A 57,175-nucleotide genomic window follows, 5' to 3' on the forward strand; every position below is an offset into this window, starting at 1 on the left:
ACAACGCGGCGGCAACTGCCGCACGCTGGTTCAGATCGGCAGCGCCGGCCCTTCGTGGCCGAGCAGCGCAATCGCGCCACTGCCCCGGGTCTCGTACAGGTCCACCCGGTCCTCCTGGGGCAGCACCTTGCGCGCCTCGGTCAAGATCCAGTGCGACAGCGAGGCCGTGTCGCAATCGTCCAGCCCCGGCAGCTCGTGCAGCGGGTGGTGGTCGAGCGCCTTGAAGATCGGGTTGAAGCGGTCCTTCACATCGCCGAAGTCCACCGTCCAGCCCATCACCGTGTCCAGCGGTGCCGACAGGTGCAGGCGCAGCGTGTAGGTGTGGCCGTGGATGTGGCTGAGCGGGTCGTCGCTGGGCGCCTGGCGCAGGAAGAGGGCGCTGTCCAACGTCATCTCCTTCCAGATGCGGTAGTCCGCACCATTGAAATTGGCACCGCACGAACCGGTCTCGTACACCGTCACCCATGACAGCTCGGGCAGCACGCCCTTGAGGCGGTCCCACAACCAACCCGCGATCACCTCGCTGGTCGGGTTCTCCAGACCTTCGATGGCATTGAGGTAGCGCTGATGCAACTGGTAGTGAAAGGGCGCCCAGACCTCGTCGAGGTGGTCGTAGTCGATGCTGATGTCGCGCCCGCCCGCGTCCTGGTTGGCATGCAAGATGACCTCGAAGCCATGGCCATGGAGGCGCCCGCACTTGTGCCCCAGGGGCACGTTGGGCAGCTTGTGGGCCGACTGGAACCGGTAACGCCGCCAGACATGGGCCTGGTCGTGGCGGTCCAGGTCCACCCCCTGGTCGGCCGTGCTCTGGATGCCCACCTGCTCCAGACCCGGCACATCCAGCCGGTCGCGCAGCCAGCGGGCCAGGTTTTCGTCAGTAGGCAGAGGCAGCACCTCGTTGAGCAGGCGGTAGTCCAGCGGCGCGGTGCAGGCCTGCAGGCGCTGGCTCAGCGTACTCACCTGTGCACCCGGAAACGCCGCCCAGTCGTCCGGCAAGGCCGCGCGGATGCGGGCCACGAAGCTGTGCCCATGCAGGCGGTGGCTGGGGTGGTCATCCGGCAGCACGCCCACCTGGCGGGCCGACTCGAAACCGCAGGACGCGGTGTGCAGGGTGGTGAGGCTCATGGCCTGTATTGGATCACCAACCCGCCCTCTCAGTCTGCCCGCGCGTGCAGACCGTGCTTGTCCATCAGTCGGTACAGCGTCATGCGCGAGACGCCCAGTTCGCGCGCCGCGCGGGTCACGTTGTGCGCCATGCGCCCCAGCGTCAGGGCAATCGCCTCCCGCTCGGCCTGCAGGCGCGCGGCATCCAGCCCCAGGGCCGACGAGGCACTGGGCGCCGCCAGCCCGAGGTCGGCAGGCGAGATCAGCCGCTGCTCGCTCATCACCACGGCGCGCTGCACCCGGTTGCCCAGCTCGCGCACATTGCCCGGCCAGGGGTAGGCCAGCATGGCCTCACGGGCCTCGACACTGAAACCCGCCACCCGCCGTGAGTAGCCCTGCTGCAAACACTGGTGCAGGAAATGCTGCGCCAGCACCGAGATGTCCTCGACGCGCTCACGCAAGCTCGGCACGACCAGGGGCAGAACGTTGAGCCGATAGAACAGGTCTTCCCGAAAACGCCCCGCCACAACGGCCTGCGACAGGTCCACATGCGAGGCCGCGATCACGCGCACATCCACCGTGACACTGCGCGTCGCCCCCACGCGCTGGATGGTGTGCTCCTGCAAGAAGCGCAGCAAGTTGGTCTGCAGCTCCAGCGGCAGATCGGCCACCTCGTCCAGGAAGATGGTGCCGCCGTTGGCCGCCTCGATCAAGCCCTGGCGGGCCGTCGTGGCCCCGGTGAAGGCACCGCGCTCGTGGCCGAACAGCTCCGACTGGATCAGGGTGGGCGCAATCGCCCCGCAGTTGACCGCCACAAAGGGCTGCCCCGAGCGCAGCGAGCACTGGTGGATGGCCCGGGCCGTCAGCTCCTTGCCACTGCCGCTCTCCCCACCAATCAGCACCGGCGCATCCGTGGCCGCCACCTTGCGGATCTGCTGGCGCAGGCGGTTCATGGCCGGGCTGTGGCCCGCCATGCCCATGAGCCGGACGTCGCACGGCGAGGCCGCCGTCCGCGCACGCAACTCGGCCCGGCACAAGGCGTGACGCAAAGTCACACTCAAGGCATCCCAGTCCACCGGATGCGTGTGGTGATCAAAGACATGGTCCAGCAGCAGGTGGCACAGATCGGGGGAGGTCAGCGCGTCCACCGGCACCAGCGCCACCCACTCCAGGGGCAGCCCGAGCAGACAGGCCTCGACTCGGTCCAGTTCCAGCGGCGCGCAGTCCCACAGACACAGCAGGCCGACCTGGACACGTTCGCGCGACAGGATGCGTTGCGCCTCGCCCAGGTCATTGGCGGGCAAGGCCAGCCAGCCCTGCGCCCGCAACTGCTCGGCGAGCGCCGCCACGCTGGCCCCACGGCTGAGGCACAGAACTTTTTGCGGCGTCATGCGGCACCTTCAAAAGGAACGCGGCATCCTGAAATTGATGCTGAGGTCGGGGGTGTCACGCGTCAGGCCGGCGCCCACCGACACGTTGAACGAGGTCTTGTCGTTGTAGCGGTACGAGTAGCCCATCAAGAGGCTGGCCAGCTGCGTGCGCACGGAGCCGGCCACCACGCGGCCGTTCTGCTTGGTGCGGCCCACCGAGTTCAGCTCCACCCCCAGGCTGAAGGACGCGCGCTCGTTGAGCGCCAACCCCATGCCGAAGTTCAGCCCGATCACCCCACCGGGCTCCACCGTGCCAATGAACTCCCGCTGCCCGGCCCGCACCAGACGGTTGATGTTGTTGCGCTTGAAATTGTGGGTGTAGCTGATGCCCCCGAAGAACACGGCCGGATCGGACGGCAACAACCACGTCAGCGAGGGCTGCAAGGAGTAAAAGCCCGAACCGGTGGGCAACTGCAGCGGCAGACCCGTGCCCGCGTCGGGCCCGTCGCAGCGCGTGATGCAGTCCGTCTCCACGTCGAACGGATCCTTGCCCGTGCGGGCCTTGAAGCGCAGGCCACCGATGAGATAGGGCCGCGTGTCCGAGCCGTCGGTGAGTTGGTAGCGGGCGGACACTTCGATGTCGCCCAGGGCCTTGCCGCTGGTGTCGAACACCTTGTCCTGCGCGGAACCCAGCGCGTACTCGCGGCTGATGGTCGCGTCACTGCGGTACACATAGGGCACCTTGCCCTCGATCTCGAAGCGGCTGGTCAGGCCATAGCGCGCCGTCAAGGCCGCGGTGAGCGTGTTGCGCTTGACCTCGCGCACGTCGATCAAGCCGATCAACAGGGCCGGGATGATGGTGTAGCCCACCAGGGCCACCCGATTGCTCGACGAGTACGCGTACTGAAAGGACGGCTCCAGCACCAGCTGGTTGCGCGGCGTCAGGATGCCGGGTTGCTCGAACAAGGTGGCCACGGCCGCCGCCTGGGGCTCGGCACTGGGGGCCACGCCCACCCGGACCGGCCGTGCATCGCCCTCGGCCGCCACCTGGGTTGGGGCCACTTGCGCCTCCTGGCCCAAGGCACGCTGCAGGGACTGGCGCAAATCTCGCTGGCGCGCCTCTTGCTCGGCCACCGCTTGCTTGAGCCGCTGGATCTCGCGGTCCTGTGCATCGAGCTGCTGTTGCAGCACCTGTGGGTTGGCGAGTTCGGACTCGGTCGCAGCGCTTTGCGCTTGAGCGGTGAGCATCGGCATGGCCAGCAGGGCAGCGGCGAGCGCCGTGCGCACCCCTGGGCAGGCTTCCTGGTTCATGGCTGGCATCCCTGTGTGAATGTGTGGTCGTACTGCCATGACCAACGATTAATGCACTGCAGCATAGGCAGGAGCCACCATTGCCCGCAAGTGAAAACATGTAACACAACGTAACGGATGCGGGCAAACATGTCCGAATGTCACACCCCTGCGACGGTCTCCTTTCCGCCCGCTCTGACGTGCAGACGCCGCCTCTCACCCTGATGGGGGGCGCATCGCCGTCACGCCGCGGAGACACCTGACAACCCTCACGCGACCGCCAATGTCAGAGGGTGACCCCGGCCCTTCGCGCGGGCCATCGCGCGGGTCCGGTCACGCGGATGTGACAGTGCGGCCGGGCGGGCGGATCCTGGCACGCATGCCGGAGGCGGGGCCATGCCTGACGCGCTCACCGCCCCCTACGACACGCGCCTTTTCGGACATTCCGTGATGAAGTTGGCATGCGGCATGCATTGGGATGCCTCGGTGCGGTCACGCACTTCACGTGAAGTCTGTTTGTCACATCAACGCAATCAACTTTCGGAGGTTCTATGAAAAAGACTCTTCTGGCTTCGGCCATCACCCTGATGCTCAGCAGTGCTGCATTGGCAGCCAGCGGGCCAATCACTCAGACCAACGGTGAGGGCGACACAGGCACCAACAACAGCACGGTGAACGACAGCAGCACGGCCACCAAGAACGTCACGAGCAAGTCCAACAACACGGACAGCAGCACGTACACGAAGAACGTGAGCGTCACCGAAGACTCGGGCAACACCAAGACCGTGACGAGCAAGTCGAACAACACCGACAACAGCACGTACACGAAGACGGAGACGGAGGACTCGAACAACACCAAGACCATCACCAGCAAGTCCAACAACACGGACAACAGCACCTACTCGAAGACCGAGGACTCTGGCAACACCAAGACCATCACGAGCCGCTCGAACAACACCAGCACCAAGACGTTCACCAAAACGGACACCCGGACCGACAGCAGCACCAACAAGCATTCCGGTGCGGCCAAGGCCATCGGCGATCGCTCGGCCGCCCTCAACAACGGCTCGACCGGCACGTTTGACAACGCCTTCAACGTGACCACCATCACCGCCCACAGCTCGCTCAAGGGCATGGTGACGGGCAACAAGATCTTCGGCCTGGGCAACAACGCCATGAACACCGGCTCGGCTGCTGGCGGCAACGCCAAGGGTGGCGCCGCAGGCGACGGCGGCAACGCTGCGGCCATGGGCAAGGGCATCGGCGGCAAGGGCACGGGCGGTGACGGCGCCAAGGGCGGCAGCGGTGGCTTTGCCAAGAACGGCGAGATCGACAACGGTGGTGCCAAGAACGGCGCCGTGGACGGTGGCAAGGGCGGCACCGGCTTTGGCGGCAAAGCCGGCAGCAGCGACACCGGTGGCAACACCAAGGCCTACACCGGCGGAGGCGGCGACACTGGCAGTGCCAATGCGAAGAGCGTTGCGCCCAATGAAAGCGGCACCGCCACAGCCTACGCTGGCACGACTGGGGCTGGCGGGGCAGGTGGCACAGGTGGCGCTCAAACCGCAACGGGTCCGGCCAGCAGCCACACCGGTGGTGCCGGCAGCGGCGGGGCGGGCGGCACGGCCAGCAATGGCAACGCCACCTCGACCGGCGGCAGCAACGGCAACAACACTGGCGGTGCCGGTGGGGCCGGTGGCAACGGCTCGGGCGGCGTGGGTGGTGCGGGCAATGGCGGCACCAACACGGCCGGCGCTGGCGCAGGCGGCAGCGGCACGGGTGGCACGGGCGGCGCGGGTGGCACCAACTCGGTCAATGCCGGCACCTTCAGCCTGGCCAACACCATGACCAGCGTGGGCCAATCGGCCGCAGGCATCATGATCGCCAGCCAGAACAGCGGACTGTCGTCCCTGATCCAGCAAAGCGTGAACGTGCAGGCCAACCTGGGCGTGGGTCGCTCGGGAACACCGACGCAATAAGCCTGTGAGTTCGGCATCGACCCATCGGGTCGATGCCGACTTCGTGCCTCCACCACACAAGCAAAAAGGGAGTGACGATGAAGCCGATCGATACCCGCAGGCTGACGCGTCTGGCCTTGCTCGCCGCGCTGCTGCCTGCACACGCACTGGCTCAAACCGAGAGCCCCCCCACCCCGGATGCCGGCATCGCGCGCAGCGCCTTCGCCCAACCCGTGGCCACACAGGCACTGGCCGGCCTGCGCGGCGGCAGCGAGTGGGTGAGCAGCAACATCAAGCTGCTTGGCACCACCGCCGGTAACACCGCCGACCATGTGAACACCGGCAGCAATGCCATCAGCGCCGGCGCGCTGGCCAACCTGAACGGCATCCCGCTCGTGATCCAGAACACCGGAGCGAACGTGCTCATTCAGAACGCGGTGATCCTGCAACTGCAGATGAACTGAGCGGAGTTCACCATGCGCACCTTGCTGATGCCGCTGACACTGGCCCTGATGCTGGGCAGCCCCGCCTGGGGTCAGCAAGCTCCCCGGGCCTATCTGCCCTCGCTAGGCCAGGGCGATGTGAACCTGCCCCTGGTCAGCCTCCGGCAGGCCAAGATGGCCGGCACGCTGCGACAGCAGTACGACTTCAGTTGCGGTTCGGCCGCGCTCGCCACTTTGCTGACGCACCACTATGACCACCCCGTCACCGAGACCGAGGTGTTCATGCAGATGTACGAGGTCGGCGACCAGGCTCAGATCCAGCGCGAGGGCTTTTCGCTGCTCGACATGAAGCGCTTCCTGCAATCGCGCGGCTTCGTGGCCGACGGCTTCGAGTTGCCGCTGGACAAGCTGCTGGAAGCCCGCACCCCGGCCATCGTGCTGATCAACGAGAACGGCTACATGCACTTTGTCGTGGTCAAGGGCCTGCGGGGCGACCGCGTGCTGATCGGCGATCCGGCCAACGGCACACGCAGCCTCTCACGCGAGGCCTTCGAGGCCCATTGGCCCAACCGCCTGCTGTTCGTCATCCACAGCCACATGAACACCGCCCGGTTCAATCAGCGCACGGACTGGGCCGCGGTCCCGACGGCTCCGCTGACAGCCGGCGTCAGTCGCGACGGCCTGATGGGCATCACCCTGCCCAAACACGGCCCGGGAGACTTCTGATGAAGATGCCCCTTCGCGCAGCCCTGCTCAGCCTCTCTGGCCTGTGGGCCTGCGGCACCAGCCAGGCACAAGCACCTTTGCCCCCAGAGGCCGACCTTCGCCCCATCTGGTGGGCCGTGGGCGATCAGAAGCTGTCGCAGTTGCGCGGCGGCTTTGACCTCGGCACCGGACTGTTCGTATCCTTTGGCATCAGCCGAGCGGTCTACATCAACAACCAGCTGGTCACCACCACCTCGTTCCAGACCAGCGGTCTGGACAAGCTGGCCCAGACGCGTCTGGCCGAACTGACCCAGCAGCTGAACGCCCAACAGCAGATCGTGCAAAACGGCCCGGGCAACACCGTGGACGCCAGCGCCCTGACCGTGCCGCTGGCCACCTACATTCAAAACACCCTCAACAACCAGACCATCCGCACGGAGACCGTGATCCAGGCCAGCACCAACGGGGCCGCCTTGCTGAGGCTGATGAACCTGCAGTCCACGATCAACGAGGCCGTGAACCGGTCGATCGGCGGCGCGCGTTAAGCAAACGGACAGCGGCCTGTCGGCGCCACGTGAGGCGCTGCGGCGTCAGATGCGCCGGTTGTGCCGTTGGGCGCTTGCCCCTCCGCCCGCTGCAGGTGCACCGGCTTGAGCTGCGCGATGGCGTAGCGATTGCCCGGATAGGTCCGGTTGGGCGTGTCGGCCAGACACAGCGGGTAGGCGCCCAGGCGGGTGCCGCGGCGCAGCCAGCCGAAGGTGCGCAGGCTGCCGCGTACCAGTGCCGCAAACCAGCGCGGCGGGCGACGGGCGCCCACCGCCTGCAGGAACAGCTCGTCATCGTCGAACAGGCTGTAGACCACCCAGGGCACCAGGCCCCGCAGCGGCGCCGGCAGCCAGGCCTGGCCCACGCGCAGCGTGTCTTGCGCCACCTGGGCGCTGGCCGCGCAGGGCTTGAAATGGCGCTCCTTGTAGCCCTCGATGAAGGCGTCGAACGCGGCCTTGGTCGGCGGGATGTCGCTCAGGCCCATGCGCCGTCCGATCTCGACCCAGAAGTTGAAGCCGGCCTCGCGCTCGTGCGCGGTCATGGGCCGGCGGGCGTACACCTTGGTCCAGCGCAACGGGAACTCGATGAAGGTCCACAGCACGAACAGGTAATCGTCGTTGGGGATGCGGTAGTGCGAGTGGGTGCGATTGATGCGCTCGAGCGCCTGCGCGCCCACCTCGCTGTCCCAGCCCGACTCCAGAAAGTGCCCAATCAGCAGGCGCGTGTCGTCGTAGCGCTTTTGTCCATGCTCGCGGAACTCGCCGGTGCGGTTCAGCAGGGTGGACACCGAGTCGCTGCCATAGGTGTAGAACAGCGCCAGTTCCAGCGCGCGCTGCATGTCCCAGGCCATGTCGTACTGGCCCATCAGGCGCACGATGCGCTGGCAGTCCTCACGCGCATCCAGCGCGGCAATGGTGCGCGCCACCTCGGGGTGGGGGAACAGGCCCCAGCGCTTGCGAAACGGTTCAGACATCGTGACAACTCCCTGGCTTGTGCGTTGCCTGGCAGTGTCGCCCCAGCCCCGGCCGGTGGGACACCCATCCGCCCCGCCAGCGGGATGCCACGGGGAGAAAACACGCCACACCGGGCGGCAGCACCCGGATCAGGGAATACCCTGATCGCCCGCTCAAGCTCCCGGCCACGCTTGCGCCATCCGGGCTCGGCGCAGGCATACTCTCGCCCTCGCTCACGCCCCTGGGGCACGGCCCCGCACGGCGGCGGCCTGTCCCCACCCTGAGGCGATCAGGGGCATTCGCCCCCGTCCACCGAATCGTTGCGACGGCGCAAAATCCAATCCCTCCAACGTACTACAGTCGAGGCCGTCCTGTGCCGCCACGCGCCGTCCGCGCCCGCACACCGCGGCCCGTTCAACCCCTCTCATTTGCTTGACATGACCCACACCACCGATCTCGCGCTCCCGCCCCAAGAGGCCTCCGTTGACGTCCTGCTGGAGAAGTACGCCGAGCCCGGTGAGACCTCGGTCGATGACGTGCGCCGCCGCGTCGCCAAGGGCCTGGCCACCATCGAAAAGACCCCGGAAGCCCAGCAGAAGTGGGAAGCCACCTTCTACGAAGCCCAGCGTGACCTGGGCGTGGTGATGGGCGGGCGCATCAACGCCGCCGCCGGCCTGGCCGACACGGCCGCCACCCTGATCAACTGCTTCGTGCAGCCCGTGGGCGACGCGATGATCGGCGCTGACGGCCAGATCGGCATCATGGACGCCGCCTCGCAGGCCGCCGAGACCATGCGCCGTGGCGGTGGCGTGGGCTACAACTTCAGCGCCATCCGTCCCAAGGGCGGCTGGGTCAAGAAGACCAACTCGCGCGCTTCCGGCCCGGTCAGCTTCATGAAGGTGTTCGACCAGGTCTGCCAGACGGTCGAATCGGCCGGTGCCCGCCGTGGCGCGCAAATGGGCGTGCTCAACGTCTCGCACCCCGACATCGAGGACTTCATCGTTGCCAAGCGCACGCCCGGCACCCTGAACAACTTCAACGTGTCGGTCGGCATCGTCGAGGGCTTCATGGAAGCCCTGGCTGCCGACGGCGACTGGGAGCTGGTGCACGCCGCCCAGCCCCACCCCGAAGTGCCTGACACCTACCAGCGTGAAGACGGCCTGTGGGTCTACAAGGTGGTCAAGGCCCGCCACCTGTGGGACACCATCATGAAGTCGACCTACGACTTCGCCGAACCCGGTGTGCTCTTCCTCAACCGCATCAACGAGGAAAACAACCTCGCCTACTGCGAAACCATCGAGGCCACCAACCCCTGCGGTGAACAGGCCCTGCCCGCCTACGGCTGCTGCGACCTGGGTTCGATCAACCTGGTCAGCCATGTGCGCAACGCCTTCGAGCCCAACGCCAGCTTCGACTTCGCCTCGTTCGAGAAGGGCATCGCCGTGGCGGTGCGCATGCTCGACAACGTGCTGGACGCCACCGTGTGGCCGCTCAAGGAGCAGGGCACCGAGTCGGCCGCCAAGCGCCGCATCGGCCTGGGCTTCCTGGGCCTGGGCGACGCCCTGGTGATGATGGGCCTGCGCTACGACAGTCCCGAAGGCCGCGAGATGGCCGCCAAGATTTCGGCCACGCTGCGCGACGCGTCGTATGCCGCCTCGGTGGAACTGGCCAAGGAGCGTGGTCCCTTCCCGCTGTTCAACGCCGAGCAGTACCTGAACACCGGTGCGTTCGCCAAGCGCCTGCCCGAGAAGCTGCGCAAGGAGATCCGCAAGCACGGCCTGCGCAACTCGCACCTGCTGTCGATCGCGCCCACCGGCACCATCACCCTGGCCTTTGCCGACAACGCCACCAACGGCATCGAGCCCGCCTTCTCGTGGACCTACAACCGCAAGAAGCGCATGCCCGACGGCGGCCACCGCATCTACGCCGTGGAAGACCACGCCTACCGCGTCTACCTGAGCCGTGGCGGTGACCCCAAGAACCTGCCCGAAGCCTTCGTGTCGGCCCAGGACATGAGCGCCATCGCCCACGTGGAAATGGTGGCGGCCGTGGCCCCCTTCATCGACGCGGCCATCTCCAAGACCATCAACGTCCCGGCCGACTACCCCTTCGCCGACTTTGCCGACCTGTACCTGCAGGCCTACCGCATGGGTCTGAAGGGCATCACCACCTACCGCCCCAACGCCACACTGGGCGCCGTGCTGTCGGTGGACACGCCCGCTGCCGCACCGGCCGCCGGCACCGCTCCGGCTGGCACCGGCCGCAACGACGACGATCCGCTGCGCAAGCAGTTCGACTCGCGTCCGATGGGTGACTTGGAAGGCATCACCTCCAAGGTCGAGTACATGACCTTTGAAGGAAAGCAGGCCGTCTACGTCACCGTCAACTTCCTGCGCGTGCAAGGCACGATCGACGGCAAGGACGTCACCATCGAGCGCCCGATCGAGTTCTTCATCCCTGGCGGCCAGACCTCGGACGGCCAGCAGTGGATCACGTCGAGCATGCGCCTGCTGTCGATGGTGGGCCAGTCCGGTGGCTCGGTCGCCAAGGCCGTCGCCTCGATGCGCAAGGTGGTGTGGGACAAGGGCCCGGTCCGCTTCGGCATGATCGAGCGCGCTGACGGCACCGTGGCCCCGCGCTTCCACGACTCCGACGTGGCCGCCATCGGCTTTGCCCTGCAACAGATCCTGGCCAAGCGCGGCTTCCTGGATTCGGAGGGCAACCAGGTCCCGGCCCTGCAACTGGCCTCCCGCCTGGCCCGCCGCGACGAAGAGCTGGGCCACCACCTGCAGCCCACCGACTACAGCATCACCGCGTCGAGCGGCAGCCATGGCCACACCGTGCCCAACTCGGGCAAGAAGTGCCCCGAGTGCGGCGCGCACGAAATGCACAAGGTGGACGGCTGCATGAAGTGCGCCAACTGCGGCGCCATCGGCAGCTGCGGCTAAGCCCCCGTCGGCACCGCAGGGTGCCCGATGACCCCACCCTCGCGCCCCCTGGAGCCCAGCGTTCCAGGGGGCGCGGTGCTTTGGCCTCGGCCAGACGCACGAAAACGCCCACACCCCAGGGTTAGCGATAGGGAAAGTGGCGTCATTTCACGACAGCTTGAACCAGTCAACCTCTTAGGATCCCCAAGATGGTGCACGGCAGTCGTGCAACGGCAGACGTTTCGGCCGTGCGATGCGCCCGGCATGACCGTGGAAAGGGTCCCATGAATTTTCGAGACATGAAAATCGCCACCCGACTGGCTTTGGCGTTTGGCTTCCTGGTGGTGATGATGGGCGTGGTGGGGGCCCTCAACGTGCACAAGGCCCGCGCGATGGAGCACTCGCTGCGCGACACCATCGACCGACGCATGCAGATCCTGCGCGACCTGGGCGAGCTGCGCGACGCGCACAACCTCCAGGCACAAAACCTGCGCAGTGCCCTGATGAACACCTGGCCCGATGCCCTCAAAGATCAGATCAACCTGATCAACGCATCCCGCCAGTCGGTCACCGAGGTGCAGGCCCGCCTGGCGCGCCAGATCCAGTCGGAGGCGGCCCGCCCGGTGTTCGAACAGGCTCTCCAGAGTTACCGCCCCTACAGCCACGAAGTGGGCCGCGTGCTGCATGCCCTGGGTCAGGAAGACCTCAAGGCCGACGCCGAGATGATGCTGGACACCGAAGTGCGGCCCCCGCAAGAGATGTACTTCCAGCACCTCCAGACGCTGACCCGCATCGAGAGCGAGGAAGCCGATGCCGCCTCGCAGGCCTTGATCGCCACCACCCAGAGCATCGTCTGGACGGCGCTGGGCGCGGTGTCCCTGGTGGTGGTCGCCGCGGTGCTGATGGCCATCGGCATCATCCGCTCGATCACCCGCCCCCTGCACCAGGCCGTGAACGTGGCGCGCGCCGTGGCCGCCGGCAACCTGAACGTGCGCATCGACGCGCAGGGGCGCAACGAAACGGCCCAGTTGCTGCAAGCCCTGCGCGACATGCAGCATGGCCTGCTGCGGGTCGTGCACGCCGTGCGGCAAGGCTCCGACACCTTGGTGAACTCCAGCGCCGAGATCGCCCGCGGCAACCAGGACCTGAGCGCTCGCACTGAGAGCCAAGCCAGCGCCCTGCAGGAAGCCGCCTCCTCGATGGATGCGCTGGGACTGACAGTGAACCAGAACGCCCAACACGCCCAGGCCGCAAACGACCTGGCGCAGAGCGCCTCACAGATCGCCCAGCAGGGCGGTCAGGTGGTGGCCGAAGTCGTGACCACGATGCGCGGCATCAGCGACGCCAGCAACCGCATTGCGGAGATCATCTCGGTGATCGACGGGATCGCCTTCCAGACCAACATCCTGGCCCTCAACGCCGCCGTCGAGGCGGCGCGCGCCGGAGAGCAGGGGCGTGGTTTCGCGGTGGTGGCCGGGGAGGTGCGTCACCTGGCCCACCGCAGCGCCGAAGCCGCCCGAGAGATCAAGGGACTGATCCAGGACAGCGTGAGCCGTGTGGAGAACGGCTCGGCCCTGGTCGACCAAGCCGGCGCCACGATGCAGGAGGTGGTGACCAGCATCGCGCACGTGACCCAGATCGTGGCCGAGATCACGGAAGCCAGCCATGCTCAGCGCGACAGTGTGTCGCAGGTGGGAGAGACGGTCACCCACATGGACCAGTCCACTCAACAGAACGCGGCCCTGGTGGAAGAGATGGCCGCCGCGGCCCTGGGCCTGAACACGCAGGCGCAAGAACTGGTGCGCGCGGTTGCAGCCTTCCAGGTGGGCGATGCCGATCCGGCGAACCCTGCGAGCGTGGCCCCTGCCTCGACCGCCAAGAGCTGGGGATGGTTCTCGCGCCCCGCCATGCAAGCGGTCTGATCCTCCAGCAGCGCGGCGCGCGCCGCGTCTCAGCGCCAGGCCTGTGCCAAGCGCGCGTGCGTGGGTCGGCGGTCCAACCAGGTCACCAGGGCCACGCAGCCCAGGGCCGACAGCACGCTGCCGGCGCCAAAGGCCCAGACATAGCCCAGCGTGTCACCGACCACCCCGCCCGCGATGCCCCCCAGAGCACCCACGCCCACCACCACGCTGGCCAGCAAGGTGAAGTCGGTGCCGCCATGTTCGGGGTCGGACGCGTCCATCATCAAGGAAAACAGCGCCACCGTGGCCATGGTGCCCACCACGCCTTCGGCCACCGTGGCCCACCACAGCAGGGGCATGCCGCCCCAACCCAGCGCCACGGCGATGTAGAGCCCAAAGGTCAGTGCCTGGCCCAGGCCCGTACCGAGCATGGCCGTGCGGCGGTTCACCCGCACCATCAAGACCCCGCCCAGCAGCGCACCAGCCAAGCTGGCGCCTGAGCCCACCGCACCCTTCATCAAGGCAATCGTTTCCTTGCTGGCACCCTGATCGCTCACAAAGGGCGTGATCAGGCTGCTGACCATCTGGTCGCCAAAGCGAAAGCAGAACACCAGCGCCGCAAAGGTCAACATGCCGGGGGCCAGGGCCCGGTGCCACCAGCCCAGCGCCAGTTGCCGGGCACTGAGGGCAGGGTGCAAGGCCGCCTCGGCCTGGGGCGCCACATCGGTGTTGAAGGGCACAGCGCGGGCAGGCTCGCGCAGACGCCACACCGGCCAGCTGCTCAAGGCCAACAGCGCCGCCATGACCAGGAACACCACACGCCCCTCGGAGCGCGCCCACAGCCACAGCAGGCCGCCCCCGCCCAGGATCATGCCCAGGCGATACGCCCCCACCTGAATGGCATTGGCCAAACCCCGCTCACGCGCGGCGAGCAGGCGCACAGCCAGTCCATCGGTGACGATGTCCTGCGTGGCCGCCAGCAAGTTGAACACCAGCACCGCCGCCAGCAGGCCCTGGCTCGCCGGCGGCAGGTCCAGTGCGGCCAGCAACAGCGCCGCGGCCACCGAGCCGCCCTGCAAACACAGCAGCCAGGTGCGCCGCTGCCCCCGGTGGTCCACCCAAGGCGCCCACAGGAACTTGAGCAGCCAGGGCAAGGCCAGCAACTGCAACAGCCCGATGGCCGTGAGCGACCAGCCTGCCTCGCGCATCAGCACCGGCAGCGCCAGCGTGAAAAAGCCGAAGGGCAGCCCCTGGGCGGCGTAGAGGCTGGACAGCAAGGCGAGGGGGTGGCGGTGCATGCGTGGAACCAGGGCAGGGCTGGATGAATTCGGCCGATGGTGGCAGAGTGTCTCTCATGATGAAGACCGTGCTGATCACCGGGGTGCTGACGCTGCTGAGCGGGTGCATCCCGGCTCCGCTGGGGCGGTATTACAAGCCCCTGTACCCGGAGCCGGCAGCAACCTACTCAGGCGACCTCTGCTACGGCCAGGCCGGGGCGCCCGCCGTGCTCACCGTACCGCTGGCCGATGGCGTCACGTTCACGGTGCGCGCCACGTCTCGTCAGGGAAAATCGAAGGACGGCGTGCGAGAGCTCGACCTGCGCGTGCGTGTCCCGCCCGGTGTGCGTTTCCAGTTCACCACCCCGCACATCGGCGTGACGCCCGTGGAGCAAGGGATTTTGGCCGCCGCCCCGCTGACGATGGCCGTGAGCGCGACCCTGCGCCTGCCATCGCGCGAGCGCATCGAGCCCTTGCGTCTGGCCCCGACACCGCTGACCTCGCCAGCAGGTGTGCCGATCTACAGCGACTACAACTCGTACACCGGCTGGACGCCGAGCTGGGGTGACGGCTTCATCCCGAAGGCGATCCACCTGACCCTGCCCACCGTGCAACGCCCTGGCCTGCCAGACTTGCCCATCGAGGTGCAGGCGCAAGCGCGCCCACGCCCCGAGCGCTTCCCGGGCGAGTCGAAGGGGCACACTTCGCTGATCTATGTGAGCGCCGCCTCCGACGCGCGCGCAGCCGATCGCCACCGACAGTGCCTGGCAGATGGACCGCCCGCCTCGGCCTGCCAGGCCATCCTCACCTACGACGACGGGGGCTTCCAGATCCAGGATGGGGCGCTGACGCTGGAAGGACGCGGCTACGTGTACCACGTCGAACAGGGCACCCCTTTGCGCTTCGATCTGACCTTGCGAATGCAGACCCCCGCGCCGTGGCAGCTGGCCGATCATCAAATCCGCGTACGCAGCCTGCCGGACCAGACCGAAAGGATTCACACCTTCGCGCACCTGAACCTGTCCATGCGCTACCGCGTGCCGCTGGACAGCCCCGTCTTCCTGCCCGTCGAGCGGGCAAGCGGACCACAAACGATGGTCGAGCTCGACACCCGGCGCCCCTTGGGCACCCAGGAGGGCGCGCGCTACGAGGTGACCTTGCCCGCCGTCGAGATCAACGGGCGGCGCTACACCTTGCCTGCCATCCAGTTGGAGCGCCACAGCCTGGACTTTGGTCTGCTGCCCTTCAACTGTTGACGCGGTAAAGCGCCAACATTTCTCGCTTCCAGCCCTCGGGGGGCTGTGCAAGCTCAGGACGTGATGGCAAGCTGTGGCTCACGCATCACCGTGCGGTGCGTGTGCAGGAGGTTGCCATGCAGCGTCCCTCGAAGCTTGTACGACGTGGCTGGGCCTTGTGCCTGCTGGCTTGTCTGAGCACCGCCCAGGCGGCTTGGATGCCTGATGACGACGATGGGCCGACACCCCGAGCGGCCCCACCTGCGGTGCTCGACACCTTCATGCGCGACGACCACCCTTGCAGCGGCGCCACGTTGGCGACCGCCGTGCAGCTCATCCATGAGCAAGACGAGCCCGAACAGGCGCTGGCACTGGCCGAGCAGTGCACCCGGGAAGCGCGCCTGCAAGGCCACGCCTTCAAGCGCCTGATTGCCGTGCGCATCCAGGCCCTGCTGGCCATGCGCTTTCGCAACCTGGACGCGCTGCACCAGGCCGGACAGGCCCTGATCCAGCAACGTGTGCTGCCCGAATACGTGCCCGACGGCCACATGTGCCTGGCCTTCACCTGCCTGGCTCAGGGCGACACGCAATGCGCCCGCACCCACCTGACCCTGGCACGCAGCCAGTTCACCGCCTTGCAGATTCCGCATGCGCTCGACCAACTCGTGCCGCTGGAGCAAGCCCTGCTGCACATGGAAGCGCACGACCCGGCGCCCTGAAAGCCAGCCCTGGCGCACGGCATGCACAGCCCCATTTCCACGATGATGGCAGGGGAATGCCGCCCACCATGGTGTTGGTGAACCCGAGCCGTTAGGGTGCAGGCTTGATTGCCACACCCCCACGCTCATCATGACCACCCTTCATATCAACGGCCGTCCGCAGCAGGTCTCGCTGCCCGACGAAACCCCCTTGCTGTGGGCCCTGCGCGATGAGCTGGGCCACACCGGCACCAAGTTCGGTTGCGGCATGGCCCTGTGCGGTTCCTGCACCGTGCACGTCGATGGCCAGCCCACACGGGCCTGCACGCTGCCCATCGGCACGGCCAAGAACCACCAGATCACCACCATCGAAGGCATGGAGAACGACCGGGTCGGTCGCGTCGTGCAAGCCGCCTGGACCGAACTGGGTGTGGCGCAATGCGGCTACTGCCAGGCCGGCCAGATCATGTCGGCCGTGGCCCTGCTGAAGCAGAACAACTGCCCCACCGACAATCAGATCGACACCGCGATGAACGGCAACATCTGCCGCTGTGGCACCTACCCGCGCATCCGCGCCGCCATCCAGCTGGCCGCCCGTCGTCTGCAGGGAGCCGCATGATGACCGACACCTTGCACACCACCCGCCGCACCTTCCTGCAAGGCAGCCTGTCGGGCCTGTTGCTGTCGGTCGGCCTCAACGGCCTGGTCCGCGCCGAAGACGCCCGCAAGTACGGCGCCGACAGCATGCCCGGCGGCACCGTGGACAACCCGCACGTGTTCATCTCGATCGAGCCCGATGGCCGCACCACGCTCATCGCGCACCGGGTGGAGATGGGCACTGGCGTGCGCACCAGCTTGCCCATGGTGATCGCCGATGAGCTGGAGGCCGACTGGGCCCGCGTCACCATCGTACAAGCCGATGCCAACGAAGCCCGCTACGGCAACCAGAACGTCGACGGCTCGCGCAGCGTGCGCCACTTCCTGGCCCCGATGCGCCGTGCCGGCGCCGCCGCCCGCCAGATGCTCGAAGCCGCTGCCGCCGCCCGCTGGGGCGTGCCTGTGAGCGAAGTGCAGGCCCGCCAGCACACCCTGCTGCACGTGCCCACGGGCCGCCGCCTGGGCTTTGGCGACGTGGCTGCCGACGCCGCACGCCTGCCTCTGCCTGCCCCTGATCAGCTCAAGCTGAAAGACCCATCCCAGTTCCGCTACATCGGCCAGGGCAAGGTCCGCCCGGCGGACAGCGAGGCCATCGCACGCGGCCAGGCCCAGTACGGCATGGACATGCGCCTGCCCGGCATGGTCTATGCCGTGGTCGCCCGCCCACCGGTGCTGGGTGGCAAGCTGCGCAGTGTCGACGCCGCTGAGGCGCTGAAGGTGCCAGGCGTGCTGCGCGTGATCGAACTGCCCGGCTTCACCGGCGCCCCCATGTTCAAGCCCCTGGGTGGCGTGGCCGTGGTGGCCACCAACACCTGGGCCGCCATGCAGGGCCGCAAAGCCTTGAAACTGGCCTGGGACGACGGCCCGCACGCCAGCTACAACTCGGCCAGCTACCGCACCGAGCTGGAAGCCGCCGCCCGCCGCCCCGCCAAGGTGCTGCGGGACCAGGGCGAGGTCATGCAAACGCTGGCGCAGGCCAAACCAGCCAACAAGGTCGCGGCCGAGTACTACCTGCCGCATCTGGCCCACGCCACGATGGAGCCGCCCGTGGCCACCGCCTTGGTCAAGGACGGTCGTTGCGAAATCTGGACCTCGGTGCAGAACCCGCAGGCCGCGCTCGATGGTGTCGCCGCGCAACTCGGCCTCAAGGCCGAGGCCGTGCAGGTTCACCCGCTGCTGATCGGCGGCGGCTTTGGTCGCAAGTCCAAGCCCGACTACGTGACCGAGGCCGCCCTGGTGGCCAAGCAGATGGAGGGCACGCCCGTCAAACTGGTGTGGACTCGCGAAGACGACATCCAGCACGACTACTTCCACACCGTCTCGGTCGAGCGGCTGGAGGCTGTGGTCGATGCCCAGGGGCGCCCCACCACCTGGCTGCACCGCACCGCCGCACCGTCCATCCTCTCGCTGTTCGTGGAAGGCGGCAAGGGCCAGATGGACCTGGAAGCGGGCATGACAGCCATCAACGTGCCCTACGACATCCCCAACCTGCGCCTGGAAGGCTCGGAAGTCGAGGCCCACACCCGCATCGGCTGGTTCCGTTCGGTCTCGAACATTCCCCACGCCTTTGCCGTGCAGTGCTTCGTGGCAGAACTGGCGCACAAGGCGGGGCGCGATCACAAGCAGTACCTGCTCGACCTCATTGGCCCGCCGCGCAAGCTGGACCCACGCACACTGTCGGACAACTGGAACTACAGCGAGTCGCCCGAGCGCTACCCGATCGACACCGGCCGCATGCGCGATGTGATCGAGGCTGCGGCCAAGGGCGCACGCTGGGGCCGCAAGCTGCCCAAGGGGCACGGCCTGGGCCTGGCGGTGGCCTACAGCTTCATGAGCTACACGGCCACGGTGGTCGAGGTGGCCGTGGACGCCAAGGGCGAGCTGAAGGTGGTCGCCGTGGACATGGCCATCGACTGCGGCCCGCAGATCAACCCCGAGCGCATCCGTGCCCAGATGGAAGGCGGGGCGGTGATGGGCCTGAGCCTGGCGCTGAGCGGCGAGATCAGCTTCGACCAGGGCCGCGTCGTGCAGAGCAACTTCTTTGACTACACGGTGCTGCGCCACGCCGAAAGCCCGCGCACCATCCGCACCCACCTGGTCAACAACAACCACGAGGTGCCGCCCGGTGGCGTGGGTGAACCGCCGGTGCCCCCGGTAGCCCCCGCGCTGTTCAACGCCATCTTTGCGGCCACCGGCAAGCGCATCCGGCAGTTGCCGCTGCGCGACCAGCTGCAGGCCTGAGCCCGACGTCCGCTTGGCGCGCCGTGATCCAGACGGTGGGCGAGGGCCAGCGCATGGGCGATCGGCTGTGGTGGCCTGAAGACGACAGTGTGATGCCCGCTCAGAGCGGCTCGTCGCTGTCGGGCATGGGGTAGGAGTCGGCCTTGTAGTTGGGGCCCTTCATCAGCATGACGATGCCGCAACCGATGGCCACCGTCAGCACCAGGGTCCAGTGCAGGATGACCACGCCGATCATGATGAACTCGAAGCGCATGACCGCAGGGTCGCGGGCCCCGTCAGGCTGCTCGGGATAGAACAGCCAAGTGGCACCGGCCAGCAACAGTGGCACCACGGTGCCCACCAACCAGATCAGCGGGAGCTTCTTCCAGATACGCCACTCCAGTCCGGCAGGGGAGCGGATGGAGTTCGGGTCTTTTTTCAGCCAGGACATGAAGAGATTGGGCCACACAAACCCGTGAAGGCAGGTGCAGGCAGGCGATCCCCCACACGGGGGTGTTGTTACGTGCTTCACAAATATTTCACACGAAATCCATAACGTTCGTCGATCTTCTTGCAACTTCAACGAACTGCCGTGAAAAAACCCGCCTCCGCCCTTGCTGCCAGCCTGGCGCTGTCCACCTTCTTGGTCGCCTGTGGAGGCGGCAGTGACAGTGATGTCGCGGACCAGACCTCTCGCCTGACCACCTCGGTCAGTGATGACACCCAGTTCTTTAACCGCGTGGCCACCTTTGCCGTGTGCGAGCAAATTGGCTCTTCGTGCGAAGCGCGCGTCAAGACCGCGGCAGAAATCGTCGCCGCCAGCGCCGACGGCATGACCCTGATCTACACCAACAGTCCGAAGGGCGAAGTGGGCTTTGTCGACATCACCGACCCGTCCACACCCACCGCGCTAGGCGCGCTGGCGATGGGCGGTGAGCCGACCTCCATCACGGTGAAAGGCGACTACGCCCTGATCGCGGTCAACACGTCGAACGGTGACTTCGTCAACCCAGCCGGCAAGCTCGTGGTGGTCAACATCGCCACGCGCACGGTCGCGCACACCATCCCGCTGGGTGGCCAGCCCGACTCCATCGCCATCAGCAAGGATGGCAAGTACGTGGCCGTCGTGATCGAGAACGAACGCGACGAGGAAGCCGGAGATGGGCGCCCCACCCAGCTGCCTGGTGGGAAGCTGACGATCATCGATTCGGTCGGTGCCCCCAGCACCTGGCAGACCCGTGACGTGGCCCTGACCAACCTGGCGATGCTGTACCCGACGGACCCCGAACCCGAGTACGTGTCCATCAACGACAACAACGTCGCCGTGGTCACCCTGCAAGAGAACAACCACATCGTGCAGGTGGACCTGGCCACCGGCAAGGTCACCCGTGACTTCACGGCGGGCAAAGTCTCGCTGTCACAGATTGACCTGAGCTACGTCAAAGACGTACCGACCGAAGTCAGCCTGACGGAGAGTCTGAGTGATCGGCTGCGCGAGCCAGACGGCGTCACCTGGGTATCCACCAGCCAGTTCGTCACCGCCAACGAGGGGGACTTGGATGGCGGCAGCCGCGGCTTCACATTGTTCAACAGCGATGGCAGCGTGGCCTATGACGCGGGCAACACCATGGAGCATCTGATGGCCCGCATCGGCCACACCAACGACAAACGCTCCGCCGCCAAAGGCAACGAGCCTGAGAACGTCGCAGCAGGCCGCTTCGACCGCACCGATTACCTGTTCGTCGCCTCAGAGCGTTCCAGCGTGCTCGCCGTGTACGACATGAGCCAAGCCAACGCCCCGGCCTTCAAGCAGGTGCTGCCCTCGGCCCAGGCACCGGAAGGGGTGCTGACCATCCCGTCTCGCAATCTCGTGGTCACGGCCAGCGAAGAGACCAAGCCTGACGCAGGCAAGCCCAGCGTTTTCGCTGCCCTCAACGTCTACCAGTATCAGAAGGCCGCACCCAAGTACCCGACCATCGAATCGACCAACCGTGCCGATGGCACGCCGATCCCCTGGTCAGCCCTGTCCGGTCTTGCCGCAGCACCCACGGGGTCGCTCATGTATGCGATCGACGACGCCTTCTTCAAGGGCAACCGGATCTTCGAGATCGACACCAGCACCAAGCCCGCCAAGCTGCAACGCGAAATCCGCATCACCGATCCGAACGGCGTCATTGCGGCCTTTGCGGTGAGCGCCAGTCTGCCGGCTGGCCCAGATGCTGCAGCCTTTGATGTGACGGATGCCACCGCGATGGTCAATGCTGACAAGAGCGTCAACATCGATCCTGAAGGCATCGCGGTTGCTTCTGAAGCGTATGGGGGCGGTTTCTGGATTGCCTCTGAAGGCGCTGTCGGAGAGAGCAACAATCTGATCTTCAAGGTGTCGGCGGAAGGCGTCATCCAGAACATCATTCAACTCCCCGCTGGCGTGAATGCCTTGGAAACCAGCAACGGCTTCGAGGGCATCGCAGAGTCCGGCGGCAAGCTGGTCGTTGCCTTCCAGCTTCCATGGAAGACTGAAACTCACGCTCGCATTGGTGTGTACGACCTGAGCACTCAGAGCTGGTCCTTCCTGTTCTACCCGCTGGATGTGCCCACCTCGCCCAACGGCGGCTGGGTCGGCTTGTCGGAAATCATGGCGCTGGGCGCCAACCGCTTTGCCGTGATCGAGCGTGACAACCAGGCAGGCCCGGACGCCACCGTCAAGAAGATCTACCGCATCGACCTGACCGGCAAGGCCGACGGCACCGTGCTGACCAAGACCCTGGTACGCGACCTGTTGCCCGACCTGCGTGCCACCAAGGGCCATGTACTGGAGAAGATCGAAGGCCTGACGCGCCTGGCCAACGGCGATGTCTACATCGTCAACGACAACGACGGTCTGGACAAGGGCAGCGGGGAAACCCAATTGATCAAGCTGGGCCAGATCTTCAACTGATCTCCCTGAGAGTCCTACCACCCACTGCGCCCGGCCCGTGCCGGGCGTTTTTCATTGGTCTGCCAGCACCCCTGCACCAACTAGGTGAAAACATCGTCTTTCTCTTCACATTCACAAAATAAATTCTGATTTTCTCGATGCATTGGAATTCGTATGCTGGAGCTCCGTGTGATCTTCAATGGAGTCTTCCATGCGCAACTACCGTCGCAACAGCCCCGAATCCGCCGCCCGCATCGTGAGCATGGTCCTGCTGGCTGACTGCCATGTCAGCCGCGATGAGATGGACGCCCTCAAACGCCACGACATCCCGCACCGCCTCGACCTGAGTCACCCGCACTTCATGTTGGTGACGCAGCAGCTGTGCGATGACCTGCGCACCCACGCCGAGATGCCCTGGCAGGGCGCGCAAGCCCTGCCCACCTCCGGCTGGCACGCCATGCTCGACGAGATCGATGACACCGGCCTGCGCCTGATCCTGCTCGATCTGTGCGCCACGCTGGTCGAGTCCGATCACCACATCGCCCCAGACGAGCAGACCCTGGTCCACAGCATGGCCGACCACTGGCATCTGCCACGTCCGGTGTGGCGGTCTCGGGCACGTGTGCAGCCCGCGTCCACTCGGGCCGCGGCCCCGCTGGTGGCGTGCTGAGCACCGAGCCCCGGCGCCTTTCGGCGGCGATGTCACGCGCTCAGGGCGCCACCTTGCGCTTGATCGCCTGCGCCAACGGCTGCGGCAAACTGCCCAGCGCATTGAGCACATGGGGCAGCACCTTCAGCTTCAGCCCGGTATAGGCATTGGGCACCACCGCCTCGATCAGGTGCGGCCCCGGCGTACGCAGGGCGTTCTCCAGCGCACGGATGAGCTCCTCGGCCGTGGTGGCGCGCACGGCCTGCACGCCCATGCCCTGCGCCAGCTGCACGAAGTCCAGGCCGGGGTTGCCAATGTCGAGCTGTGAGCGGGCCTTGTCGCCCTTGCCGGTGGCGCCCACCCGCTGCAGCTCCATGTTCAAGATGGCGTAGGACTTGTTGTTGAAGATGACGCTCGTGACGTTGAGCTGTTCGCGCGCCATGGTCCACAAGGCCTGGACCGTGTACATGGCAGAGCCATCGCCCACCAGCGCCAGCACCGGGCGATCCGGGCAGGCAATGGCCGCCCCCACGGCATTGGGCAGCCCCTGACCAATGGCGCCGCCGGTCAAGGTGATCACGTCGTGGCGAGGGGCACCGCGCGTGGCGCTCGGCAGCTTCACGCCCGAGGTCTGCGCCTCGTCCACGATGATGGCGTGCTCGGGCAGCAGGGCGCCAATGGTCTGGCACACCTTTTCCGCGCTCAGCTCGCCACTGGGCAACTCAGGGCGCAGGGGGGCTTGCAGCTCGGGCGTGGCGGCTTGCGCACCCAGTTGCACCACCAATTTCTCCAGGCTGCCCAGGGCATCTTGCTCGAAGGTGGCCAGGTGGTGCACCGTGCAGCCCTCGGGCACCAGGTCGCTGGCCTTGCCGGGGTAGGCGAAAAAGGACACGGGCGACTTGGCGTCCACCAGCACCAGGTGCTTCAAACCCGCCAACTGGGTCGAGGCCAGTTCGGCCAGATAGGCAATGCGCTCCACATGGGGCAGGCCGGCACCGCGCTCGATGCGGGTGGGGAACACCTCGGCATACAGCTTGGCTCCGGTTTGCGCGGCAATGCGCGCAGCCGCCATCAGGGCCGGCTCACGCAGGGCACGCGCGCCCAGCAACAAGGCGGTCTTGCCACCGCCTTGCAGGGCCTTCGCAATGGTCTCGACCACCGCATCGTCGGCCACCGGAGGCACCGTCAGTGTCGGCATGGGGGCCGGCACGCCGCCCTCGCTCCACGACACATCGGCCGGCAAGATGAGCGTGGCGACCTGCCCAGGCGGGCCCATCGATGCGGCCACGGCCTCCACCGTGTCTTGGCACAACGCCGCCGTGCTCTGTGAGGTGCGCACCCACTTCGACACATTGCGCGCCACCGTCTCGATGTCGGACTGCAGCTGCGCGTCGTACTGCACGTGGTGGGTCGCATGGTCCCCCACGATGTTGACGACCGGCACACGGCCCTTGCGCGCGTTGTGCAGGTTGGCCAGGCCATTGCCCAGGCCGCAGCCCAGGTGCAGCAACGTGGCGGCCGGCTTGTCGGCCATGCGGGCATAGCCATCGGCCGCGCCCGTGGCCACACCTTCGAACAGCGTCAGCACGGCGCGCATGCGCGGCTCGTGGTCCAGTGCGGCCACAAAGTGCATCTCCGAGGTACCGGGGTTGCTGAAACAGACGCTCACGCCGGCATCTGCCAGCGTTTGCATCAAGGCCTGTGCGCCATTGGGCATGAAAATCTCCTCGGTTCACTTCAGTGCACGGCCTTGGCTCACCGAATGAGCCGCTGCACGTGCCGTCAAGATACAGCCAGGCAAGAACGTGCCTTCCAGCGAGCGCTTGCCATTGGCCCCGCCGCCGCCAAACCCCGCGGCTTCGCCCACGCAATACAGACCGGACACAGGCTGGCCCTGTGCATCGAGCACCCGGCTTTGCAGATCGGTCTGCAGGCCGCCCAGGCTCTTGCGCGTGATCAGCTGCATGTGGATGGCCACGAACGGCCCCGCCCCCTTCATCTGCAGCGGCACGGGTGCGCAGGTGCGCAGCTTGTCCGGCCCCCATTGGCGCGCATGCAGCACGCGGCGGATCTGATCGTCGTTGTGCAGCTGGCGGCCATGCGCAAAGTTGGCGTCAAAGGCGTCGGCGGTGGCCTGCAGCACAGCGGCGTCCACGCCCTGCGTGCCGTACAAAGTCTGGGTCAGCCCATTCATCTGGCGGGCCAGACCCTGCAGCGTGTCGTCAACCAGGAGGTGCGGGCTCTCCCGCTGCATCTGCCGCACCAGGCGGTCGTTGCTGGTCAGCAGCTCAAACACAAAGCGCAGCAACTGCTTGTCGCGAATGCGCGGGTTGTGCTCGGCGCCCGAAATGGCGAGCTCTTTCGAGGCAATGCGCCAGTTCAGCAACTGCCAGGTGTAGGGCTGAGCCTGCGCGGCCACACGCTGGCACAGCTCATGGGTGTCAAAGCCTGTCACCAGTGGCTCAGGTCCGATGCGGCGGCCGGTGTGGTCCAGCCACAGCGCCGACTTGCACGGAATCAGCGACAGGCCATGCCCCTCGAAATGCGGCTGCGGGTGCGGGATGCCGGCGGCGTAGTTCCACATCTCCCCCGCGTGGATGATCTGACCGCCCAAGGCATCGGCCACCAGGTGGTGCAGCTTGCCATCGGCAAAGGGGTGCGCCCCATTGAGCATGCGCGCCGGACGAGGGCGATGCGCGGGCCAGTTCGCCACGGTCTCATCATGTGAGCCATTGAGGCCGCCCATCGCCAACACCACCACCGGCGCCTGCACGCGCACCTCGGCCCCGGTGGCCTCGTTCACCATCACGGCGCCCGACAAGGCCCCAGCCGTGCGCTCCAGCTGGGTCACACGGTGGCGACTCAGCACCTGCAAACGCCCACCCGGCTCAGCACCCTTCATCGCAGCGATCATGCAGCGCGTCAGCTCGCGCGAGGTGCCCCACAGCACGTGGTAGCGCGGCACGCTGTTGCCCTCACCAAAGCGCCCTCGCTCCACCCAGTTCACCGCCGGCATGAACTTCAGCCCATGCGCCAGCAGCCAGTCGTACACCTCGGTGCGCGAATGCTGCACGTAGTGCTCGGCCCAGCGCCGCGGCCACACGTCGGCCTCGTCCAGCTCGCCAAAGCGCAACCAGTCCTGCAGGGCGCGCTCGGGCGTGTCGGCAATCTTCATGCGGGCCTGCAGGGGCGTGCCCACCAGGGCCATGCCACCAAAGGCCCACAGCGCCAGCCCGCCCAGGCGCTCGGGCGTGTCCCGGTCCACCAGGGTCACATGCTGGCCGGCGCGCAGGCACTCCAGCGCGGTCACGATCCCGGCCAGGCCGCCGCCCACCACCAACACATCCGACTTCGATTGCACAGGTGCCGACATCCACATCGCTCATTTGTAAGGTGGCGCCCATCATGCCCGCGCACAGGGCCGCGGTCACCCGGGGCTTGCGCTAAGCCCCGTCTCGCACACGGCGTAGCAGGCTGTGTTAAACCTGCGTCACAAAACCTTCCCCATCGCCCCCTGGAGACATGACCTTGAGCACCCCTGTCACCGCCACGAACCTGGCCGCCACCGTCGCCGCCATGAAGCGCGCCCACATCCAGGACGGCCCCGCCAGCGCCGAGCTCCGTCAGGACCGCCTCAGCCGCGCCATGACGCTGCTGAGCACCCATCACCGCGAGCTGGTCGCCGCCGTCAACGCCGACTTCGGCCACCGCAGCGCCTACCAGACCCTGGCCGCCGACATCATGTCCTCCCTGGGTGCGCTGCGCCACGCCCGCGAGCACCTCAGCACCTGGATGCAGCCCGAAGAGCAACCCGCTCCGGCGCCCGGCATGCAGGCCCGCATCCAGTACCAGCCCCTGGGCGTGGTCGGCATCATCAGCCCCTGGAACTTCCCCATCAACCTGGCCTTCAGCCCGCTGGCCGGGGTGCTGGCCGCCGGCAACCGCGCCCTCATCAAGCCCTCCGAACTCACCCCGCGCACCGCCGAGCTGCTGGCCGAGCTGTTCGCCCGCTACTTCGACCCGATGGAAATCGGCACCGTGCTGGGCGATGCCAGCGTGGGCGCCGCCTTCAGCGGCCAGGCCTTTGACCACCTCATCTTCACGGGCGGCACCAACATCGGGCGCCAAGTCATGCGCGCCGCCGCCGAAAACCTCGTGCCGGTCACGCTGGAGCTGGGCGGCAAGTCGCCCGTGCTGGTCGACACCGATGCCGACGTGCAGACCACCGCCGAGCGCGTGCTCACCGTCAAGACCTTCAACGCCGGCCAGATCTGCATCGCGCCCGACTACGTGCTGCTGCCCGCCAGCGCGCAAGACGACTTCGTGGCCCACGCCCGCGCCTTCGTGTCGCGCGTCTTCCCCACGCTGCACGCCAACCCCGACTACACCGCCATCATCAGCGAGCGCCACTTCCAGCGTCTGCAAGCCCTGCTGGACGACGCCCGCGCGCAAGGCGCCACCGTGGTGGAACTCCAGCCTGCTGGCGAGCCGCACGCCGATGCCGTCACCCGCAAAATGGCGCCGACCCTGGTGCTCGGCGCCACCGACGCCATGCGCGTGATGCAGGAAGAAATCTTCGGTCCCATCCTGCCGATCCAGACCTACGCCCAGCCCGACGAGGCCCTGGCCTACATCAACGACCACCCCCGTCCCCTGGCCGCCTACTACTTCGGCCAGGACCCGGCCCGTCAGCAACGCTTTGCCGACCTCACCACCTCGGGCGCCCTGGTGGTCAACGACGTGATGACCCATGCGTCCATCGAAAGCGTGCCTTTCGGTGGCGTCGGCCCCTCGGGCACCGGCGCGTACCACGGCATCCATGGTTTCCGCCGCTTCAGCCACGCCAAGGCCGTGGTGGTGCAAAGCCCGGGGGGCGAGTACAACCTGCGCCTGCGCGCCCCCTACGCCACCGCCCAGGCCCACATCGAAAAAATGCTGGGAGGGTGAGAAAACTCACATCCCTGTCACAAGCCCGCAGCCAAACTGGCCCAGTTTCTGCATGATGTAATCAAGCGGCCTGAACTGTCAGGCGCTCACAAGGAGGATGACGCATGAACCACCATTTCGGCAACCTCTCTTCAGACAGCGATCAATGGGTCGCCCCGGCCCGGCTGTACGTCGGCCACTGGCGCCACCCCATGTATGCGCATGGCAAGCCGGTGCTCTGCCAGGTCGTGATCGACGCGGCCGAGCCCCGCCTGGTCGGCGCCCAGGTGGCCGAACACGGCGTGGCCCGTGAGGCCGATCGCCGCATGCTGCACACGCTGGACAAGGTGCTGCGCGCCCAGAACGTGTACGACGAACCCAGCGCCTGGGGCTTCACGCCCTGCACCGTGCTGCCCGCCTGGGTGCGCCCCACCTTCAGCGAAAGCCAGATCGAAGAGCTCGAACGCATCCAGGGCTACCTCATCGAAGCCCCGGAGAGCCAGGTCGACACCGTGCTGGAGGTGCGTGACGCCTTCCTGCAGGGCATCGGCGTGACCGAGCGGCACATGTCCCGTGCCGTGCGCGAAGGCGGGCGTTATCTGCCCAAGAACGGGCGCTCCACGCTGAACTGATCCTGGCTGCGCGGCGTGGCAAGGGGAGGGTGCCAGTGGCACACTCCCTGCCATGAAGGTCTCTCAACGCGCCCAGTCCATCACCCCGTTCCTGGCCATGGAGTTCGGCAAGCACGCCGCCGAACTCGAAGCCGCCGGCCACCGCGTCATCAAGCTCAACCTCGGTGAGCCGGATTTCGGCGCGCCGCCCACTGTGCTGGCCGAACTGCAGCGCGTCGCCAGCCAGGCCGCCTTGCCCTACACCGGCGCGCTGGGCCTGCCCGCCTTGCGCGAAGCCATCGCCGGCTTCTACCAGTCCCAACACGGCATCACGGTTTCACCCGAGCGCATCGTCGTCACGGCCGGCGCCTCGGCCGCGCTGCTGCTGGTCACGGCCGCCCTGGTCGACCCCGGTGACGAGGTGCTGGTGGGCGATCCGTCCTACCCCTGCAACCGCCAGTTCCTCAGCGGCTTTGGCGCCAACGTCCGCCTGGTGCCCACCGATGCCGCCTCGCGCTTTCAGCTCGACCTGGCCGCCGTGCAACGCCACTGGTCAGCCCGCACCCAAGGCCTGATGTTGGCCACGCCGTCCAACCCCACCGGCACCTCGGTGCCCGCCGCCGAGCTGGCCGCCATCTGCGACTGGGCCAAACGCCACGGCGCCTGGCGCCTCATCGACGAGATCTACCTCAACCTCAGCGATGCCGACGCCCAGGGCCGCCCTGCCCAAACCGTGCTGGCCGTGGACCCCGAGGCCATCGTCATCAACAGCTTCTCGAAGTACTTCGGCATGACCGGCTGGCGCCTGGGCTGGGCCGTGGTGCCCGAAGCCTTGGTACCGTTGCTGGAGCGCCTGGCGCAGAACTACTACATCTGCGCCTCCACCCCCGCCCAGCTGGCCGCACTGGCCTGCTTCACGCCCGAGGCCCTGGCCGTGTGCGAAGCCCGCCGCGCCGAATTCGCCGGCCGACGCACCCTGGTCCTAGAGGGACTGGCCCACGCCGGCCTGCCTGTGCCGGTGCAGCCCGATGGCGCCTTCTATGTCTACATCGACGTCAGCCACACCGGGCTCGACTCCATGCAGTTCTGCCAACGCGCCCTGCGAGAGGCCCGCGTCGCCCTGACACCCGGCCACGACTTCGGCCCCAGCAGCGGTGGCACCCACGTGCGCCTGTCGTACGCAGCCTCGCGTGAGGACTTGCAGGAAGGCTTGGCACGCCTGGCGGCGTTTGTGGCCGGGCTGAAGCCAAGACAGACCTGACTCCTCTTGCGGCGAATCCGCCGCATAATCACCGCATGATTTGCGGCGATTACACCTACATCTGGCAGTCGCCTGACTGGCCCAACTGGCGTTACGACCTGTCGGCGCTGGCAGAGCCCTTGGCAGCGGTCAGCCGTGCTCAGGGTTTGCTGCTGGGCCGGCTGGCCGATGTCGGCCTAGGGCTGCGCGACCAGGCCGGCCTCGCGGCCCTCACTGAAGATGTGCTCAAAACCAGCGAAATCGAAGGCGAACACCTCAACGCCGCCTCGGTGCGCTCGTCCATCGCACGCCGCCTGGGTGTGGACATTGGCGCGCTGGCTCCGGTCGACCGTCACGTCGAAGGCGTGGTGGACATGGTGCTCGACGCCACAGCCCACAGCACCGCTGCCCTGTCTGACGAGCGCCTGTTCGGCTGGCACGCCGCATTGTTCCCCACCGGTTATGCGGGGCTCAGCCGCATCACCACGGGCGCCTGGCGCGATGACCACCACGGCCCCATGCAAGTCGTGTCCGGCCCACTTGGGCGCCAGCGCGTGCATTACCAGGCCCCACCCGCCGCACATCTGCCAGACGAGATGGCCCGCTTTCTCACCTGGGCCAACGCATCCGCGCCCACCGAGCCCGCCCTGATCCGTGCCGGCCTGGCCCACCTCTGGTTCGTCACCCTCCACCCCTTTGACGACGGCAACGGCCGCATCGCGCGCGCCATCGGCGACCTGATGCTGGCACGCGCCGACGGCAGTCCCCAACGTTTCTACAGCCTGTCGGCGCAAATCCAGCGCGAGCGCAAGGCCTACTACGACATCCTGGAGCGCGCCCAAAAGGGCAACCTGGACGTGACCGAATGGCTGCGGTGGTTCCTGCACATGCTCGACCAGGCCGTGGCCCACGCTCACCGCAGCGTGGACAGCGTGCTGCACAAAGCCCGCTTCTGGCAACACGTGAGCGGCGCCTCGCTCAATGAACGACAGGTGAAAGTGCTCAACCGCCTGCTCGACGGCTTTGAAGGCAAGCTGACCAGCAGCAAGTGGGCGGCGCTCGCCAAGTGCTCCACCGACACCGCCCTGCGCGACATCAACGAGCTCGTCGCCCTGGGCGTGCTACAGCGCTCACAGTCGGGTGGCCGAAGCACCAGCTACGAGCTGCTTGTACAGTCCAATCCATGCCCGACACCCACACCTCCTTCGCCCGTCACCTGAAAGAAGCCCTGCACCTGTGGCTGCTGTCCTTGCGCGACATGCTGGCCTCGGCGGGCCCGGTGCTGGTGCTGGCCGTGGGCCTGCTGACCGCCGCCTACTGGTGGCTCGACCCCCAGCCCCCGCGCACCGTCACCCTGGCCACCGGCCCGGTCGGCAGCGCCTACGACGCCTTCGGTCAACGCTACGCCCAGGCCCTGGCGCGCGACGGCATCCAGGTCAAACTGCTCGCCACCGAAGGGCCCGCCAGCAATCTGCACGCCCTGCGCGAAGGGCGGGCCGATGTGGCCTTTGTGCGCGGCGGCAGCGACGATCCGGCCCAGGATGCCAGTGCCGGCATCATGTCGCTCGGCGCCCTGTTTTACGAGCCGCTGTGGCTCTTCTACCGCCCCGACGCACTCCAGCGCTCCGCCCCCGACACCCGCCTGACCTCGCTCACCCAGCTGCGCGGCCTGCGCGTCAACATCGACCCGGCGGGCAACAGTTCGCCCTCGCTGATGCAGCGCCTGCTCGAAGCCAATGGCCTGAGCCCCGCTGACCTGCGCACCAGCGCCCTCGCGCCCGAGGCCGCCGCCCAAGCCCTGCAAGCCGGCCAACTCGACGCGATGGTGCTCGTCACCGCGCCGGAGTCACCGGTGGTGCAGCGCCTGCTGCTGCAACCCGGCATCGCCTTGGCCGACCTGCCTCAGGCCGACGCCCTCTCGCGGCGCTTCCCCTTCCTGCAAACCGTCACGCTGCCGCGCGGCATGGTCGACATCGCCCGCGACCTGCCGCCCGACGACATCGGCCTGCTGGCCGCCACCACCGCCCTCATCACCCACGAAGACACCCACCCAGCCTTGCGCCAACTGTTCGCACAGGCCGCCCAGCAGATCCACGGCGGGGCAGGCTGGTTCAACGGCGCGCGCGACTTCCCCAACACCCGCACCAGCGAACTGCCCGTCAGCCCCGAAGGCGACCGCGCCATCAACGGCACGCCCCCGTTCTGGCAACGCTACCTGCCGTTCTGGGCCAGCAACCTGCTCGAACGCATGTGGCTGGTCATCGGCGGCTTGATCGTGCTGCTGCTGCCCCTGTCACGCGTCGTGCCCCCGCTCTACACCTACCGCGTGCGCCAGCGCGTGTTCCGCTGGTACGCCCGCCTGCGCGCCGTCGAAGCCCGCATGGACACCGGCGAGGCCGACACCACCACATTGCTCAACGAACTCGATGAGCTCGACCGCGTGGCCAGCCAGATCACCGTGCCGCTGGCCCATGCGGATGAGCTGTATGCCTTGCGCAGCAACATCGAGAAGACGCGGCGGCGCTTGTTGGCGCGGCAGGGGGCAACCCCCACAACGGACGCACAGCGATGACCAACAGCGAGCACCTGACAAGACGTGAGTTGCGCGCGATCGCACGCGGCGAACGTGCCTGGGGTGAGCATCAAGATATCCTCAGGGCGGCGGCCCTCAATCAATCCTCAGGCTTGACATGACCGAACGCGACCCTCTTGAGATCACTTCTACCGCGGCAGGGTTCACCTTCCGCTCGGTAACACATGCCGAGGCTGCGCGCCCCGCGCAGCTCAAATCCGGGCATCACACGCTGATCCGGTTGCTGTTGCTGGCCTGTCTGTCCTTGTCGTCCACGGCCGCCATGGCCATGCAGATCTTCGTAAGGACCTTGACAGGCAAAACCATTGCGCTGGAGGTCGAGGCAAACGATTCGATCGAAAACGTCAAGCAGAAGATCCAGGACAAGGAGGGCATCCCGCCGGACCAACAGCGGCTGATCTTTGCGGGCAAGCAGTTGGAGGACGGGCGCACGCTGTCCGACTACAACATTCAGAAGGAATCGACCCTGCACCTGGTGCTGCGCACCACATCGCGCGAACCATTGCCTGACAGCCAGTCCGTTCGGCAGTTGCTAACCGCGCAGGTTCAGGTCAGCCATCGCTTCACGATGACGCAACTCAGCCATGTGTGGGAGCGGCTGGAGGCCACGCCAGATAGCACAGGCAGCTGGGTGGCCGGCAGCGTCGAGCACGGGCGCACGCGGGCGGACGGGCGTGATCCAGGGTTTCACACGCAGGGCCTGACCTGGGGACTAGACCGCCCTGTGAGTGCCTGGGGCCGGCCTTGGCGCGTGGGTCTGGCCCTAGGCCATGGGCGTGACCGCACAGACACCGACGCGCAGGGCTCGCAGCTCCAGGCACGCCAGACCACAGTGATGGCCTATGTGCGCCACGGCGAGCCCGGTCGGTGGCAGCTTGACGCCCTGGTGGGCCATGGCGAGATGGCGTTCAAGAGCCAGCGGATGTCCGATGTGATGCTGACAGCGCGTCGATCGGGCCAAGTCAACGTGGCAGCCATTCAGCTCAGCCAGACCCTCCAGTGGGGTGCGCTGGGGTGGCAGCCGCATTTGCAGGCTTCGGCCAGCGAGACCACCCTGGGGGCCAGCACCGAGACCGGGTCAGCGCTGGCGGTGGCGTATGAGCGCAGCCGCTTCAGCAGCCGGTCGGCATCGCTGGGCATGAAGCTGTTCACCGATCTGCCCGTGGCCAGCGGCATACTGAGGCCATCTGTGGACCTGCAGTACGGTCGCCACCACCAAGGTGATTTGAAGCAGCCCGTGCACTACGCCGATGCGTCAGATGACCCCATGGATGCGACCCTGGCGATGCAGGGCGTGCCCCGTGAGCAGTGGTCGGCCACCGTGGGCCTGCGCTTCCACGCCGGGTCGGCCGTGATGGCGCAGCTACAGTATGTGCATCTTCATGGTTCTGAGCGTTACCGATCACAGGCCCTGCGCGCGGGTGTGTCCGTGGCCTTCTGAGCGCGCGGAATGAGCGCGATCGAACTGCTGAGCCAGTATCGAGCCTTGGGGGGCGTGGCCGACAACGTACAACTGCGCCAGGGGCCCCACGGGTGGGGCCTGTTCGTGGTCGATCCAAGCCAACCCGTTCGGGTGTTCACGCCCGCCCACCTGCTGATAGCCCCAAAGGATCTGCGACTGACCCGACAGGGGCACGTGCAAGTGAGGCCGCAGGCCGGGCTAAGCCCCGATCTGGTGTGTTTTCATGAAGCCTACCAGCGTGAACTGGGCTGGGGCGCTGCTGGTCTGGCGCGCAGCGTGCGCCAGCACCGGCAATGGCAAGCCTTGCCAGAGGCCCTGCGGCACTTTTTGTCACTGCTGGGGGGCCGTGCGGCCACGCACCAGCCCCCCACACCGGAGCAAGCTTTTGAGACCCATTGCATCAGCCGGCAGATCGGGGTCAATGGCCACTCACGACTCATGCCCGTGCTGGAACTCATCAACCATGCCCCTGACGGGGCGCCTTATGTGGTGAACCAAGGCATCGGCCTGACGGGCCGCTTCACCGACGAAGTCTGGGCCTGCTATCGGCGTCGGATGGATGGTTTTCACTTCTTCTTCAACTACCACTTTGCCAGCCCATGCCGAGTGGTGCTGTCGTGTGCCGTCACCATCGAGCTGCCGGGCCTGGGGATGCTGCGCATTGGCCGGGACGACGGGCAGGTCGAGCACCGGCAGGGGGCCTCATGGCCCCGCATCACCACCCACCCTGGAGAAATCCACCTGTCTTTTGTGGCGCTGGCCGACCAGGATGCACCCACCCAGCCCCGCGAGATATTTGTGCGCCTGATGGCCGAGCATGGCTTGCCCACAGCCCGTGGACATGACCTGTTCGATGGATTGATCGCGCACCATCGGCAGGTGTTACAGGCCCTTATCCAGGCGTGTGAGGTGGATGCCGGCGCCGATGTCGGGCTGGCACACCAGCTTCGGCAGGTGGCCCAAGGCCAACTGGCACTCGCGACCTGATCTTGATCCAACAGAGACTTGCGGACGTCGGGCCCCAGGCCCGCGATGGCTCTTGATCGAAAGACCTGCTCCTGGCCCTGTGCATCAGCGCTTGTTGGACCTGCGGCGCGTTCCTGCGTGACGTGCTGGCCAAGCCAAAAATATTCTTGATCGGGGAAGAACGTGACCTTGCAGAACTTGCTGGGGATGACCCTTGCGCCATCGCCTTGACAACAGTTATGACACCCGGCAACATCCCCTCATGAGCAGAAACACCATGAGCTTTGCGCTGCCTGAAACCATGCGCCACTACATCGACGCGCGCGTCGCGTCTGGGCACTATGGCAACACCAGCGAGTACATCCGCGACCTGATCCGCAAGGATCAGGAGGCGCAAGCCATCCGGCGCCTTCGCGGCCTGATCGAAGAAGGTCTGGCATCCGGCCCTGCCGAGGCCCGCACTGAAGCCGAGCTGACTGAGTTGCGAGCGATCGCACGCGGTGAGCGCCCTTGATGAAACCGGCTGGACTCCGTCCACAGGCCAAACAAGACCGCCTGGCTGAGATCAGACACTACCGCGACGTCGCTGGCACCCGCGTTGCTGAAACACTGGTGCTGGCCACCGAACTCGCCTTGGACTTGCTGGAGCGCCAGCCCAGCATCGGCTCACCCACACTGGGCCAGCAGATCGGCGCCCCCACCCTGCGCTCATGGCGTGTGGCAGGTTTTCCGTTGATGTGGTTCTACATCGAGCGTGACGACCATCTGGACATCATCCGCTTGCTGGGTGAGCGACAGGATGTCCTGGCGATTCTGGCCTCCGAAGGGCCACTTTCGGCACACGAGCCTGAGGCCCCGTATCGCAGCGCGCCTTGAGCGCTGCCTCACAGACCACTCAGCCTGCCACCACCGGCCTCGCAGAAGCTTCGACGACCCGCTTCTCCAACACCGCCACCGTACGCCGCAAGGTTTCATAACGCTGGCGCTTGTTGCCCCCATTCGTGGCCAGCCAGTTCGAGCCCACACCCACCGCCAGGCCCAACCACCAGGTGTTGGTCGCCACCAGCACCGTCTTCGCAGCAGCCCCCGTCACATCCACCACGCCTTGGCCTGCAACAGCTCCACCGTCTGGCCACCCGCGTCCACGATCTCGATGTCATGCCCCGGCTGCGTGGCCGAACCCGCCAACTGCGCATGCAGGCCCTCGGGCAGGTTGCCATCGTTCAGATGCGACACCAGCTCCATCTCGAACAGCTTGCCCTTCACACCACTGACCAGGCCCATCAGCTCGTCGGCCGACATCCGCTGCGCCGCATCCGCGAAACCTTCACCCTGCGCAGCCAGGCCCGGATAAGCCAGCGCGAACGCGCGCTCGACCTCCTCAGGCACCATCGCCGGGTTGGCCACCATGTCGGCCAGCGTCACCCCGCCCACCACCAGCAAGTCCAGCAAATCCTTGGGACGACACTCGCGCTGCGCCAGCTCGATGGCCGCCATGCGACGCTGTGAACGCGCTCGCACCTCCGCGCTCGCCTTCTGCAAACGCTGGCGCAGCACCTCAAAATCGCGCTCGGTGATGGCAACGGTGTCCACTGCGCCCGACACCGTGCCCAGCACCCCGCTCACCGCGCTGGCCGTGGCACTGCCCACGGCGGGTGCCACCTTTTGCGCCGACGCCCCCACGCTGCCGGCCGCCCGGCCCACCACGCCCACGGCGTCAGCCGTGTAGCCCGCCACATGGCCGGCCAAGGGCACACACAATACTGCCATGAAGCCACGCATCCACGCAGTGAGTCCCAGCTACTACGGCCAGCACGCCCAGGCCTACGCCGCATTCACACGCGCCGTGGACATGGCCCCGTTGTACGCACGCTTTCTGCCGCATGTGCCCGCAGGTGGACTCATCCTAGATGCGGGCTGTGGCTCAGGACGTGATGCGCTGGCCTTTCTGCAACGAGGCTATGCGGTCGAAGCCTTCGACGCCAGCCCTGAACTCGCACAACTGGCATCACAGCACACCGGCATCCCCGTCAAAGTGATGCGTTTTCAGGAATTGGACGACACCGCCCGCTTCGATGCCATCTGGGCCTGCGCCAGCCTCTTGCATGTGCCTGCACACGAACAAGCCCAGGCCTGGGCACGACTGTGGCAAGCACTCCAACCCGATGGCGTGATCTACGCCAGCTACAAGCTGGGGCAGGGTGAGCGGGTGGACGACGCAGGAAGGGCTTTCACGGACGCCGACGAGCAACGCCTGTCCGAATGGCTGGGTCCATTGCCCGATGTGTCGCGCGTGGACACCTGGTTGAGCACGGACCAACGGCCGGGCCAAGCCCAAACGTGGTTGAATGCCTTGGTGCACCGACAGCCCGCCAAGCGATGACCCTTCACAGCCAGGACGTCCTCAAAGCCTTTGAACGCATCCGCGTTTTTCAGCGCGGAGAACAGCGCGCCGTCCACAAGCCGCTACTGATCCTGCTGGCGCTGGCACGCACCGCACAAGATGCGCCCCGCATAGTCACCTTCGAAGACATCGAAGGCCCTTTCAAGAACCTGCTGGCCGAGTTCGGTCCAAGCAGCGCACCCAACTCTCGTCACTATCCCTTCTGGCATCTGGCCACCGATGGCATCTGGCAACTCGAAGGTTCGGCAGACTTTCTCAACCGGCCCGCGGGCGCCACGCCCAATCTCACCGAACTACGCAGATTGCACATCGCTGGTGGCTTTGCGCCCGAAGTGGACGCAGCGCTGCGAAGTGATCCCGCATTGCGTGCCCAACTAGCGCATCAACTGCTGGACGCCCACTTTCCCGAGACTCTGCACGGCGACATCCTGTCTGCCATTGGGCTGGACCTGAGCACACCACGCACGGGAGAGACCACTGAGAGCGACCGGCAGTCCCCGCGCCGAGATCCCCGCTTCCGTGAGCGTGTGCTGCGCGCCTACGAATACCGCTGCTGCGTGTGCGGCTTCGACCTGCGCATCGGCAACATCACAGCAGGCCTGGAGGCTGCGCACATCAAGTGGTTCCAGGCCAAGGGCCCCGACATCGAAGCCAACGGACTGGCCCTGTGCGCCCTGCATCACAAGGTGTTCGACCTGGGCGCCTTCACCATCCTGCCCGACACGTACAGCATGGTGTTCAGCCAGCACGCGGTGTCTGGCGAGGCCTCACGCAAGATGCTGCTCGGCTTTCATGGTGCGGGCATCATCCTGCCGCAGAGCAAGGACTACTACCCGAGGGCTGAGTTCTTGCACTGGCATGAGAAGGAAGTGTTCAAGAAACCCGGGAGAGAGGCGTGAGGCGAGATTGGACACGCGATGAGGTACTGGCCGCACTGCACCTCTACACGCAGTTGAGCTTTGGTCAACTCCATCAGCGAAATCCCGAGATTCAATCTTTGGCGCAGCACATGGGCCGAACGCCCAGTTCCGTGGCGATGAAGTTGGTCAATCTCGCCAGTCTGGACCCGCAGATCACCGGAAGCGGACGAAAAGGCCTGGCTGGCGCTTCGAGGCTGGACCGCTCAGTGTGGGCGGAACTCCAGTCCCACTGGGACGTGACGGCCACACAAGCCGCTACAGCATTCGAGCGAATCACTGATCAGACTGATCTGGTCGCCATAGATGATGCGGACTCAAACCCTCTGCCCGATTTTGCGGAAGGCCAAACGAGAGCAGCCATTGTGCAAGTGCGAAAAAACCAGCACGTCTTCCGGCGAGCTGTACTGAGCAGCTACAACAACAAGTGCTGCATCACCGGACTGGCAGACGAGCGACTGCTCGTCGCTAGTCACATCGTGCCTTGGAGCGAAGACAAAGAGAATCGGCTGAATCCGCAGAACGGCTTGTGCCTGTCAGCACTGCATGACAAAGCATTTGATTTGGGGCTGATCACCGTGACACCTGAATATCGCGTGCTGGTTTCTCCGAGCCTTCATCGAAGAAGTGCTGACAGGTTCATCGCCGATAGTCTTTTGAAGTTTGATCAACACCTGATAGATCTGCCAGAGCGATTCAAACCGAAGGCTGAATTCCTCGCATGGCATGGAAAGCGGTTTGGATTCATCTGAAGCTCATCGCATGAGCCAGTAAGACTAACGCGCGATCAGTTAACTTGTTGAGGGGAACTGACAAGAGTGCCTTCGTCGATCCCGCATAGCTTCTTTCCAAAAATCCCATCACCGCTAGCCGTCACAATCAGTTTGTGTGTCGCGCGCGTAGCTGCCACATAGAACAGTCTCGCTTCTTCCTTCTCGTCTTCTCCCGGGATTGGCATTCTGCCCAGGCCAGGAATGGCCACCACAGGAAACTCTAGGCCCTTGCTAACCTTCATCGTCATCACTCGAATCACGTCTCGCTCAGGCTTGAAATCCCCTGTAGCTTTGCGAACTTGATGGGGCAAGCGCATGCGCGAAAGTACCTGTGCACACACGTTCATGACGGTGTAGTCATGACACAGCACAGCCATATCACCCCATGCATAGCCGTCGCTGTCGTGGGCCTCTCTCAGCAGCTCTGCAATGCGCGTGGCCTCATCACGCAGTGTAGGCAGACGAACCATGATGGGCTCGTCGCCATCACGCCCACACCCGATGGGCTTGACCAGTGGGATGCCATCTTCATCTCTGTCTTCTGGCGTGAGCAAGTCGGCAGCAATCAAGCTGGCAGTTTGCAGAATCTGCTTCGTATTGCGATAGTTGATTTTCAGAATCGTGGTGCGTCCTTGCGCTTGGATGCCCACGCTTTTGAAACTGAATTGGCGTGAACGGCTGCGTTCGTAGATGCTCTGGGCATCGTCATACAAGAGCAGCAGGCTGTTGGTACTGGGGTCCACCATCTGTGTGACCAGCTTGAGCCATTCGGGCCGGAAATCGTGTCCTTCGTCGATGAGTATCGCCTGATACTGGCCAGACGGAATCTGTTTGCGATCCACCGCGCGGATCACTGCTTCAACCATGTGGTCAAAGAACTCTTTGCCTTGCGGAGGCAACGTCTGACCAAAGGTTGTCAGTTGACGGTAGCACCAGCGATGGAAGTGGATGGCATGCACACGCTCTGCAATGCCCTTGGCCTTGTACATCGCATCCAACTTCACGGCCAACGGCTCGTTGAAGCACAACACCAGGATGGGCTTACCGGAGGCGTTTGCCTTCGCCAGGTACTCGGCCCGGTAACCTAGGATCATGGTCTTACCCGATCCGGCCACCCCATGAATCACGCGATGACCGTCACCCAAGCTACGGGCCAATTGCTCTTGCTGGAGATCCATCACCCGCATCACACTTGGCAGCTCGGTTTCCTCATCTCGATCGTCAAACAGTGCGCCTTGCGTTTGCACTCGCACCTCTGGAAACATGATCCAGCGAACCCGATCAAGTTGGGGCATCGAAAGCGCACCGCGAAATGCATGAGGAAACATGTCCCACAACCGCCGCTGAAACACCTCGTCGTCGACGGTTTCGGTCATCTCGTCCTTACAAATGACCAGATGTGACTCGATGGCCTCATTCAAACCCGAGGCTTCAAACTGATTGCGAGTGATGTTCGCAAGCACCACCCCATAACCCCATGGAAAGGCCAACTTACCTGCGTACAACCCTGGACCTTGAACCAGTTGGGGATCACGCTCAAGCGCGTTGACCACTTGGATAGCGCAGTGTCGTGCCTGCGCCAGCGGATTGATGACCACCTTGAGTTGCCCGTCAGGCACGATCTCAAAATACTGCCGGGTGGCAGCATGAATGGTTTCCAGCCTCCAGTCCTTCACCTCTAGGATTAACAACCCACGCCGGGGGTGCAGCACGACAAAATCGGGATGTGACTGTTTGGGACCCACTGGCACGTCATACCAGAGCAAATAGTCATCTTCGAGCTTTTGCTCCAGGCGCTGCGCCAGACGACGCTCACCGCCAGTCATGCGCGCACTGCATGTACTCAATGCCGGAATCAATACTGCCATGTCTCATCCTCCGTCTGCATGAACAGAGAAGCATGGGAACTCCCACTGGCAGCAAAGCAAGACGCATGCGGCAGCTCAAACCGAAAGGCTTTCTCAGCGAATAGTCTCTTGCTAACCTGATACAGGATCACTGCTGCGGCTCCCTGGCGTCAGGCGGGCCTACTTTCCACCGAGGTTTGGCCTGACGTATCCAAGCGTAACGGAATTCATTACGGTTGTAGGGGCATTCCACGCATTCACGGTGCAAATACCGGTCGCGGCGCTGGCATTTGCGGACGATGCGCTCACATCGCACCGCAGCGCCAGCCTCAGGCCGTGGTCTTCACCATCCTGATCGCATCAAACGGGCACACGATCACGCACTGCACGCACACCGTGCAGCCGCTCTCGTCGTGCAGCACCGAGCGCTTACGGCCCCAGCCGTTCGGTCCATCGGTTTCCAGCCACAGCACCTTGGGTTCGCACACGGCCACGCAGCGGCCGCAGCCGGTGCAGCGCTCGGGGTCGATCTCAGGCAGGGCCTTGGGATGCGCCATCGGGAGCCGGATACTTGCGCGCATTGATCACCATCTTGCGCTGCGCGGCGTCAATCAGGTCCACGTCCAGCGCGGTGCTCAGCTGCACCAGGTACAGCAGCACGTCGGCCATTTCCTGGGCCACGGCTTCCTTGGTGTCCGGCGGCAGGTCGCGGCTTTGCGCCTCGGTCAGCCACTGGAAGGGCTCCAGCAGCTCGGCGGCTTCCACCACCAGGGCCGAGGCGAGGTTCTTGGGCGCATGAAACTGGCCCCAGTCCCGCTCCGCTGCAAAGCGTTGCAGGGCCTGGGCCAGTTGCGCAAGGCTGTCGCTCATGGGCGGCTCAGCCCAGCAGCTTGGCCAGGCCCCAGATGGCGCACGCGCCCGACACCGCAGCGGCGATGGTGCGCAGGCCGCGGTGGGTGGAGAACAGCGCCAGCGCACTGCTGGCGAGGATGATGCCGAAAAGGTAGGTGAACTTCATGGACGGCATCTTAATGGCGGCGCTCGCCGGGGTGTCAGACGGCCAGGCGCTCGATGCGCACCTTGGGCTGCTTGACCGGGTCGACGATGTAGCCCAGGGCCCGCCCGATGATGTCCACCGAGTTGTCGAAGCAGCCGTGCGAGGCCGCCTCGGAGCCCGCACCGTTGGCCACGCGGCGCTCGCGCAGGACCTGCAGGTTGGTGGCACCCACGCCCAGGCCATCCCAGAAGGTTTGCCACTGGGCCACGTCTGCCACACGGTCGCGGGCCCACATGTCGTCGGCCGCATCGGGCGCCACCGAGGCCGCCTCGAAGCAACGCGCCATGCCCAGCAGCGGCATCTTGTGCGTGTCCTCGAACGAGCGGCTCACCAGGTAGAGCAGGGACTTGCGGTAGGGTCCCACGGCATCGTCCCGCTCGTTCTGATCCGACAAGACGTGGATGTGGAAGTCGCGGGCGGCCAGCACGCCTTTCTGGATGGCAGGCACGTAGTGGTCGAGCGCAAAGCGCGTGGTGCAGGCGGGCGCAAACAGGCGGGTGCTGGCGGCCTTCAGGCCGGCCTTGCCCATCTGCTTGAGCATGGAGCCGAGCACGATGCTGCCGGCCGAGTGGCCCATCAGGTGAATCTCCAGCCCGGGCAGTTGGGCCTGCAGGGCCCGCAGGTGCGGCACCATCCGGCGCACGCCGCCTTGCGTGTCTTCGCTGGCGCGCATGGCATTGAGCTTCATCTGCCCCCACAGGGCACCGCCTGGGGCGCGCAGCACGGGTTCGAGCATGCGGTCGGTACCTTCGGTGATGCGGTCGAGCCAGCCTTTGGCTGGCGCCACGCCGCGCACGCCCAGGCCAAACTTGGCGGCGCATTCTTCGGCCAGGTCAGACACGGTTTCAAGCGCGCCAGTGCGCCAGCTGATGAACAGCGGGTAGATGCCGTTCGCCAGGGCATAGGGCGCCATGACGCGGATGCGGCTGATGGCGTCGCTTTCGCTGTTGAGGCCGCCGTGGGCGTAGATCATGAGCTTGGCGCTGCCGCGCGCCTTCAACCAGGCCAGCGGGCGGTGCAGGGTGGCCGCCTCCAGCGCGGTGATGGCGTTCTCGGCGGTGATGTCGTTGCGCACCGGAAAGCCACGGTCCAGCACGATGGTGTGCCGGTAGGCCTGGTCGGCGTCGAGCGGGCGGTGCTCGGGTTTCTGGATGTCGCGGTAGCGGCGCGTCAGGGCGTCGTCACCGGCAATGAGGCCGGCAGGGCGGTCGGGCGCCCCATCCGACATCGCCGAACCAAAGGGCACCAGAAAGCGCGGCGAGCGCGACACCGGCTGCTTGCCCGAGGTGCGGCGGTGCGAGGGCACGCCCAGCGTGAACACCCAGGCGTCGGTGCCGTGCATCACCCAGTCTTCATAGGGCAGCAGGGCAAAGCCGTGCGAGCCCCAGCCCGGGCCCCAGGAGTTCTGCACCACAAAGCCCTGTTCGTTGTAGCCCACCAGGGCAAAGGCGTGGCCACCCGCGTCCTTGGGCTGGGCCACGGGCTTGATGCGCACCAGGTCGGCATGGCCGCGCAGGGTCTTGCGCGCGGGCACGGCCCAGCCTTCGTGCACGGTGGCCGACACGTACACGGCGCCGTTCTGGCGGATGGCGGCCTGCAGGTCCACCACCGAGCGCATGTCCACCCGGTAGTACACGCCCAGCGTGCAGGCCAGTGCGTCCACGTCCCAGTTGCGGTCGGGGTCGTCGGGCTGCTCGGGGTCTTCCACTGGGGTGGCCGGCACGCGCCGCCCCTTGCGGTCGAGCGCACAGGGCCACAGGGCTTCGCGGCACACGCCGTGGCGCTGCCAGCCTTTGAGCGCCCCGCGGCAGCTGGAGCCTTCGTAGTCCTCACCGGGCCATTCGTCGTACATGCGCGCCAGCTGGTAGAGCATGGCGGCGCTCACGCGGCGCGCCTCACCGCCCACCTGGGGCGATCCCATCTCCCGCACGAACAGCAGGTAGTTGATCACCGCCGCCAGGCCGAAACCGGTGCAAGCGCCTTCCGAGCCCTGGTCCAGCAGGTGGCCGGCCGCGGCGTAGGCGGGCAGCCACTGCTTGACCTCGGCGTCGGAGGGCCACTGCGCGGGCAGGTTGCCCAAGGGGGGCTGGTAGGGCCGGTCGCGCAGGTCCAGGCGGTCGGGGCGGGCGTCCAGCGACACGGTGCGCTGGCCAATGACAAGCTGCCGGGTGGGCATGTTCCATCTCCTCACTGTGTTTTGTCGTGAGGGTGCGGGTCGCACTTCTCACTTTGTGAGATTCATCGTATCGACCGGGCGCCAGGTGCCCATCACTCACTCTAGGGGGGCCACGGAAACCCCTACTTGTCACCGCCCGCCTTTCTCCACACCATTCACATCTGAAATCAATTGATGTCAGTTTGAAGGAGCCGCCGTGTCAGTCACCCCCTTTCCCACGCCCGAGCACACCGATGTGCTGATCATTGGCGCGGGCCTGTCCGGCATCGGCGCGGCCTACTACCTGCAGCGCGACCAGCCCGGCAAGTCCTTCGTCATCCTCGAATCGCGCACCACTTCGGGCGGCACCTGGGACCTGTTTCGCTACCCCGGCATCCGCTCTGATTCCGACCTGCACACCTTCGGCTACGAGTTCAAGCCCTGGGTGAACGACAAGGCCATTGCCGACGGCCCCGACATCCTGGCCTACCTGCGCGAGACCGCGTCTGAGAACGGCATCGACCGCCACATCCGCTACCAGCGCAAGGTGGTGTCGGCCGCGTGGTCGAGCGCGGATACCCGCTGGACCGTGACCGTGCAGCACACCGACACGGGCGAGACCCACACGATGAGCTGCAAGTGGCTGTTCTCGGCCGCCGGCTACTACCGCTACGACCAGGGCTTCACGCCGCGCTTCGAGGGCATCGAGCAGTTCAAGGGTCAGGTGATCCACCCGCAGCACTGGCCCGAAGACCTGAACTACCGCGGCAAGCGCGTGGTGGTGATCGGCTCGGGCGCCACCGCCGTCACTCTGATCCCGTCGATGGCCCGTGAGGCCCAGCATGTGACCATGCTGCAGCGCACGCCCACCTATGTGATGACGCTGCCCGCCAAGGACCCGATCGCCAACCTGGCGCGCAAGCTGCTACCCGCCGACAAGGCCTATGCCTTCGCCCGCCGCAAGAACATCGGCCTGCAGCGCGGCATCTGGCGCTTCTGCCAGAAGTACCCCAAGGCGGCACGCCGCATCATCCGCTTCGTCAACAAGGCCTCCCTGCCCAAGGACTACCCGGTGGACGTGCACTTCAACCCGCCCTACAACCCGTGGGAGCAGCGTCTGTGCGCCGTGCCCGATGGCGACCTGTTCAAGAGCATCAAGGCGGGCAAGGCCTCGGTGGTCACCGACCACATTGACACCTTCACTGCGGGTGGCATCCGCCTGAAGTCGGGCCAGGAGCTGCCGGCCGACATCATCGTCACCGCCACGGGGCTGAACCTGCAGCTGTTTGGCGGCATCTCGCTCACGGTGGATGGCGAGGCGGTGGACCTGTCCCAGAAGGTGGCCTTCAAGGGCATGATGCTCAGCGACCTGCCCAACTTCGCCTTCATCGTGGGTTACACCAACTCGTCGTGGACGCTGAAGGTGGGCCTGCTGTGCGAGCACTTCTGCCGCCTGCTGGCCTACATGGACGCGCACGGCCACACCGTGGTGCGCCCGCGCCTGCCTTCAGCCGACATGCCCACCCGCCCGCTGCTCGACTTTGGTGCCGGCTATGTGAAACGCGCGCTGGGCCACCTGCCGCGCCAGGGCACCAGCGGCCCCTGGGTGATGGCGATGGACCCCAACCACGACGCCCAGGTGTTGCGCCACGGCCCCATCGAAGACCCCTGTTTGGTGTTTGACACGGCTGGTCGCGCCCGTCATCCTGTGGCTGCCCCGAACCAGGTTGCCGTTTCGGCCTGACGCACTGCAGTCCCATGACCCACACACCGCCCGCTTCCACAGCCCCGCACCCCGCCATCGTGCCGCGCGAGAAACTCTCGTTCGGCTTCGACCGCGAGATCCCGAAGTACTGGCTGGGCGGTGACCCGTTCAAGACGCGCTTTTGCGACGCCATGTCCACCATCTTCCCGGAAGGCGAGCGCTTCTTCATCTCGTGCGTGCGCGACTTCCGCGACCAGGTCACCGACCCGCAGCTGCTCGACGAGATCAAGGACTTCATCCGCCAGGAAGGCCAGCACGGCATCATCCACAGCGAGTTCAACGCGCACCTGGTCAAGCAGGGCATCGACGTGGACCGCTTCGAGGGCTACATGAAGTGGTGGCTGTTTGACGTGCTGCGCAAACGCCTGCCCAAGAAGCAGACCCTGGCCATCACCGCCGCGGCCGAGCACCTCACCGCCATCATGGCCGAGGCCCTGTTCCAGCGCAAAGAGGTCATGGGCGCGGCCGACCCGCGCATGTTGGCCCTGTACGCCTGGCACGCCATGGAAGAGATGGAACACAAGGCCGTGGCCTTCGACGTGATGCAGAAGGTGGCCAAGGTGGGCTATCTGCGCCGTGTGATCGCCCTGATCGAGACCACGCTCTCGTTCAACATCAACGTGCTGTCGTTCGCCAATGCCATGCTGCGCACCGATGGCTTCAGCCGCTGGCAGCGCATCAAGCTGTTCGCCAAGGGCCTGGCCTGGGTGTATGGCCCGGGCGGCATGTTCATGGGCACCTGGCGCTCCTACGTGCGCTACTTCAAGCCCGGCTTCCACCCCTGGCAGGAGCCCCCCACACCTGTGTACCAGTTGTGGCTCGACACCTTCAACCGCACCGGCGACCCGGTCGAAGCCGGCCGCGTGGTTTACGCTGCCGCAGCCTGAATCGGGGCCGGGCCGGGAATGGGCGCCACGCACACCCGGTTGCGCCCCTCGGCCTTCGCCCGGTAGAGGGCCTGGTCGGCCAGCGCGATGAGCGCCGCCGGCGTCATCTGGGCCTGGAGCGCACACGCCACCCCGATCGACAGGGTGACCCCGACCGACTGCCCCTCGATCTCCCAGCGCTGCGCCGCCATCAGTTCGCGCCAGCGTTCGGCACGCTCGCACACCGCATCCAGCCCCATGTCGGGCAGGAACAGCAAGAACTCCTCCCCCCCATAGCGGCAGCACAGGTCGCTGGTGCGCATGTGCTGCGCCAACAAAGTCGAGACCTGGCACAGCACCGCATCGCCCATGGCGTGGCCATGCTGGTCATTGATCTGCTTGAAATGGTCCAGGTCGATCAGCAACAGGCTGACGGGCGAGCCGTCGCGCGCGCAGCGGTCGAACTCACGCTGCAGAGAGTCGTTGAGATAGCGCCGGTTGTAGAGCCCGGTAAGCGGGTCGCGGTTGGCCTGCTCGGTGAGCCGCGTCTGCAAGGCCCGCACGGCGTCCAGTTGCCCCTGCAAGGCGAGCTCACTCTGGCGCAACTTGACCCGCGTGTCGTTGAGCACCACGGTGCGCCGGTAGGCGCTGCGCGCAAACAGCACCAGATAGGTGCCCAGGGCACCCAGACACATCAGGCTCACCAGCAGGGACGTGTCGGGCGCAAACGGCGCGGCGCCCCCCAGCAAGGCCACCAGCACAGCACCCGCCACCGTGGCCGCCAGCGCCTGTCCCACGCCCGCGCCACCGCGGAACGCCGCCAGGTTCATGCACCCGCAGATCACCAGCAAGCCCATGATCCACAGCGGAAAGCCCAGCAAGGCCGCCCAGACGCCGAAACAGAAGTTGTCCAGCTGCATGTTCTGGATCTCGGCCTGCAAGGGATCGGCCGCCCGGCAGGCCCGCCAGAACACCACATGGGGATAGACCAGAAACTGCAGGCCCATCGCCCCCCACATCACCAGGCCCTGCCCATGCTCCTGAAAGTACACCGCAAAGATCGCCACCGCCCACAGCCATGACGCCGAGCGGTTGCGGTGATTCATGCGAACAGCCCAGTGGAGCTTTTTGGCGGACAAAGTGCGGACCCAGGGTGAAGCAGACGATGCTGCAAACAGGCACAAAATGTGCCATCACCTCCAATTTTGCGTCAATTTTGACCGCATAACGCACCGTATCCATCAGGCGGCGTTCTCATTCCCTCACTTTGCCCCGTGCCGCCTTCACCTCGGCCCGCACGGCCTTGCCCTGCAGACGACGCTGTTTCGAGCCCCAGGTGGGTTTGGTGGGGCGCCGCACCGCCTGCACCTGCGAGGCTTCGGCCACCATCACCTGCAATCGCCCCAGAGCCTCGGCCTTGTTCTGCTCCAGGCTGCGCGACGACTGCGCCTTGATCACGATGACGCCCTGCTTGCTGAGGCGCTGGTCAGCCAGCGCAAGCAAGCGCGCCTTCACCTCTGCGGGCAGCGACGAGGCGCGCACGTCAAAGCGCAACTGCACCGCACACGAAACCTTGTTGACGTTCTGCCCACCCGGCCCCTGCGCGCGGATCGCCAGAAAGGCGACTTCGTGTTCCCACACGTGGGAGGGGATGGTGGATGAAGACATGTCGACGCCGATCATAAAGCGTGCCCCTTGTCAGCGATAGGGCGGCGGCGTACGCTGTGCCGCTGCGGAGGTGGCCCATGAACACACTGACGAAAATGGCGCAGGGCCTGATCGGCCAACTCAAGCCCCGAGCGCTGTCGACCCCGGCCCCTGAGGCGCGGGCCCTGCCTGCACCGGTCATGCAGGGGGGCATGCCCTTGCGCGATGCCTTGCACCAGCGCCAGTCCCTGCGCGCGTTCCGCACCGATGCCTTGTCCGACCAGCTGCTGTCTGACCTGCTGTGGGCCGCCAACGGCGTCAACCGACCCGAGGTCGGTGGCCGCACCGCCCCCAGCGCCATGAACACCCAGGAAGTCGACATCTACGTGGCCCTGTCCAGCGGCACCTATCTCTACGAGCCCCAGGCCCACGCTCTGAGCCTGGTGGCCAGCAGCGACGTGCGCCGGGTCACCGGTTACCAGGACTTTGTCGACGAGGCCCCGCTGGACCTGGTCTACGTGGCCAACCACAGCCGCATGAGCATGGTGCCGGCGGCACAACGTCAGCTGTATGCCGGGATGGCAGCAGGCGCCATTGCCCAGAACGTCTACCTCTTTGCCGCTGCTTCCGGACTGGCCACGGTCTTGCGCGCCTGGATCGACCGGGACGCCTTGACCGACGCCCTGAACCTGAGCACCGATCACCAGGTGCTCCTGTCGCAAACGGTGGGCCATCCCCAGGCCTGAGCCCTGAAAAATCACGGTTCCCCCTCTTGCCTCGGCGCGGCACCGCGTGGATGATGGTTCGACACCGGGATGGATCACCCAGGAGAACTTCCGTGACAACAGCCGCCGACATCCTCAAGAGCAAACCGAATCAGGCCATCTACGCCATCGGCCCACGCGCCTCGGTGTACGACGCCCTCAAGCTGGCCGCCGACAAGGGGGTGGGGGCCCTGCTGGTGATGGAAGATGAGCGCGTTGTGGGCATCGTCACCGAGCGCGATTACGCGCGCAAGGTGGCGCTGCTGTCGCGCTCGTCCAAGGACACCGCCGTCAGCGAGATCATGACCACCGCCGTCATGTACGTGCACCCGAAGCAAACCAACGCCGAGTGCATGGCGCTGATGACGGACAAGCGCGTGCGCCACCTGCCGGTCATGGACGACGGCAAGCTGCTCGGCCTGATCTCCATCGGTGACCTGGTCAAGGACATCATCTCCGAGAAGGAGTTCATCATCCAGCAACTGCAGCACTACATCACGGGCGAACGCGCCTGATCCTGCCCAGGTCAGGGTGCCCACCCCTGGCGCCTCTGAGCCAGTATGCTCACGCCATTGCTTCCGAAGTTGAACATGGCGCGTCTGAATCATTTCGATCTGTTGGCCCTGGGGTTCATGACCTTTGCGCTGTTTCTGGGCGCAGGCAACATCATCTTTCCCCCGCTGGCCGGACTGCAGGCAGGCGCCCATCTGCGACCTGCCGCCCTGGGCTTTCTGATCACAGCGGTGGGCCTGCCCCTGTTGACCGTGGTGGCCTTGGCACGCGTGGGCGGTGGCATGTCCGCGCTGACCGCGCCCCTGGGACGCCGTGCCGGCACGGCCCTGGCCGTGGCCGTCTACCTGGTGATCGGCCCGCTCTTTGCCACGCCGCGCGCGGCGGTGGCCTCGTTCGAGATCGGCATCAGCCCCTTCAGCGGCATGGGCGCACTGGCCCTGTCGGCCTACAGCGGTGTGTTCTTCCTGCTGGTGTGGGCGATGGTGCTGTTTCCCGGGCGCCTCATCGACGTGGTTGGCAAGCTCATCACCCCGGTGCTCATCGTGGCGTTGGTCCTGCTGGGCGCAGCGGGCCTGTGGCTCCCGGCCGGCCCGGTGGCCCCACCTCAGGGCGACTACGTGGCCCAGCCGCTGCTGAAGGGTTTCCTGGAAGGCTACCTGACCATGGACGCGCTCGGCGCCCTGGTCTTCGGCATCGTGATCGCCACGGCCGTGCACGACCGCGGCATACATGAGCGGCGCCTGGTCACCCGCTACTCGGTCATCGCGGTGCTGATTGCCGCCACGGCGCTGGCGCTGGTCTATGTCTCGCTGTTCTACCTGGGGGCTGGCAGCCAGGTGCTGGCGCAGGGTGTGAGCAATGGCGGCGAGCTGCTGACCCGCTATGTGCAGCACACCTTCGGCACGCCCGGCCTGCTGCTGCTGGCCGTGGTCATCGTGCTGGCCTGCCTCACCACCGCCGTGGGCCTGATGACGGCCTGCGGCGAGTTTTTCAGTGAGCTGCTGGGTGTGGGCTACCGCAAGGTCGCGTCTGTGTTCGTGCTGTTGAGCCTGCTCATCTCCAATGTGGGACTGACACAGCTGATCCAGTTTTCGATTCCCGTGCTGGTGGGCCTGTACCCGCTGGCCATCGTGCTGGTGGTGCTCAGCCTGGCCAACGGCTGCTGGCGCGTGCCCGAGCGGGTGTTCCGGCCGGTGATGGCGGTGACCTGCGTGTTCGGGGTGGCCGATGGCCTGGCCTGGGCGGGCGTCAACAGGGTGAGCACCCACACCGCTGGCTTCTTCCAGGGCCTGCCACTGGCCGAATGGGGCATGGCCTGGGTGCTGCCGGTGGGCATCGCCTTGCTCATCGCAGGCGGGGTGGATCGGTGGCGGGGTGCCGCGGCCGCTTGAAACTTCAGCAGGCTCCGCCGCCCATTGGAGACGCCTGGTACGTCATTTCTTCGTCTCCTTGACCCGCTTCTCCACCGCCTCCAACACCTTCATGTCCTCCGCATCGGCCGCCAGGACCTCAGCCTGTCGGCGTTGCGCATCGAAGCGCTCATAGTGTTCGTGCGCCACCTGCTTCATGCGCTCGTTGCTCACCGAGCCCGCCCCTTGCAAGATGGCCCGGTCGCTGAAGGCCAGCAACTTGTCCACGTTCTGGCGCCAGTAGTCCAGCGTGAGCTGCCGACGGTCCTTGGCACGCAGTTCGGCCTGCTCCAGAAAAATCACGACCAGGCGGTTGAGGGTGTCCACCTCATCGGCGCTCAGATAGTTCTTGGCCACGATCACATCGGCCTTGCGCACACGGCTGCCGTCCCAGGTCGTCAGGGCCATATTGGGCGCTTCGGCATTGGCGCGCGCAACGATCAGTTCGGCGGCCGTTTTGTGCGTCACCGCGTATAGCAGCTTGTTTTGTACCTCGGCAAAGAACAGGTGAGCAGCAGCATCATTTGGCTGGTAGTCAGCGCTGAGCGCAAACAAATCCCGCACCTTTTGATAGAAGCGCTTCTCGGACGCGCGTATCTCGCGGATGCGGGCCAGCAGCTCATCAAAATAATCCCAGCCACCGGGGTTCTTGAGGCGTTCGTCGTCCATGACGAAGCCTTTGACCAGATACTCCGCAAGGTTTGCCGTGGCCCATTGGCGAAACTGTATGCCACGAAGTGAGCGTACCCGAAAGCCAACCGCCAGGATCATGTCCAGGCGGTACAGCTTGGTGCGGTATCGCTTGCCGTCAGCGGCAGTTATTAAGTCTTCCTTAATAACTGAATCAGCCAGCAGTTCACCCTCTTTCAGAATGTTGCGGATGTGGATGTTGACATTCGCCACAGTGCCGCCAAACAAGTCGGCAATCTCCAGCTGGGTCAGCCACAGGCTGCCGTCCTCAGCGCGGAACTGCACACGGGTCAGACCGTCATCCGTCTGGTAGATGATCAACTCGCTCATGCCGTGACCATGCTGAACCATGGCAATGATGTCTCGCGCCAGAGCTTTCTATGCCAAGAAAGCTTAAGCGTCGATGTTCGTCGCCCGCAGCGCGTTGGTCTCGATGAAGTCGCGACGCGGCTCCACCTCGTCGCCCATCAGCATCGTGAACACGCGGTCGGCCTCGATGGCATCTTCGATCTGCACACGCAGCAGGCGGCGCACATTCGGGTCCATCGTGGTTTCCCACAGCTGCTCGGGGTTCATCTCACCCAAGCCCTTGTAACGCTGGCGGCCCACCGAGTTTTCGGCTTGCTGCAGCAACCAGGCCATGGCGGCGCGGAAGTCGGCCACCTTGGCTTCCTTGGCCTTCTCACCTTCGCCACGGCGCACCATGGCGTCTTCGGTCAGCAGGTCCTTGAAGGTGACGCCAGCCTTGCTCAGCGCTTCGTAGTCGGCGCCATGCACAAAGTCGGCATTGATGATGCTGTACTTGGTGTTGCCGTGGAAGATGCGGCTGATGCGCAGGATGTGCTTGTCAGTGCGGGCATCGTGCTCGGCGGTCACTTCGGCGTTGTGCAGCGCGGCCTTGAGGGCCGCGGCACTGGCTTCGGCATCGGCCAGGGTGTCCAGGTTCAGGGTCAGACCATTGGCAATCGCGCGCAGGGCTTCGACGTCCATCCAGTTGCTCAGGCGGTCCACCACGCTGCGCGCGGTCACATAGGCCTGCGCCAGCTCGGCCAGCGCCTCGCCGCTGATGGCGGGTTTGCCTTGGCCCGGCTCCACCACCGCACCGTCGAGCGCCACCTTCATCAGGTAGTCGTCCAGCGCGCTGGCGTCCTTGAGGTACTGCTCCTGCTTGCCGTGCTTGACCTTGTAGAGCGGCGGCTGGGCAATGTAGATGTGACCACGCTCGACCAACTCCGGCATCTGACGGAAGAAGAAGGTCAGCAGCAGGGTGCGGATGTGGGCGCCGTCCACGTCCGCGTCGGTCATGATGATGATGCGGTGGTAGCGCAGCTTGTCCGGATTGAAGTCGTCGGTGCCGGCGCCGCGGCCGATGCCGGTGCCCAGGGCCGTGATCAGCGTGAGGATTTCATTGCTGGTCAGCAGCTTCTCGTAGCGGGCTTTTTCGACGTTCAAAATCTTGCCGCGCAGCGGCAGGATTGCCTGGAACTTGCGATCACGGCCCTGCTTGGCCGAACCACCGGCGGAGTCACCCTCCACGATGTAGATTTCGCACAGCGAGGGGTCTTTTTCCTGGCAGTCGGCCAGCTTGCCGGGCAGGCCCAGACCGTCGAGCACGCCCTTGCGGCGCGTCATTTCGCGGGCCTTGCGGGCGGCTTCACGGGCACGCGCCGCTTCCACGATCTTGCCGCAGATGATCTTGGCGTCGGTCGGGTTCTCCAGCAACCAGTCGGTCAGCAGGCGGCTGACGATGTCTTCCACCGGTGCACGCACTTCCGACGAGACCAGCTTGTCCTTGGTCTGGCTCGAGAACTTGGGCTCAGGCACCTTGACCGACACCACGCAGGCCAGGCCTTCGCGCATGTCGTCACCCGCGACATCGACCTTGGCCTTCTTGGCCAGCTCGTTGTCTTCGATGTACTTGTTGATGACGCGGGTCATCGCCGCACGCAGGCCGGTCAGGTGGGTGCCGCCGTCGCGCTGCGGGATGTTGTTGGTGAAACAGAGCACATTCTCGTTGTAGCTCTCGTTCCACTGCATCGCCACTTCCACGCCGACGTTCGTGCCGTTTTCGGACAGCTTGTCGCCCTGCGCATGGAAAATGTTCGGGTTCAGCGTGGCCTTGCCCTTGTTGATGAACTCCACAAAGCCCTTGACGCCACCGGCGTAGGCAAAGTTGTCTTCCTTGTTGTTGCGCTCGTCGACCAGGCGGATCTTGACGCCGTTGTTCAGGAAGCTCAGCTCGCGCAGGCGCTTGGCCAGGATCTCGTAGTGGAACTCGTGGTTCTGCGTGAAGATGTCGGTGTCGGGCAGGAAGTGGACTTCCGTGCCGCGCCGATCGGTGTCGCCGACGATCTTCATCGGGCTGGTCTCGGCCCCATCGCGGATCTCGATCACACGGTCTTGCGGCACGCCCTTGCGGAACTCGATGAAATGCGCCTTGCCTTCGCGGCGCACCGTCAGGCGCAGCCACTTCGAGAGCGCGTTCACGCAACTCACGCCCACGCCGTGCAAACCGCCGGACACCTTGTAGCTGTTCTGGTTGAATTTGCCGCCGGCGTGCAGCTCGGTCAGGGCAATTTCAGCCGCCGAGCGCTTGGGCTCGTGCTTGTCGTCCATCTTCACCCCAGTCGGGATGCCGCGGCCGTTGTCGATCACCGAGATCGAGTTGTCGGTGTGGATCGTGACAACGATGTCGTCGCAATGGCCGGCCAGCGCTTCGTCGATGGAGTTGTCGACCACCTCGAAAACCAGATGGTGCAGACCGGTGCCATCCGACGTGTCACCGATGTACATGCCCGGACGCTTGCGCACCGCTTCCAGACCTTCGAGGATCTGGATGCTGCCTTCGCCATAGCCCGCCGAAATCTGAGCCTCGGTCTGCGGCACAGGTGCCTCGATGGGCTGGGCTGGCTGCTGTTCGGGCTGTTGATCGGGGTTCGTGGCGTCGGTCATGGGTACAAGCGCTAGGTAAGGTGGGACCAGCGGTGGGGGGCCCAGAGATGAAAAAGGTCCCGGCATTTGACAATGCGGGACCCTCATTCTATCCCCTGCGGCAAGGGGGCTCTGATTGAACGGGCTTCGTCAAATGCGCATCGGCATCACGACGTACTTGAAGCCTTCGTACTCGGGGTTGGTGATCAGCGCCGAGCTGTTGGCGTCCTGCAGCGAGAGGGTCACCATGTCCTGGCTCATGTTGGCCAGCACGTCCATCAGGTAGCCCACGTTGAAGCCGATTTCGAAGGTGTCGCCACCGTAGTCGATTTCGAGTTCTTCCTTGGCCTCTTCCTGCTCGGCGTTGCTCGAGGCAATGCCCATCAGGCCCGGCGCAAACGACAGGCGCACGCCCTTGAACTTCTCGCTCGTCAGGATGGCGGCACGTTGCAGCGAGGCCAGCAAGGTGGTGCGGCCCAGCGTGATGTGGTGCTTGTGGTTCTTGGGGATGACGCGGTTGTAATCGGGGAACTTGCCCTCGACCAGCTTGGTCACGAACTCCAGACCGCCAAACGTGAACTTGGCCTGGTTACCGGCAAAGCGCATCTCGATGAGTTGCTCTTCCTCGCTCTTGCTGTCGTCCTTGAGCAGGCGCTGCAGCTCCAGCACCGTCTTGCGCGGCAGGATGACTTCCTGCTTGGGCATCTCGACATCGAGCGTGGCCTGCGACAGGGCCAGGCGGTGACCGTCGGTGGCCACCAGCGTCAGCGTCTTGCCTTCGGCCACGAACAGGATGCCGTTGAGGTAGTAGCGGATATCGTGCACCGCCATGGCGAAGTGCACCTGGCTGATGAGCATCTTCAGCGTCTTTTGGGGCACGCTGAAGGCGGGGCCAAAGTCAGCGGCCTCCTGAACGAGGGGGAAATCTTCAGCCGGCAGGCTTTGCAGTGTGAAGCGGCTCTTGCCGCCTTGCAGCGTCAGCTTGGTCTGGTTGGCCGTGAGCGAGACGATTTGGTCCGAGGGCAGGCTCTTGAGGATGTCACCGAGCTTCTTGGCCCCGACGGTGATGGCGTAGTTGCCTTCATCGCCGTCGAGCTGGGCTGTCGTGCGGATCTGGATTTCCAGGTCGCTGGTGATGAGCTCGAGCTCGGCGCCCTGTTTGCGAAGCAGCACATTGGCCAGGATGGGCAAGGTGTGGCGGCGTTCCACGATCCCGGCCACCGATTGCAGGGCGGCAAGAACTTTTTCCTGAGCTGCTTTCAACACAATCATCTGAAGTCTTTCCCGTTGGTCCTTGCTTGCACGACGTCATCCACCCCCCGGATCGACACGGATCCGCCAAGTTGAATGCGCAAGCCCGTCGATCGTACCTCGGTTCCGCCTGCCTCCGTGGCTCAAGCATTCCCGCAATGCACAGATCGTGCAGATGAGCGTCATCCAGCTCGGGGGCCTGTTTTTTTTGTGCGGCGCGGGCACGGCACTGTATTCATAACTGTTTTTATCTTTCTAACTCGTTGTAGTAGTAGAGGACACATCGGGCTGTGGACAAGTCGTTTTTGTGTTTTCAGATCAAGGACTTGTGATGCGCTCAACCGTGTGGAACCCGGGTTGGATTGCCCCAGCGCGAAACCCCAACAACTTTGAAAACAAGGCGCGGGCTGTGGACAAGTGAGGACTTGTTCGGATCTTGTCCACAAGTTTGTTGTCTTGACAGGGCTCATCAGCCTGTGGCTTGCGGCCTGAAAGACAACGTCATCGAACGAGAGATGTCATCCAGACTGCATGAATGGACATGGCTTGTCATGACTCATGAAACCCATTTTTTTGAAGTTGCTGGCTGCGCACTGTCTTCATAACCATCTTCATCTTTCTAACTGGTCGTAGTAGTAGAGACGCCCCTTGTCTGTGCACAAACCGTGTTTTGCCTTGTGAGATCAATCACTTGGGTGCAGGACAAGCATGTGGAGACAGGTGTTCTTCGTAAGAGGGGCCGATGACAACAACTTTCGAAAAGCCGCTCAGCCTGTGGACAAGCCTTCACTTGTTCAAAAATTGTCCACACCCTTGTTGGCTTGACACGGCGAAAAAAAAGAGGCCGAAGCCTCTGATTTTTTGGGTGCCTGATCGGCTTGGGGGCGGGATCAGCCCTTGAGCGTCTGCTCCAGCACGTGCAGTTGCTGGTTGAGTTCGGTGTCCTTGCCACGCTCGCCCCCGATCTTGCGCACGGCGTGCAGCACGGTGGTGTGGTCACGCCCGCCAAACAGCTCGCCAATTTCCGGCAGGCTCTTTTGCGTCAACTCCTTGGCCAGGTACATGGCGATCTGGCGCGGGCGGGCGATCGAGGCGGGGCGCTTTTTCGAGTACATGTCCGCGACCTTGATCTTGTAGAAGTCGGCCACGGTTTTCTGGATGTTTTCCACCGAGATCTGGCGGTTCTGGATCGACAGCAGGTCCTTGAGGGCCTCACGCGCCAGGTTGATCGTGATCTCCTTGTGGCTGAACTTGGCAAAGGCCAGCACCTTGCGCAGCGCGCCTTCGAGTTCACGCACGTTGGCGCGCACGTTCTTGGCGACGAAGAAAGCGACGTCTTCGGGCATGTCGATGCCTTCTTGCGCGGCCTTCTTGATCAGAATGGCCACGCGCATTTCCAACTCGGGCGGCTCGATCGCCACCGTCAGGCCGGCGTCGAAGCGCGAGGTCAGGCGTTCATCGATGTTGGCCAACCCCTTGGGATAGGTGTCGGACGTCATGATGATGTGGGCCTTCTTGGCCAGCAGCGCCTCGAAGGC

At 65.5% G+C, this 57,175-nt stretch carries 50 protein-coding genes (1 of these 50 cut by a window edge); 29 read left to right on the top strand and 21 right to left on the bottom strand.

Going from position 1 to position 57,175, the window contains the following annotated elements:
- Positions 1-30: 30 nt before the first annotated feature.
- Genes RBT42_RS12875 through RBT42_RS12885 form a run of 3 tightly spaced genes read right to left on the bottom strand, consistent with a single transcriptional unit; the run spans position 31 to position 3,785 of the window.
- Complete coding sequence (locus RBT42_RS12875) at positions 31-1,125, bottom strand: 6-carboxytetrahydropterin synthase (protein WP_320365734.1); 1,095 nt, start codon at positions 1,123-1,125, stop codon at positions 31-33.
- A 29-nt stretch (positions 1,126-1,154) separates the two neighbouring features.
- A complete protein-coding gene (locus RBT42_RS12880) occupies positions 1,155-2,495 on the bottom strand; it encodes a sigma-54 dependent transcriptional regulator (RefSeq protein ID WP_320365736.1) in 1,341 nt (446 codons plus the stop codon).
- A gap of 9 nt (positions 2,496-2,504) precedes the next feature.
- Positions 2,505-3,785: an acetate kinase gene (locus tag RBT42_RS12885; protein WP_320365738.1), complete on the bottom strand. Its 1,281-nt coding sequence runs from the start codon at positions 3,783-3,785 to the stop codon at positions 2,505-2,507.
- A gap of 530 nt (positions 3,786-4,315) precedes the next feature.
- On the opposite strand from RBT42_RS12885, the gene RBT42_RS12890 reads away from it, so the two are divergent.
- From RBT42_RS12890 to RBT42_RS12905, 4 genes are all read left to right on the top strand, one after another.
- Complete coding sequence (locus tag RBT42_RS12890) at positions 4,316-5,743, top strand: hypothetical protein (RefSeq protein WP_320365740.1); 1,428 nt, start codon at positions 4,316-4,318, stop codon at positions 5,741-5,743.
- A 77-nt stretch (positions 5,744-5,820) separates the two neighbouring features.
- Positions 5,821-6,186, top strand: coding sequence for a hypothetical protein (locus tag RBT42_RS12895; RefSeq protein ID WP_320365742.1), 366 nt, complete (start codon positions 5,821-5,823; stop codon positions 6,184-6,186).
- A 12-nt stretch (positions 6,187-6,198) separates the two neighbouring features.
- Positions 6,199-6,891, top strand: coding sequence for a C39 family peptidase (locus tag RBT42_RS12900; RefSeq protein ID WP_320365744.1), 693 nt, complete (start codon positions 6,199-6,201; stop codon positions 6,889-6,891).
- Positions 6,891-7,415, top strand: coding sequence for a hypothetical protein (locus RBT42_RS12905; RefSeq protein WP_320365746.1), 525 nt, complete (start codon positions 6,891-6,893; stop codon positions 7,413-7,415). Before RBT42_RS12900 ends, RBT42_RS12905 begins: the two co-directional genes overlap by 1 nt.
- Here the strand turns inward: RBT42_RS12905 and RBT42_RS12910 are convergent.
- A complete protein-coding gene (locus tag RBT42_RS12910; protein ID WP_320365748.1) occupies positions 7,412-8,389 on the bottom strand; it encodes an oxygenase MpaB family protein in 978 nt (325 codons plus the stop codon). The two genes, RBT42_RS12905 and RBT42_RS12910, sit on opposite strands and share 4 nt — an antisense overlap.
- Before the next feature lie 417 nt (positions 8,390-8,806).
- Between RBT42_RS12910 and RBT42_RS12915 the strand changes: the two genes are divergently transcribed.
- Positions 8,807-11,317 carry an adenosylcobalamin-dependent ribonucleoside-diphosphate reductase gene (locus RBT42_RS12915; protein WP_320365750.1) on the top strand — a complete coding sequence of 837 codons (2,511 nt, stop codon included), beginning with the start codon at positions 8,807-8,809 and terminating at the stop codon, positions 11,315-11,317.
- Positions 11,318-11,595: 278 nt separating this feature from the next.
- The gene (locus RBT42_RS12920; protein ID WP_320365752.1) at positions 11,596-13,218 is read left to right on the top strand and encodes a methyl-accepting chemotaxis protein; all 1,623 of its coding nucleotides are present in this window, start codon (positions 11,596-11,598) and stop codon (positions 13,216-13,218) included.
- A gap of 29 nt (positions 13,219-13,247) precedes the next feature.
- Here RBT42_RS12920 and RBT42_RS12925 read toward each other — a convergent pair whose 3' ends face one another.
- Positions 13,248-14,495, bottom strand: coding sequence for an MFS transporter (locus tag RBT42_RS12925; RefSeq protein WP_320365754.1), 1,248 nt, complete (start codon positions 14,493-14,495; stop codon positions 13,248-13,250).
- A gap of 56 nt (positions 14,496-14,551) precedes the next feature.
- Between RBT42_RS12925 and RBT42_RS12930 the strand changes: the two genes are divergently transcribed.
- The 4 genes from RBT42_RS12930 (at position 14,552) to RBT42_RS12945 (ending at position 19,305) form a co-directional block, all read left to right on the top strand.
- Complete coding sequence (locus tag RBT42_RS12930) at positions 14,552-15,730, top strand: hypothetical protein (RefSeq protein ID WP_320365756.1); 1,179 nt, start codon at positions 14,552-14,554, stop codon at positions 15,728-15,730.
- 116 nt (positions 15,731-15,846) lie between these two features.
- The gene (locus tag RBT42_RS12935; protein ID WP_320365758.1) at positions 15,847-16,428 is read left to right on the top strand and encodes a hypothetical protein; all 582 of its coding nucleotides are present in this window, start codon (positions 15,847-15,849) and stop codon (positions 16,426-16,428) included.
- A gap of 130 nt (positions 16,429-16,558) precedes the next feature.
- Positions 16,559-17,026: a (2Fe-2S)-binding protein gene (locus RBT42_RS12940; RefSeq protein WP_320365760.1), complete on the top strand. Its 468-nt coding sequence runs from the start codon at positions 16,559-16,561 to the stop codon at positions 17,024-17,026.
- Positions 17,026-19,305: a xanthine dehydrogenase family protein molybdopterin-binding subunit gene (locus tag RBT42_RS12945; RefSeq protein ID WP_320365762.1), complete on the top strand. Its 2,280-nt coding sequence runs from the start codon at positions 17,026-17,028 to the stop codon at positions 19,303-19,305. Before RBT42_RS12940 ends, RBT42_RS12945 begins: the two co-directional genes overlap by 1 nt.
- Before the next feature lie 100 nt (positions 19,306-19,405).
- On the opposite strand, the gene RBT42_RS12950 is transcribed toward RBT42_RS12945, so the two are convergent.
- Positions 19,406-19,735 (bottom strand): hypothetical protein, encoded by a 330-nt coding sequence (locus tag RBT42_RS12950; protein ID WP_320365764.1) that lies wholly within the window; start codon positions 19,733-19,735, stop codon positions 19,406-19,408.
- Between the two features lie 141 nt (positions 19,736-19,876).
- On the opposite strand from RBT42_RS12950, the gene RBT42_RS12955 reads away from it, so the two are divergent.
- Together RBT42_RS12955 and RBT42_RS12960 are read left to right on the top strand one after the other, a co-directional pair.
- The gene (locus RBT42_RS12955; RefSeq protein WP_320365766.1) at positions 19,877-22,222 is read left to right on the top strand and encodes an esterase-like activity of phytase family protein; all 2,346 of its coding nucleotides are present in this window, start codon (positions 19,877-19,879) and stop codon (positions 22,220-22,222) included.
- Positions 22,223-22,412: 190 nt separating this feature from the next.
- Complete coding sequence (locus tag RBT42_RS12960; RefSeq protein WP_320365768.1) at positions 22,413-22,871, top strand: hypothetical protein; 459 nt, start codon at positions 22,413-22,415, stop codon at positions 22,869-22,871.
- A 40-nt stretch (positions 22,872-22,911) separates the two neighbouring features.
- On the opposite strand, the gene RBT42_RS12965 is transcribed toward RBT42_RS12960, so the two are convergent.
- On the bottom strand, positions 22,912-24,567 hold the full coding sequence (locus RBT42_RS12965; protein ID WP_320365770.1) for an acetolactate synthase large subunit: 1,656 nt from the start codon (positions 24,565-24,567) through the stop codon (positions 22,912-22,914).
- A gap of 15 nt (positions 24,568-24,582) precedes the next feature.
- The gene (locus RBT42_RS12970) at positions 24,583-26,223 is read right to left on the bottom strand and encodes an FAD-dependent oxidoreductase (protein WP_320365772.1); all 1,641 of its coding nucleotides are present in this window, start codon (positions 26,221-26,223) and stop codon (positions 24,583-24,585) included.
- A 155-nt stretch (positions 26,224-26,378) separates the two neighbouring features.
- Here RBT42_RS12970 and RBT42_RS12975 point away from each other — a divergent pair, with 155 nt between their 5' ends.
- From RBT42_RS12975 to RBT42_RS13015, 9 genes are all read left to right on the top strand, one after another.
- Positions 26,379-27,797 (top strand): coniferyl aldehyde dehydrogenase, encoded by a 1,419-nt coding sequence (locus tag RBT42_RS12975; RefSeq protein WP_320365774.1) that lies wholly within the window; start codon positions 26,379-26,381, stop codon positions 27,795-27,797.
- Between the two features lie 104 nt (positions 27,798-27,901).
- Complete coding sequence (locus tag RBT42_RS12980) at positions 27,902-28,408, top strand: hypothetical protein (RefSeq protein ID WP_320365776.1); 507 nt, start codon at positions 27,902-27,904, stop codon at positions 28,406-28,408.
- 52 nt (positions 28,409-28,460) lie between these two features.
- Positions 28,461-29,648 (top strand): aminotransferase class I/II-fold pyridoxal phosphate-dependent enzyme, encoded by a 1,188-nt coding sequence (locus tag RBT42_RS12985; protein ID WP_320365778.1) that lies wholly within the window; start codon positions 28,461-28,463, stop codon positions 29,646-29,648.
- 35 nt (positions 29,649-29,683) lie between these two features.
- The gene (locus RBT42_RS12990; protein ID WP_320365780.1) at positions 29,684-30,847 is read left to right on the top strand and encodes a Fic family protein; all 1,164 of its coding nucleotides are present in this window, start codon (positions 29,684-29,686) and stop codon (positions 30,845-30,847) included.
- A complete protein-coding gene (locus RBT42_RS12995; RefSeq protein WP_320365782.1) occupies positions 30,811-32,199 on the top strand; it encodes a TAXI family TRAP transporter solute-binding subunit in 1,389 nt (462 codons plus the stop codon). Before RBT42_RS12990 ends, RBT42_RS12995 begins: the two co-directional genes overlap by 37 nt.
- A 118-nt stretch (positions 32,200-32,317) precedes the next feature.
- Complete coding sequence (locus RBT42_RS13000; RefSeq protein ID WP_320365783.1) at positions 32,318-33,661, top strand: ubiquitin-like protein; 1,344 nt, start codon at positions 32,318-32,320, stop codon at positions 33,659-33,661.
- 9 nt (positions 33,662-33,670) lie between these two features.
- Entirely contained in the window at positions 33,671-34,669 is a 999-nt protein-coding gene (locus RBT42_RS13005; protein WP_320365785.1) for a hypothetical protein, read from the top strand.
- Between the two features lie 241 nt (positions 34,670-34,910).
- A complete protein-coding gene (locus RBT42_RS13010; RefSeq protein ID WP_320365787.1) occupies positions 34,911-35,162 on the top strand; it encodes a type II toxin-antitoxin system ParD family antitoxin in 252 nt (83 codons plus the stop codon).
- Positions 35,162-35,524, top strand: coding sequence for a type II toxin-antitoxin system RelE/ParE family toxin (locus RBT42_RS13015; protein ID WP_320365789.1), 363 nt, complete (start codon positions 35,162-35,164; stop codon positions 35,522-35,524). Before RBT42_RS13010 ends, RBT42_RS13015 begins: the two co-directional genes overlap by 1 nt.
- A gap of 19 nt (positions 35,525-35,543) precedes the next feature.
- On the opposite strand, the gene RBT42_RS13020 is transcribed toward RBT42_RS13015, so the two are convergent.
- Positions 35,544-35,750 (bottom strand): hypothetical protein, encoded by a 207-nt coding sequence (locus RBT42_RS13020; protein ID WP_320365791.1) that lies wholly within the window; start codon positions 35,748-35,750, stop codon positions 35,544-35,546.
- A complete protein-coding gene (locus RBT42_RS13025) occupies positions 35,738-36,418 on the bottom strand; it encodes a hypothetical protein (RefSeq protein ID WP_320365793.1) in 681 nt (226 codons plus the stop codon). Before RBT42_RS13025 ends, RBT42_RS13020 begins: the two co-directional genes overlap by 13 nt.
- Here RBT42_RS13025 and RBT42_RS13030 point away from each other — a divergent pair.
- From RBT42_RS13030 to RBT42_RS13040, 3 genes are read left to right on the top strand one after another with little or no spacing between them, the layout of a single operon-like run.
- Positions 36,417-37,031, top strand: coding sequence for a class I SAM-dependent methyltransferase (locus RBT42_RS13030; RefSeq protein WP_320365795.1), 615 nt, complete (start codon positions 36,417-36,419; stop codon positions 37,029-37,031). The genes RBT42_RS13025 and RBT42_RS13030 overlap by 2 nt on opposite strands.
- The gene (locus RBT42_RS13035) at positions 37,028-37,951 is read left to right on the top strand and encodes a phosphorothioated DNA-binding restriction endonuclease (protein WP_320365797.1); all 924 of its coding nucleotides are present in this window, start codon (positions 37,028-37,030) and stop codon (positions 37,949-37,951) included. The genes RBT42_RS13030 and RBT42_RS13035 overlap by 4 nt, the downstream gene beginning before the upstream one ends.
- Entirely contained in the window at positions 37,948-38,721 is a 774-nt protein-coding gene (locus RBT42_RS13040; RefSeq protein ID WP_320365799.1) for an HNH endonuclease, read from the top strand. Before RBT42_RS13035 ends, RBT42_RS13040 begins: the two co-directional genes overlap by 4 nt.
- 35 nt (positions 38,722-38,756) lie before the next feature.
- Here RBT42_RS13040 and RBT42_RS13045 read toward each other — a convergent pair whose 3' ends face one another.
- The 5 genes from RBT42_RS13045 to RBT42_RS13065 all read right to left on the bottom strand — a co-directional run bounded on the left by RBT42_RS13045 (position 38,757) and on the right by RBT42_RS13065 (position 43,822).
- A complete protein-coding gene (locus RBT42_RS13045; protein WP_320365800.1) occupies positions 38,757-40,610 on the bottom strand; it encodes a DEAD/DEAH box helicase in 1,854 nt (617 codons plus the stop codon).
- A 308-nt stretch (positions 40,611-40,918) separates the two neighbouring features.
- The gene (locus tag RBT42_RS13050) at positions 40,919-41,146 is read right to left on the bottom strand and encodes an ATP-binding protein (protein WP_320365802.1); all 228 of its coding nucleotides are present in this window, start codon (positions 41,144-41,146) and stop codon (positions 40,919-40,921) included.
- The gene (locus tag RBT42_RS13055) at positions 41,121-41,459 is read right to left on the bottom strand and encodes a nucleotide pyrophosphohydrolase (protein ID WP_320365804.1); all 339 of its coding nucleotides are present in this window, start codon (positions 41,457-41,459) and stop codon (positions 41,121-41,123) included. The genes RBT42_RS13050 and RBT42_RS13055 overlap by 26 nt, the downstream gene beginning before the upstream one ends.
- Before the next feature lie 7 nt (positions 41,460-41,466).
- On the bottom strand, positions 41,467-41,607 hold the full coding sequence (locus tag RBT42_RS13060) for a hypothetical protein (RefSeq protein ID WP_320365806.1): 141 nt from the start codon (positions 41,605-41,607) through the stop codon (positions 41,467-41,469).
- Between the two features lie 34 nt (positions 41,608-41,641).
- Entirely contained in the window at positions 41,642-43,822 is a 2,181-nt protein-coding gene (locus RBT42_RS13065) for a C1 family peptidase (protein ID WP_320365809.1), read from the bottom strand.
- A 196-nt stretch (positions 43,823-44,018) separates the two neighbouring features.
- Between RBT42_RS13065 and RBT42_RS13070 the strand changes: the two genes are divergently transcribed.
- Positions 44,019-45,545, top strand: coding sequence for an NAD(P)/FAD-dependent oxidoreductase (locus RBT42_RS13070; protein WP_320365811.1), 1,527 nt, complete (start codon positions 44,019-44,021; stop codon positions 45,543-45,545).
- A 14-nt stretch (positions 45,546-45,559) separates the two neighbouring features.
- Complete coding sequence (locus RBT42_RS13075) at positions 45,560-46,453, top strand: metal-dependent hydrolase (RefSeq protein ID WP_320365813.1); 894 nt, start codon at positions 45,560-45,562, stop codon at positions 46,451-46,453.
- Here RBT42_RS13075 and RBT42_RS13080 read toward each other — a convergent pair.
- Both RBT42_RS13080 and arfB read right to left on the bottom strand, forming a co-directional pair.
- On the bottom strand, positions 46,435-47,538 hold the full coding sequence (locus RBT42_RS13080) for a diguanylate cyclase (RefSeq protein WP_320365815.1): 1,104 nt from the start codon (positions 47,536-47,538) through the stop codon (positions 46,435-46,437). The two genes, RBT42_RS13075 and RBT42_RS13080, sit on opposite strands and share 19 nt — an antisense overlap.
- Positions 47,539-47,686: 148 nt before the next feature.
- Positions 47,687-48,100 (bottom strand): alternative ribosome rescue aminoacyl-tRNA hydrolase ArfB, encoded by a 414-nt coding sequence (gene arfB / locus RBT42_RS13085; RefSeq protein ID WP_320365816.1) that lies wholly within the window; start codon positions 48,098-48,100, stop codon positions 47,687-47,689.
- Positions 48,101-48,177: 77 nt separating this feature from the next.
- Between arfB and RBT42_RS13090 the strand changes: the two genes are divergently transcribed.
- The 3 genes from RBT42_RS13090 (at position 48,178) to brnQ (ending at position 50,747) form a co-directional block, all read left to right on the top strand.
- Positions 48,178-48,825 carry a SagB/ThcOx family dehydrogenase gene (locus RBT42_RS13090; protein WP_320365818.1) on the top strand — a complete coding sequence of 216 codons (648 nt, stop codon included), beginning with the start codon at positions 48,178-48,180 and terminating at the stop codon, positions 48,823-48,825.
- Positions 48,826-48,917: 92 nt separating this feature from the next.
- Entirely contained in the window at positions 48,918-49,358 is a 441-nt protein-coding gene (locus RBT42_RS13095; protein WP_320365820.1) for a CBS domain-containing protein, read from the top strand.
- Between the two features lie 75 nt (positions 49,359-49,433).
- Positions 49,434-50,747 (top strand): branched-chain amino acid transport system II carrier protein, encoded by a 1,314-nt coding sequence (gene brnQ / locus RBT42_RS13100; protein WP_320365823.1) that lies wholly within the window; start codon positions 49,434-49,436, stop codon positions 50,745-50,747.
- A 42-nt stretch (positions 50,748-50,789) separates the two neighbouring features.
- Here brnQ and RBT42_RS13105 read toward each other — a convergent pair whose 3' ends face one another.
- The 4 genes from RBT42_RS13105 to dnaA all read right to left on the bottom strand — a co-directional run.
- A complete protein-coding gene (locus RBT42_RS13105; protein ID WP_320365825.1) occupies positions 50,790-51,785 on the bottom strand; it encodes a virulence RhuM family protein in 996 nt (331 codons plus the stop codon).
- Between the two features lie 63 nt (positions 51,786-51,848).
- A complete protein-coding gene (gene gyrB, locus RBT42_RS13110) occupies positions 51,849-54,341 on the bottom strand; it encodes a DNA topoisomerase (ATP-hydrolyzing) subunit B (RefSeq protein ID WP_413785900.1) in 2,493 nt (830 codons plus the stop codon).
- Between the two features lie 195 nt (positions 54,342-54,536).
- On the bottom strand, positions 54,537-55,658 hold the full coding sequence (dnaN, locus tag RBT42_RS13115; RefSeq protein WP_320365827.1) for a DNA polymerase III subunit beta: 1,122 nt from the start codon (positions 55,656-55,658) through the stop codon (positions 54,537-54,539).
- Positions 55,659-56,527: 869 nt separating this feature from the next.
- A protein-coding gene (gene dnaA, locus RBT42_RS13120) for a chromosomal replication initiator protein DnaA (protein WP_320365830.1) crosses the window boundary here: on the bottom strand, positions 56,528-57,175 show its final stretch. The gene runs 858 nt beyond the window's last position; only the last 648 of its 1,506 coding nucleotides appear in the window; its start codon lies off the right edge, out of view — the gene reads right to left on this strand; its stop codon occupies positions 56,528-56,530.

Source organism: Aquabacterium sp., from assembly GCF_034003525.1.
Lineage (GTDB): Bacteria > Pseudomonadota > Gammaproteobacteria > Burkholderiales > Burkholderiaceae_C > Aquabacterium.

Bases quoted from the DNA above. Each gene is read 5' to 3' on its own strand.
- RBT42_RS12875 (WP_320365734.1), bottom strand. From the start codon at position 1,125: ATGAGCCTCACCACCCTGCACACCGCGTCCTGCGGTTTCGAGTCGGCC.
- RBT42_RS12880 (WP_320365736.1), bottom strand. From the start codon at position 2,495: ATGACGCCGCAAAAAGTTCTGTGCCTCAGCCGTGGGGCCAGCGTGGCG.
- RBT42_RS12885 (WP_320365738.1), bottom strand. From the start codon at position 3,785: ATGAACCAGGAAGCCTGCCCAGGGGTGCGCACGGCGCTCGCCGCTGCC.
- RBT42_RS12890 (WP_320365740.1), top strand. From the start codon at position 4,316: ATGAAAAAGACTCTTCTGGCTTCGGCCATCACCCTGATGCTCAGCAGT.
- RBT42_RS12895 (WP_320365742.1), top strand. From the start codon at position 5,821: ATGAAGCCGATCGATACCCGCAGGCTGACGCGTCTGGCCTTGCTCGCC.
- RBT42_RS12900 (WP_320365744.1), top strand. From the start codon at position 6,199: ATGCGCACCTTGCTGATGCCGCTGACACTGGCCCTGATGCTGGGCAGC.
- RBT42_RS12905 (WP_320365746.1), top strand. From the start codon at position 6,891: ATGAAGATGCCCCTTCGCGCAGCCCTGCTCAGCCTCTCTGGCCTGTGG.
- RBT42_RS12910 (WP_320365748.1), bottom strand. From the start codon at position 8,389: ATGTCTGAACCGTTTCGCAAGCGCTGGGGCCTGTTCCCCCACCCCGAG.
- RBT42_RS12915 (WP_320365750.1), top strand. From the start codon at position 8,807: ATGACCCACACCACCGATCTCGCGCTCCCGCCCCAAGAGGCCTCCGTT.
- RBT42_RS12920 (WP_320365752.1), top strand. From the start codon at position 11,596: ATGAAAATCGCCACCCGACTGGCTTTGGCGTTTGGCTTCCTGGTGGTG.
- RBT42_RS12925 (WP_320365754.1), bottom strand. From the start codon at position 14,495: ATGCACCGCCACCCCCTCGCCTTGCTGTCCAGCCTCTACGCCGCCCAG.
- RBT42_RS12930 (WP_320365756.1), top strand. From the start codon at position 14,552: ATGATGAAGACCGTGCTGATCACCGGGGTGCTGACGCTGCTGAGCGGG.
- RBT42_RS12935 (WP_320365758.1), top strand. From the start codon at position 15,847: ATGCAGCGTCCCTCGAAGCTTGTACGACGTGGCTGGGCCTTGTGCCTG.
- RBT42_RS12940 (WP_320365760.1), top strand. From the start codon at position 16,559: ATGACCACCCTTCATATCAACGGCCGTCCGCAGCAGGTCTCGCTGCCC.
- RBT42_RS12945 (WP_320365762.1), top strand. From the start codon at position 17,026: ATGACCGACACCTTGCACACCACCCGCCGCACCTTCCTGCAAGGCAGC.
- RBT42_RS12950 (WP_320365764.1), bottom strand. From the start codon at position 19,735: ATGTCCTGGCTGAAAAAAGACCCGAACTCCATCCGCTCCCCTGCCGGA.
- RBT42_RS12960 (WP_320365768.1), top strand. From the start codon at position 22,413: ATGCGCAACTACCGTCGCAACAGCCCCGAATCCGCCGCCCGCATCGTG.
- RBT42_RS12965 (WP_320365770.1), bottom strand. From the start codon at position 24,567: ATGCCCAATGGCGCACAGGCCTTGATGCAAACGCTGGCAGATGCCGGC.
- RBT42_RS12970 (WP_320365772.1), bottom strand. From the start codon at position 26,223: ATGTCGGCACCTGTGCAATCGAAGTCGGATGTGTTGGTGGTGGGCGGC.
- RBT42_RS12980 (WP_320365776.1), top strand. From the start codon at position 27,902: ATGAACCACCATTTCGGCAACCTCTCTTCAGACAGCGATCAATGGGTC.
- RBT42_RS12985 (WP_320365778.1), top strand. From the start codon at position 28,461: ATGAAGGTCTCTCAACGCGCCCAGTCCATCACCCCGTTCCTGGCCATG.
- RBT42_RS12990 (WP_320365780.1), top strand. From the start codon at position 29,684: ATGATTTGCGGCGATTACACCTACATCTGGCAGTCGCCTGACTGGCCC.
- RBT42_RS12995 (WP_320365782.1), top strand. From the start codon at position 30,811: ATGCCCGACACCCACACCTCCTTCGCCCGTCACCTGAAAGAAGCCCTG.
- RBT42_RS13000 (WP_320365783.1), top strand. From the start codon at position 32,318: ATGACCGAACGCGACCCTCTTGAGATCACTTCTACCGCGGCAGGGTTC.
- RBT42_RS13005 (WP_320365785.1), top strand. From the start codon at position 33,671: ATGAGCGCGATCGAACTGCTGAGCCAGTATCGAGCCTTGGGGGGCGTG.
- RBT42_RS13010 (WP_320365787.1), top strand. From the start codon at position 34,911: ATGAGCAGAAACACCATGAGCTTTGCGCTGCCTGAAACCATGCGCCAC.
- RBT42_RS13015 (WP_320365789.1), top strand. From the start codon at position 35,162: ATGAAACCGGCTGGACTCCGTCCACAGGCCAAACAAGACCGCCTGGCT.
- RBT42_RS13030 (WP_320365795.1), top strand. From the start codon at position 36,417: ATGAAGCCACGCATCCACGCAGTGAGTCCCAGCTACTACGGCCAGCAC.
- RBT42_RS13025 (WP_320365793.1), bottom strand. From the start codon at position 36,418: ATGGCAGTATTGTGTGTGCCCTTGGCCGGCCATGTGGCGGGCTACACG.
- RBT42_RS13035 (WP_320365797.1), top strand. From the start codon at position 37,028: ATGACCCTTCACAGCCAGGACGTCCTCAAAGCCTTTGAACGCATCCGC.
- RBT42_RS13045 (WP_320365800.1), bottom strand. From the start codon at position 40,610: ATGGCAGTATTGATTCCGGCATTGAGTACATGCAGTGCGCGCATGACT.
- RBT42_RS13050 (WP_320365802.1), bottom strand. From the start codon at position 41,146: ATGGCGCATCCCAAGGCCCTGCCTGAGATCGACCCCGAGCGCTGCACC.
- RBT42_RS13055 (WP_320365804.1), bottom strand. From the start codon at position 41,459: ATGAGCGACAGCCTTGCGCAACTGGCCCAGGCCCTGCAACGCTTTGCA.
- RBT42_RS13060 (WP_320365806.1), bottom strand. From the start codon at position 41,607: ATGAAGTTCACCTACCTTTTCGGCATCATCCTCGCCAGCAGTGCGCTG.
- RBT42_RS13065 (WP_320365809.1), bottom strand. From the start codon at position 43,822: ATGCCCACCCGGCAGCTTGTCATTGGCCAGCGCACCGTGTCGCTGGAC.
- RBT42_RS13075 (WP_320365813.1), top strand. From the start codon at position 45,560: ATGACCCACACACCGCCCGCTTCCACAGCCCCGCACCCCGCCATCGTG.
- RBT42_RS13080 (WP_320365815.1), bottom strand. From the start codon at position 47,538: ATGAATCACCGCAACCGCTCGGCGTCATGGCTGTGGGCGGTGGCGATC.
- arfB (WP_320365816.1), bottom strand. From the start codon at position 48,100: ATGTCTTCATCCACCATCCCCTCCCACGTGTGGGAACACGAAGTCGCC.
- RBT42_RS13090 (WP_320365818.1), top strand. From the start codon at position 48,178: ATGAACACACTGACGAAAATGGCGCAGGGCCTGATCGGCCAACTCAAG.
- brnQ (WP_320365823.1), top strand. From the start codon at position 49,434: ATGGCGCGTCTGAATCATTTCGATCTGTTGGCCCTGGGGTTCATGACC.
- RBT42_RS13105 (WP_320365825.1), bottom strand. From the start codon at position 51,785: ATGAGCGAGTTGATCATCTACCAGACGGATGACGGTCTGACCCGTGTG.
- dnaN (WP_320365827.1), bottom strand. From the start codon at position 55,658: ATGATTGTGTTGAAAGCAGCTCAGGAAAAAGTTCTTGCCGCCCTGCAA.